26 protein-coding genes are annotated in these 45,679 nt (G+C 44.0%); 8 read left to right on the top strand and 18 right to left on the bottom strand.

The genetic code is table 11. From position 1 onward, the window contains the following. Positions 1–35 precede the first annotated feature (35 nt). Positions 36–1,310, top strand: a complete 1,275-nt coding sequence (locus tag ACFS7Z_RS24435; RefSeq protein WP_377491055.1) for a Y-family DNA polymerase — start codon at positions 36–38, stop codon at positions 1,308–1,310. Positions 1,311–1,379: 69 nt separating this feature from the next. Here the strand turns inward: ACFS7Z_RS24435 and ACFS7Z_RS24430 are convergent, their stop codons facing one another. From ACFS7Z_RS24430 to ACFS7Z_RS24400, 7 genes are all read right to left on the bottom strand, one after another. Beyond that, positions 1,380–3,548 carry a caspase, EACC1-associated type gene (locus ACFS7Z_RS24430; RefSeq protein WP_377491052.1) on the bottom strand — a complete coding sequence of 723 codons (2,169 nt, stop codon included), beginning with the start codon at positions 3,546–3,548 and terminating at the stop codon, positions 1,380–1,382. Positions 3,549–3,551: 3 nt separating this feature from the next. Beyond that, positions 3,552–3,932, bottom strand: a complete 381-nt coding sequence (locus ACFS7Z_RS24425; RefSeq protein ID WP_377491049.1) for a hypothetical protein — start codon at positions 3,930–3,932, stop codon at positions 3,552–3,554. A gap of 481 nt (positions 3,933–4,413) precedes the next feature. Beyond that, entirely contained in the window at positions 4,414–4,824 is a 411-nt protein-coding gene (locus ACFS7Z_RS24420; protein ID WP_377491046.1) for a hypothetical protein, read from the bottom strand. Positions 4,825–4,988: 164 nt separating this feature from the next. Next, the gene (locus ACFS7Z_RS24415) at positions 4,989–5,804 is read right to left on the bottom strand and encodes a hypothetical protein (protein WP_377491043.1); all 816 of its coding nucleotides are present in this window, start codon (positions 5,802–5,804) and stop codon (positions 4,989–4,991) included. Positions 5,805–5,967: 163 nt separating this feature from the next. Beyond that, positions 5,968–7,377 carry a DNA primase family protein gene (locus ACFS7Z_RS24410; protein WP_377491040.1) on the bottom strand — a complete coding sequence of 470 codons (1,410 nt, stop codon included), beginning with the start codon at positions 7,375–7,377 and terminating at the stop codon, positions 5,968–5,970. A 105-nt stretch (positions 7,378–7,482) separates the two neighbouring features. Further along, positions 7,483–7,869 carry a hypothetical protein gene (locus ACFS7Z_RS24405; RefSeq protein WP_377491038.1) on the bottom strand — a complete coding sequence of 129 codons (387 nt, stop codon included), beginning with the start codon at positions 7,867–7,869 and terminating at the stop codon, positions 7,483–7,485. Then, entirely contained in the window at positions 7,866–8,240 is a 375-nt protein-coding gene (locus ACFS7Z_RS24400) for a helix-turn-helix domain-containing protein (RefSeq protein WP_377491035.1), read from the bottom strand. Before ACFS7Z_RS24400 ends, ACFS7Z_RS24405 begins: the two co-directional genes overlap by 4 nt. 276 nt (positions 8,241–8,516) lie before the next feature. Here ACFS7Z_RS24400 and ACFS7Z_RS24395 point away from each other — a divergent pair, with 276 nt between their 5' ends. Beyond that, positions 8,517–8,822, top strand: coding sequence for a hypothetical protein (locus ACFS7Z_RS24395; protein WP_377491032.1), 306 nt, complete (start codon positions 8,517–8,519; stop codon positions 8,820–8,822). Between the two features lie 434 nt (positions 8,823–9,256). Here ACFS7Z_RS24395 and ACFS7Z_RS24390 read toward each other — a convergent pair whose 3' ends face one another. The 3 genes from ACFS7Z_RS24390 to ACFS7Z_RS24380 all read right to left on the bottom strand — a co-directional run bounded on the left by ACFS7Z_RS24390 (position 9,257) and on the right by ACFS7Z_RS24380 (position 28,939). Further along, positions 9,257–20,023: a Tc toxin subunit A-related protein gene (locus ACFS7Z_RS24390; protein ID WP_377491029.1), complete on the bottom strand. Its 10,767-nt coding sequence runs from the start codon at positions 20,021–20,023 to the stop codon at positions 9,257–9,259. Positions 20,024–20,113: 90 nt separating this feature from the next. Continuing rightward, entirely contained in the window at positions 20,114–27,937 is a 7,824-nt protein-coding gene (locus ACFS7Z_RS24385; RefSeq protein ID WP_377491026.1) for a SpvB/TcaC N-terminal domain-containing protein, read from the bottom strand. A 120-nt stretch (positions 27,938–28,057) separates the two neighbouring features. Continuing rightward, entirely contained in the window at positions 28,058–28,939 is an 882-nt protein-coding gene (locus tag ACFS7Z_RS24380) for a helix-turn-helix domain-containing protein (RefSeq protein WP_377491023.1), read from the bottom strand. 244 nt (positions 28,940–29,183) lie between these two features. On the opposite strand from ACFS7Z_RS24380, the gene ACFS7Z_RS24375 reads away from it, so the two are divergent. Continuing rightward, entirely contained in the window at positions 29,184–29,513 is a 330-nt protein-coding gene (locus ACFS7Z_RS24375; protein WP_377491020.1) for a DinB/UmuC family translesion DNA polymerase, read from the top strand. A gap of 478 nt (positions 29,514–29,991) precedes the next feature. Here the strand turns inward: ACFS7Z_RS24375 and ACFS7Z_RS24370 are convergent, their stop codons facing one another. Together ACFS7Z_RS24370 and ACFS7Z_RS24365 are read right to left on the bottom strand one after the other, a co-directional pair. Next, positions 29,992–30,399: a hypothetical protein gene (locus ACFS7Z_RS24370; RefSeq protein WP_377491018.1), complete on the bottom strand. Its 408-nt coding sequence runs from the start codon at positions 30,397–30,399 to the stop codon at positions 29,992–29,994. Between the two features lie 164 nt (positions 30,400–30,563). Beyond that, positions 30,564–30,911, bottom strand: a complete 348-nt coding sequence (locus tag ACFS7Z_RS24365) for a hypothetical protein (protein WP_377491015.1) — start codon at positions 30,909–30,911, stop codon at positions 30,564–30,566. Positions 30,912–31,113: 202 nt separating this feature from the next. Here ACFS7Z_RS24365 and ACFS7Z_RS24360 point away from each other — a divergent pair, with 202 nt between their 5' ends. Next, entirely contained in the window at positions 31,114–36,030 is a 4,917-nt protein-coding gene (locus ACFS7Z_RS24360; RefSeq protein ID WP_377491012.1) for a RecQ family ATP-dependent DNA helicase, read from the top strand. Between the two features lie 308 nt (positions 36,031–36,338). Here the strand turns inward: ACFS7Z_RS24360 and ACFS7Z_RS24355 are convergent, their stop codons facing one another. Continuing rightward, positions 36,339–36,788 (bottom strand): hypothetical protein, encoded by a 450-nt coding sequence (locus tag ACFS7Z_RS24355; RefSeq protein ID WP_377491009.1) that lies wholly within the window; start codon positions 36,786–36,788, stop codon positions 36,339–36,341. Between the two features lie 157 nt (positions 36,789–36,945). Between ACFS7Z_RS24355 and ACFS7Z_RS24350 the strand changes: the two genes are divergently transcribed. Next, positions 36,946–37,696, top strand: a protein-coding gene (locus tag ACFS7Z_RS24350; RefSeq protein ID WP_377491006.1) for an IS5 family transposase whose coding sequence is annotated in 2 segments (ribosomal slippage) — positions 36,946–37,272 and positions 37,274–37,696 — 750 coding nt in all. Because the reading frame shifts where the segments join, the coding sequence is not laid out codon by codon here. On the opposite strand, the gene ACFS7Z_RS24345 is transcribed toward ACFS7Z_RS24350, so the two are convergent. The 5 genes from ACFS7Z_RS24345 to ACFS7Z_RS24325 all read right to left on the bottom strand — a co-directional run bounded on the left by ACFS7Z_RS24345 (position 37,693) and on the right by ACFS7Z_RS24325 (position 42,310). Then, on the bottom strand, positions 37,693–38,355 hold the full coding sequence (locus ACFS7Z_RS24345) for a phospholipase D family protein (protein ID WP_377491003.1): 663 nt from the start codon (positions 38,353–38,355) through the stop codon (positions 37,693–37,695). The two genes, ACFS7Z_RS24350 and ACFS7Z_RS24345, sit on opposite strands and share 4 nt — an antisense overlap. A 125-nt stretch (positions 38,356–38,480) precedes the next feature. Further along, the gene (locus ACFS7Z_RS24340; RefSeq protein ID WP_377491000.1) at positions 38,481–39,863 is read right to left on the bottom strand and encodes an McrC family protein; all 1,383 of its coding nucleotides are present in this window, start codon (positions 39,861–39,863) and stop codon (positions 38,481–38,483) included. Continuing rightward, entirely contained in the window at positions 39,856–41,364 is a 1,509-nt protein-coding gene (locus ACFS7Z_RS24335) for an AAA family ATPase (protein WP_377490997.1), read from the bottom strand. The genes ACFS7Z_RS24340 and ACFS7Z_RS24335 overlap by 8 nt, the downstream gene beginning before the upstream one ends. After that, positions 41,306–41,779: a hypothetical protein gene (locus ACFS7Z_RS24330; RefSeq protein WP_377490994.1), complete on the bottom strand. Its 474-nt coding sequence runs from the start codon at positions 41,777–41,779 to the stop codon at positions 41,306–41,308. The genes ACFS7Z_RS24335 and ACFS7Z_RS24330 overlap by 59 nt, the downstream gene beginning before the upstream one ends. A 300-nt stretch (positions 41,780–42,079) precedes the next feature. Next, a complete protein-coding gene (locus tag ACFS7Z_RS24325; protein ID WP_377490991.1) occupies positions 42,080–42,310 on the bottom strand; it encodes an EVE domain-containing protein in 231 nt (76 codons plus the stop codon). Between the two features lie 503 nt (positions 42,311–42,813). On the opposite strand from ACFS7Z_RS24325, the gene ACFS7Z_RS24320 reads away from it, so the two are divergent. From ACFS7Z_RS24320 to ACFS7Z_RS24310, 3 genes are all read left to right on the top strand, one after another. Next, positions 42,814–43,371 carry a hypothetical protein gene (locus tag ACFS7Z_RS24320; protein ID WP_377490988.1) on the top strand — a complete coding sequence of 186 codons (558 nt, stop codon included), beginning with the start codon at positions 42,814–42,816 and terminating at the stop codon, positions 43,369–43,371. Positions 43,372–43,458: 87 nt separating this feature from the next. Continuing rightward, positions 43,459–44,667, top strand: a complete 1,209-nt coding sequence (locus ACFS7Z_RS24315; protein WP_377490985.1) for a type I restriction enzyme HsdR N-terminal domain-containing protein — start codon at positions 43,459–43,461, stop codon at positions 44,665–44,667. 90 nt (positions 44,668–44,757) lie between these two features. Beyond that, a complete protein-coding gene (locus tag ACFS7Z_RS24310; RefSeq protein WP_377490982.1) occupies positions 44,758–45,513 on the top strand; it encodes a hypothetical protein in 756 nt (251 codons plus the stop codon). Positions 45,514–45,679: the final 166 nt, after the last annotated feature.

The following is a 45,679-nucleotide window of genomic DNA, read 5'->3' as shown; positions in this document are numbered from 1 at the left end:
GTGGTGGTTTGGATACTCCATAAGCCAGTGAAGCAATGACTACGCTGTTTGCATTATGCGACTGCAACAACTTCTATGCCTCCTGTGAGCGGGTGTTCAAGCCGGCCCTGAACGGAAAGCCCGTGGTAGTGCTGAGCAACAATGACGGCTGCGTGATTGCCCGCAGCAATGAGGCAAAGGCACTGGGCATACAGATGGGAGAGCCGCTATTCAAGATTCGGAACCTGGTGGACAACAGGCACGTTCATGCCTTCTCCTCCAACTATGTCCTCTATGGTGATATGTCAGACAGGGTGATGCAGACGCTTTCCATGTTCACCCCTAATGTGGAGATATACTCCATTGACGAGTGCTTTCTGGACCTGGGCGATTTCTACGACATTGACCTGTTCTCCTATGCCTGGAATATAAAACGCACGGTGCAACAGTGGACTGGCATACCAGTTAGCCTAGGAGTGGCTCCAACAAAAGCACTGGCCAAGGTTGCAAACAAGCTGGCCAAGAAGTCTTCAAAAGCAAAGGGTGTTCTGGTGCTTACCGACCCTTACCACATCAGAAAAGCCTTAGAGGCTACCAAAATAGAAGATGTGTGGGGTATAGGTACTCAATATGCTAAGTTTCTGAAGAAGCGGAACATCCATACAGCCTATGACTTCACGCAGCTGTCAGAAAACTGGGTAAGAAAGCATATGACAGTGGTGGGCGTTCGGTTGCTAAAAGAGCTGCGGGGTGAATCATGTTTAGAGTTGGAAGAAGTGGCGCCGCCAAAGAAAGGCATCTGCACCTCCCGAAGCTTTGGCAAGAAACTCAACAACTTTGAGGAGGTACAGGAGGCAACGGCAACATACGCTGCTAAATGTGCCAAGAAGCTGCGCCAGCAGAAAAGCTGCGCACGGATGATTACCGTGTTTGTCAACACGAACTGGTTTTCAGAACGCGACAGCCAGTACCACGGCAGCAAGACCATCTGCCTGCCCGTGGCCTCCAACTCTGATATAGAGCTCATCCACTACGCCAACATTGCCCTGAAAGCCATCTACCGCGACGGCTACTGGTACAAGAAATCCGGAGTGGTTGTGACGGACATTGTGCCGGAGAACCAGGTGCAGCTGGACCTGCTAGATACGGTGGATAGGGAAAAGCACGCGAAGCTGATGGAGGTGATAGACGGCCTCACCGACAAGTTCGGAAGAGGCAAGGTGAGCGTGGCGACACAGGGAGTGGACAAGTCATGGCTGCTCCGCAGCGACATGAAATCCCCCTGCTACACGACTCGCTTGAGCGAAATTCCATCGGTATATGTGGGGTAGGTACCTATGCTTTAAGTGCAAGAGAGTAATGTCTAACAAAGGAAAGACAATGAAATAATTTTTCAACCTTCAACCATTTAATAATAATTGAGAAATTCTCTCTAAATCATCATTACGTTCTAAACGTCTATAAAGCTTAATCAGATTCTGCATAGTAGCGTGGTCCTTCGGCTGAATCTGCAGTGCCTTCTCAAAGTAAGGTACTGCTGCCTGGTAATGCTTTTTTGCTTCAACTTCAAGGGCTTTGCCTTTCTTCATATATGTTGCGTAGTCCATTTTTGCTGCTATGTTGTTTACATCTGCGCCTTTGTTGAACTCTAACACTCCAAGGTTGTAGTTAGCATCGAAGTTGTTTGGGTCTATTTCAAGGGCTTTCATATAAATCGCTGTAGCACCTTCTAAGTCTTTATTGCGTTCTAGCAGATTACCTTTTACAGCTAAAAGGGTCGCATTACTTGGATCTGCCACGATCGCTTTATCCAGCTTATCCATTGCCTCATCAGCACGATTGGTTTTCAGATAGTAACGAAGCTCTTCCTGCATCAGGTAAATGCTGTGAGGCTGCTTTTCTACTCCAGCGGCCAACGTGTTCATTATATCTTCGTCAGAAGCTTCTACTTTCTGCATCAACTGAACCTTATCTTTATAGACATCCTCTGTTGTATAACCAAGCTTAATCAGATTTTCATAAAGAGAAAGAGCAACAGAATAATCCCTTCTATCTTTAGCAGCTTTTGCTGAGCGATAAAGTTCATCATAATTAGATTCCTCATAATAAAGTCCACCAACCGCTGTATCAGCTAAGAGAGAAGAATCCTCCACTTCATTATTAGTAGCTAAATATTCGTTATCAGCTGAAAACTTACTATATATTGCAGCAATAACTGCTACTATTACTATAATGAAAATAAAAAACTTCAAATTCGCTCCTAAAGGACGAATAAGTGATTTTAATAAATTTCCGTAGCTATTTTCCTCTTTTTCATTGGTTTCCGTTATAGTATGATTTGGTTCATTCTGCCTTAACTTTTCTTGTGACGTAAGAGATGAATCCTTCAACTCACCTTGAGATACTCCTGATATTTGTTTTGAAGAATAATCCTGACGCAAGTTTTCTTTGTAGGTTGTTTCATATTTATGGAGATTATCCTTATAAAAATTAGACTCTGCAATCACAGATGCTTCAACAGGTAATATATCTTCTTCAGAAAGGCCTAGAATCTGCTGAAGGTGCTTAAATTGTTCTTTATCCGCCTCATCAAGGCGCTTATGTTTATTTACTGCCTCTCTGAAAACCTGTTCATATTGTTGAAGCTTTTTTCTGGACTCTATACGGTAAGGTTCTAAAATCTCATCCTCAATAGCTTTCGCTTCAGATATGTCCAAGTTTATTTGTGTCCTCAACAAGTCCAATGTCCTACGCCCAATGAAAGATAACTCTCCTCGCTCAGCCAAACGAGCCACCTCTCTACGATATCGTTTATCAGGAGCAATCGGCGGAACTTTACTTATTAAAATTTTAAAACCCTCTCTTATAGCATAAATTTCAGGATTTACTTCAGGTCTTACTTCCCGAACCTTCTGGCTTGCATACTCATGCAGCTCGTCAATAGAAACACTACCATCTTCATCGCGGTCAGCAGCACCAGTTTGGATTCCTTCAACTAAAAAACGAGTGTAAAAGGATAGTTCTTCTCCTTCCTGCTCAAAAGAATATTGTGTTGAATTTGAGGAAGTAAGTACGGCACGCCCTTCACCTCCTAATTGATTGAGAATGTCAACTTTGCCATCGTCTTTGGCATAAAGGCCCTCAGCAAAAGCCCCACTGAAACAGCTGTCCAATATGATTACTTGTCGTTTGGACCGGCTTCTACTCATACTTTCTTGAATGAATGCAGAGGATACGGCTGAAGAGCGAACTAATTCTCCTTTATCAGTTTTGCGTGTCCAGCGGTTAGCAAGGAATAACTTACCCGTATCATCCTTAATCCCATGTCCTGAGAAGTATAGCAGAACTAAATCATCTTTATGTCGGCTTGAAAACAAGAGTTCTATACTCTCCTCCATCGTTTGTCTATCTGGATTTCTAAGTAAAGTTATGTCCGAGCTTAAAAATCCACCTATCTCCGGATGCAGCAGTAGCTTATATAATGCATCAACATCCTTTACTGCGGCTGGAAGTGAGCTTAGTCCCTGCATATACTCACTTACTCCTATCAACAAGGCGAACTTTGCCATATTTTATGCAGTCTTAAGAACAAAATCTTGTGCTGCTTTTAAAGCGTAATCAAGCTCCTGCCTACTATATGCTTTTAACTTGAGCTTCCTTCCATCAGCCTCTACCTCCAGTTCGATAGGTTTGCCTACTAATCGATCCTTTAAATAGCTAATTAACCTCTTAAAATTTTCAACATTGAATTGAGTGATAAGTAAGCCCGCAAGAAACCCTCCAATGGATTTGTTACCCAAAGGAGGACTGGTATCTATAACTCTGCTTACGGTTTCTACTTCATCTATTTCCTTAAGCTCCGCCATCAACCATTGAGCCTGCTTATCCCATTCTTCTGGTTCCAGCTCAGGGTCTTCAAAACGAATCGTTAACATCACGTTACTACCTTTCATTTTTATTTTTCAAATTAAGAATGAATATACTTGACTTTATTAAGCAACTTCACCATTGAATTTCGAACACAATCATAAAAATGAATTGGAACATTAGAGTAAGGAAAATATTTTAACCGCTACAAAAGGTTGTTTTTTACTTCAAACAGCTGCATTATCTAAGCTAGGGCATTTCTTAGGCTTAATGTTGTATTTTGTAGTAATAGGACTCATATAAATTACTACAATATACAATTAAATCATGCAAAAGTTTACTTTTGCATGATTTTTATTTAGCTCATCTAGAAACAATATTTTAGAATGAGAACAGCCGTTGAAGCAAGAAAGCTTTAGCGGCTTCCTATACTTCAACGGCTGTTGTCACTATGGTTTAATGTTGGGTATTCTTCTATAGAAGTGAGGCCTTCACAGGGTAAAACCTTGACTGCTATTTATCGCGCTTATTACAGTTATGTTGGGCAACAGCATGATTTCTCCATAGTTACAATACCAATATACCGTCACCAAAAGCGTATTTTTCCAGGTCTGTGATTTGCATCAGCGTGTACACATATTCCTTTGCCAAAAAGGTGTGGCACTTGCTATATGACGGCATAGGGTCGTGCCGTAGAGGCTTTACCCAAACCCCGTCCTCCCCCACTTCGTGCAGTGGGTTGCCTTTTCTGAACTTGATAGCTGGAATATAGCCTTCCACCTCGTCTCTGTCAGTGTCAATGATTTTTATAGCCTGATACTCCATTCCTATCTTGAGGCCAAGGTAATCCAGCGCCAAGTAATAGCTTGAAGGTTTGCACTTCACCCTGTACTTTTCAATAACCTTGATGGCCTGGTGCTCTGGAAAGCGCTTTACTAAGTCTGCAACCTCGCGGTTGAATGCAATTATATGTTCCATGATGTTTCATTATTTAAGAAGTTAATATTAGTGCTGGCCGGTCACCAGTTGTACCAGCCAGCTTTCTTTAAATTATGTTATTGGCTGCCACAAAGGCATTTTTTAGGTCGCACCTTATCGTACCGCTTTTAGGAGTACAATAAGGTGCGAACGGTGCGAGACTATCAGTCAGCGCTGCAGTGCTCTGGTTCTACAAAATAGAAGTCAGCATCCTTGGCTCTCCTGCACAGGTTCACCAGTTCCACATCCAGCGGAAGCCTTACACAGCTCAGGCCTATGATAGTTTTGATTACCGGCGCTGTCCGGAGCACGTTCCGCAGATAGCGCTCGCATGACTCCAGAACTCCGGACAACAGCAGGTTTTCATACTCAAAACCGTGTTCACTGCAGTGGGTCTGCGCCTGCTGTTTCAATTTTTCGACCTGAAGCAGGTATTTATCATGCATCACATGAATCCAAACCTTCCTTTGCTGGTGAATACCGCGTTGCAACTCATGCAAAAAACTTCTATAACCAGGTAAAAAGCCATAAATAGGAGGAAAAACAGGTGTTTTCGCTGTTTTTTCATCTGTCTCTTCTGTTTTTTGCTGTGTTTCCTGTATCAAAACACCTTCTTCTTGGGCATTTTTCACCGTATCAGGGTGCGTTTGTTGCTCCAGAAAGGGTGTCTGACCCGCTGTCCGGTGGTAGTTTTGCAGTGTCTGCCCCCCATTTTGTGATGTCTGTTCACTGTCCGGGTTTACATCTGCAACTGTCTGCTCTGTCTGACATGCTGTGTTGCTGGTTGTCCGGAGTTCCTCTTCTTTTGTCTGAAAAAGTGTCTGAAGGCGCTCTGACTCCAGCTCTTTCAGTGCCGTTTCAACGGCATACTTGGTGACTCCCAGCTCCTGGGCAATTTTCCGGATAGGCATATTTTTCTGGCGCAGCTGCTGCACAAGTTCCTTTAATGAGGGTGTTGTTGGGGTAGATAAATTTTCCAATGGTCTAAAAAATGGCTTTTTATATGGTTTTGATTCTTGATAATGATGGTCATGTAAAAATTAAGAATGTTGTTTTGGGGCTACACCAGCGTAACTCCTACACTCTTGCCTGTGGGTTCGGGAGTGTAGCAGTGCAGGCGGTGTAGCCGCCAACAAACATTTCTTAATTTGGCAAGGGCTGCAGCGCCAGGTAAACGACCCAACCGCAATTGCGCCTTACTACCTGCACGCCTGCGCCATCAAGTCTTTTGCGGAAGTTGGTGCAGTTCAGGGGCCGGTAGTTATCCTCCTGGCAAAAGCTCTTGTAGCTGGGGTAGAGTACTTTTAGCTTCAGACATTTCTCCAAGCTTTTAGCGTAGGCATTCTCCTCCATGAACATCTGCACGCTGTCAGACTCCTTCTTGTAAAGAGCCACCTGCGATTTGGATGCCTCACAGTCGCTGAATCTTTTCTGTGCCATTAGCCTGCTGAGACCTTGCAGTACCCAGTTGAAGACGCCAGAGAGCTCACTTGCGATTATCTTGCTGGCCAGCTGCTTGTCCTGGTCTTTCTCTGCGATGGTGCGGTCAAACTGCACAATCAGCAGCCTCCGGAAAAACGCGTCAGTGTGCTCAATGTCACGTGGCAGCTCGTTGCAGTTGAACAGTATCTTGGCGTAGCTGTACAGGATAGCCGGCTCCTTGTAAGGCAGGCGCACCTCTATTGGCTCATCCGATGTCAGCTGCTTGAATATGTTCGGGTCCAGACGTGTGGACAGCTCACTGGCGTAGTTGAGCAGCTTGTCACCCAGCATATACCTGGAATAGCCGTTCTCATTGGTCAGGCTTTGCAGCGAGTAACTGCACACGTTGCTGTGGCCCAGCAGCGCGTAGATGATGTCGAAGAAAACTGACTTTCCGTTCGCTCCAGTGCCGTAAAGCATCAGCGCCTTCTCCAGTTTCAGCACGGTCTGGTCCACGAACACATAGCCCAGGTACTCTGCGATAACCGCCTGCTTCTCTTTGTCAGGCAGCACCTGCTCCAGGTACTTTTCGAACAGCGGGGCCGCTGCACTTTCATCGTAGCTGAAGGGCAGCTGGTAAGTCATGAAGTCCTCTCTCCTAAACTCCCGAAGCATAGGTCCGTCAGGGCCGATTTCGAAGGTGCCGTTCTGAAGATTGATAAGAACGATGCCCTTTCGTCGCGGCGACATGGAAAGCCTGGCGGAGGCAAGGAACTGGCGGTAGAGCTGCTCTATGAACTGGTAGAAGCGGGCATCAAAGCGGTCTACGCCCATTTTCTCTGCCGCCTTGCCGAGAAAATCCTTCAAGTCGTTCTCCTCTATCGGCTGCCAGTGGCTGCCGTTGTAGAGGTAAACAGAGCCGTTGTGGCGACACAGGCCGCACTGCTGCTGCTCGGTTTTTTTCAGTACTTGTTCGACTACAAGGACATAGAGGTGGTTTCGCCGCAGGTGTTTTCCTTCTTTGAGTCCGGCTTCTGCCAGAAAGTCTACCTGCTCGAAAAAATCTAGCAGCTTTTCCAGCAGCCCCTCGTGCTTCGGAGGGGCTGCTGGTAAATTGGGTTTTGTGTTCATTAAAATGGATTGGGTTTAGGGTGATTGATTTTTTTGGGCAAAGCACGGCCTGCGACAGGCTCAAACGTGCCTGCCGGGAGCTTCTAAAAGCAAAGACGTCTTATGTTATGCTGCGTTGGGGATGGTGTTCTGGAGCCTTGGCTGAAGCTGTGCAATGGTGATGTCAATCAGCTCGACTTCAAGGTGCTGGGATTTGGCGAAGTCCTGCATGATGCTTCTTTCTAGGTTCATTTCCATCTTCTGATGCAGCAGTTGCGTCTTTAGCAGCTGCACCTCATCTATCAGACGTTCTACCTCCCGCTGCGACTCGAAGTAGAAGCTACGGTCCGACTCAAGCTCCTGAGTGAACATAAGGGCACGAGTGGTGTCGTGGTGCTGCTTAGCCTTGAACTCCTGCAGGCGGATTTCTCGGTTAGCGTTCACCTCCAGGAAAAGGCTCTGTGCTGTAAGGTACCTGGCGCTGGGTTGTCGGGTACTGTGACTCACTCTCATGCGGCCTTTGAAAGAAAAGGTGTTTTACCAAAGTTTTGCTTGCCGGTGCCACTGCTGCCTGGCAGGCGCTTGGGCTTCTCCATGGCGGCTAGCACCTCAGAGCGGAAGAAATACACTTTCCGGCCGATGCGGAAGAAAGGAAATGTACCGTCTTTTCTTCTCTCTTCCACTGTCTTACGTGACAGGTTCCAAACCCTACACACCTCCCCGGTGTCTATGGGGTCCTCATCCTTTTTTTCGAGATAGCAATCTGATGGCGCTGGCCCGCTCTCTCTCTGTAACTGCACGACGCGCTGGGCAACGCGCTCGATGAACTCGTCTGCTGACAGGTAAATCAGCAAATCATGGGGTAATTTCAATTCGTGTTTCATTGATAAAAGTGTTTAAGGGTATATTGAATTACTAATTGCATGTATATAAGGCCGCAAAGCGAGCATTGTGGGTATTGGTGCAAATCCAAGCTAGATATTGAATCCTATTTTACCGCTTCCAAAACTTGTACTATTCTATAGAATAAAAGCGATGGGCCCAGTATCTAATTAACCATAAGCCAGGCTCCCCCACTGCCAATAAAATGAGTAACCGACGCTAAGCTTCTATCTATATCTGTTATAAAAGACTGTCTACCTGCTGATGTTATTGGTTCAATGCAAGAGCTTTTAAATGATCACAATAAAGATCTGTCTGAATACGAAAATAATTTGATTTCTTTTATAGTAAACCCGTCGAAAATCCAAATCTTCAACAGTGAAGAAGCCGCTGAAGATTGGGGTGAAAATGAGTTGAATGTAGAGGAGAATAGTGAAGTAGAAGGGGATACTGTTAAAACACCTGCTGATGTATTTAATAAGTTTAGGGAATCTATGGAGGTGAAGCGTGAAATGCTTTTTAAAGCAGTTGCTCTTGTGCTTGCAGATAATTTACCACCAACATCTGAACGAGATAGTTTTTAAGGTTAACCTGCACTACGAGAGGCTTATGTGAATGGTGCTATCAAAACCGTTGAAGAAGCTGAATTTAAATCAATATCAATCATTGGGCAGCAATTAAACTCCTGTACGATGCTTCGCCCCCCTTATACAGGAAGAGTGCAATTAGTGGATATAGCAGGTAAGTTAAGAAGCATAATTGATTACAAATAGAGCTCCTACTCTCCCCCACTTCCAAATTTTCTCGAACAACTGTGGTGTCTTTGTAGATAAAAAACATATTTATACCCCCACGGTCTATACGCAAGCTCATATGCCTCAAAGAGTGGCTATCGTGCATTTCTAATATTAAACGTACACAGTCATATTCAGATCACTAGTATCAGAAGAGAGCCAGTATTATTAAAAACTATCGTGATTTTGAATATTTGCGAAAAAAGAAAACCACCTACTCCTTTTTATAATGTTGCTCCATTAGATAATCTGTACTTAATAAAGAGATATACATCTTTAAGCTTATGCTCATCCAAAGCGGATGGATCAGAAGGCAGTGGATTAACGGGGGCAAGTCTTCCAGCGTTAACTACCATAAAAGTAATGATTAAAGGTGATAATCCGGGTGCTATAGGGTTTGGCACTAACCTATCAAGTTCTTCATTAACTAAACTTTTATCAGCTAAATTTTTTTCTGTATTAATTTCAAAATTGTTTAAAGTTGTAGGCGTATTACCATTGACTCCTATTGATAATTCCAGGGCTAGTGGTACAGGTTCAGATTCGCCTTCTTGAGGTATAAGTACTGAAGGTTCAAATTCAATGTAAACTTTAGCCTGTTCTATTGACAGACTTCTGCCTTGAATAAATAATGGAAAGTGCTTTTCACTTAATTCCAGGGGTACAGAAGTGTTCAATCTGCTATGTAGTAAGCGATGGAAAGTTTGTGAAAACTCCTGCCGCAGGCTAAAAATCCTGGTCAATTCACAATGTTCACTTTGTAAAAAGCCTTCTAGGTACCCTGTGCTCTCCTCTATTTTTTCCCTAAAAGCACCATCATAATCAGCAGTATAGCTAATATGCAGTATTACATCATTAATGGTGGCATAATCGAATGGACGGAAGTTTTTAGGCAATTGGATACCCCAGGTACTTTCTACGGCACCTGCCCCTTCAAAAGGCATATAGCGTTCGTCCCGGAAATCGAGCTTGAATACACCTGAATCATTCTGGGCAGTGCTGGTGGCAATGGAGACAGAGCGGCTGGGAGGCACATCTAATAAACCTGCAGCAGGATAAGTAGCTGATAAGTTAAGGTCTGGATCTTTACGGATTTTACTACCTTTCAGTGTTAGGGTAGCGCTGACGTTGCTATAGGGGCCGGTGATACAGGGAATGGTAAGTCTGGCAGATTTGATCCTGCGCCGGTACTGCCCGGGGTAAAACAAATCAAAATAGAGTTCGGGAACAGTAAAATTGCATTCTCCTGTGGCTTTTAGTTTTAGTAAAGCAGCTGGATCTATCTGGGTAAGTGAAAAAGCCTGGTCAATTTCCATGCTCCGGCTATGGGTTTCCATGTACCTGAGTTCCATGTGTCGGAGGGCATTCATCAATTTTTCTCCTGCCAGTAAACCTGACCGACTGCTGTCCCAGAAACTTCCGTCGATAAACAAAGCCGTATCATCATTGCGTTCAAAGCGGTAAGCGCGCTCTGCCATGCGGGCCATGGTAATAGCACTTTGGTAGGTTTCGCGATACATCTTCTGGACTTCCTTAGAAAGCCAAGTGTACAGCTCAAGATTACTGAACTTATCTCTGTAAAACTCAAACGTTTCCTGATGTTGTTCCAGACTCTTTTCATGCACAGACCTAGATTCAATAGAAAAGTTTCTGCGGATTTCAGCAGCTTTTATTTGCTTTTCGGTTTCTTGTAACTCAAGATTTGCTAGTTGGTAACTAAACTTCCACCCTTCTTCTCTTCTTTTGTAGTTTGCTTCCAGCCCAGCAAGTTGGGAACTAATAAAGAACAAATCGCTAAAGCCATTTAACGCATTTGCAGTGTCGTTCAAAGATCTTTTTAAAGAAATAGTCGGTGTAGAATTACTGGTACCTAGTTCACTTGGTGGTATTGATAAAGCTGCAGCTATTGTATTCAAAAATGGTGCAGTCAATTTAATTGAGTATCCGTGTATTCTTAAACTTATATCAGCCAACTCACCCTGAGTTAATCCGTTATCAATTAGACTTTGATAATGTTCAATTCGCTTTTCAATAGTTCTTCTTCTCGAATTGATACCCTCCAAACCAGCTTCTGCTGCGGCTACCTCCATATCCCTAAGTTTGGATGTAAATTTTAGAATGTGATCCTGCTGTACTAGCCGTAAGCGGGCCAGTTCCTCTCCATCCTTCTTTTCCAATGCGCTCATCAACGCTGCTCCGTACCCCTGCAAGGCGCCTGCATATTCTTTGGCTTTTGCTACTAAAAAGCTAAAGCGATAAGGGGGCAGATCTCCATTGATATTGTTAAGCACCTCTTCTACAGACAAGCCTGCTGCTCTGGCCCGGACAAGCAAACGTGGATCAATTTCAGGGGCAAATAAAGCAAGCTGCCTGCGTATACCACTGATGTTCATGCAGTTCCTGATTTTAAATAGTCTGTCCTCTACCCTGTCCCAGTAGCCTAAAAGATCTTTGTTAGGGGAGATACAAAACAGACAGGCCTGCTTTAAAATACTTGTCCCAAAATCTATAGATAATTCCGGAATAACACCTTGTTTATTCCAATTATGGCGGAAATGATCAGACTCACGATTATTAAGAATTCCATCTGATTCATCTATATTTACATGATCACGATTAGATTTACTTTTAACTTTTGGATGTTCCTTAGCATTTTCCAGCGTATCATGAATTGTTCTTAAACCTTTGCGTTGATTACCCTTTTGAACCCGGGCTATATTTGGAGATACTGATAGCGTTTCGACTGCATTGATAAAATTTGAGCACCTACGGCTATTTAGTTGGTTATTAAGTTGATCGTAAGTATGAAATATCTCATACTTCCTACATGCACCTGTCTCGGGAGGGCGCTGGCCTAAAATTTCGGATGCTAACACATATAAAAGAGTCGCTTCATTGATGGATTCCATCGTGTCCTGGGCAAAGAGATGGTCTCCCCAATCCAGGAGGTTATCTATATACTTCATCACGATGCTCTTCATGTATGCGCTCAAGCGGAGACGTGCTATGGCATGTGGATTGAAAGGATCATTTTCATAAGCCTGTATGGCTTGACGATCATTGAGTTGATCCTTCAACTTTGGCAAAGTTTGATTTCTGAATTCAATATATTGCCATACCCGGTCTGCCTCCCCCTTCTTTTTTGCAGCCGAATCAGTAATTCCATCCAAGTCAGCTGGAAGCTTTTCAGAAGTAAAATCAAAAATGTAATGGTACCAACGCTGCGCATCGGCATACTTGCCCTGGCTGTTTAAGTGATTGGCTATAAGAAAAGGTATGTGAAAAAATATCTCACGGAAATAGACCCCCAATGACCCTTTTGTATCTAAATGGCCAATATTAGTTAAGGTATCATTAATTACATTTGAATCAATCAAGATCACCGGAAGATGTGCCTCTTTCATTTCATTTTCCTGAAAATGAATATCTAGAAAGCCATTAATACCAGCATCAAAAAGCTTCCTGGACATTTTGTCACTTAATGTTGTTCCTAAACGTTTTAGTCTATATGGAGGGGTGCTGGAAAGGGTAGAATGTAGATAAAGTATATCTTGATTTTTCTCAATGATTCCGTCTGTACATGGTCCATTTATAATTTTTAAATTATCAGCAGTTATTCCACCACCTATTAAATAACCTGATTCAGTTATAGCAGGGCCTCTTGTTGTTCTATTAGCATTTCTTCTTTTTATTTGCTCCGCAGGTCCATAGGCAAAACTTGAATATGATAAAGAACCATAATGAACTTGACTTGAATTTATGTAAATACGTTTTGAATTTATAGGATCATTTTCGTAGATAGATAAAGCAAAATTATTATTTAACTCCAAACCGTAAATATCTACCTTGGCCGCAAAACCAAAGCCTCCTTCTATACCTCTTCCTCCCTGTACGAACAGACGCCCATTATTGATAGAAGGGTATATCGTATCCCAAAAGGGACCACTAAGTGTGTAATCATCAAAAGGTCTTATATGTATTGAGTTTCTATCGTCTTCAGAAAAAAATTTTGGCATTAGTAAACTTCGCCATAAAATATTATTAAAATTAAGACTCAAACCTGTTCCTGGTACCTCATGACTTACACTATCATCTAAATATTCTGGATTATTTTTTATTAAATCAATTGTGCTTTGAAGGAATCTTTCGAAAAAATTTGAATTTCCACTTAAATGTAACCTTACAAATTGATTCTTTTCTATTTCTTCTAGCAAAAGGTCTCTAATTATCCCCTCCCCATGCTCAAATAAGGGACCTGTTAGAGCAATTTTTTGAGGAGTTGTCCAAGTACCATCCATTCTCAAGGATGTACATTTCAATGACATATTATGCTTATATCCTGTAAATCGTGAAGTGCCTTCCACTGTTTCATTCAGAGGTCTTGTACTGATCTCTACCCAAAACACATAAAGTTTCCCATTAAATATAATGGGAGAAACCTTAGCGAAGGGCGTTCTAATGCTTGTAGGGGGAATTTGCACATTAATTTTTTTCCATGGGTTGAAAATTATGCCAACCCCTTGCGAGGCATCTTGTGCTTTATAAACATTTTCAATGGTTCTGTAATAATATTGAGGGGGATCGGAAGATGTTACACCAAATAAGTGGAGCACGTCAGCACGGTTACTTTCCACCTTATCTGCTTCTTCTATCACCGATGAATTATAGCTGCGGTCATGGTAAGAACCTCCAATTTTGAGCTTTGAAATTTCTTCAAAGCCCTGCATGTATTTGGCATAAGCATCCAGCACGTTTTGTGCATTGATCTCCTGTTGCAGCAGTTCAGATTCCAGCTCCTCGAAGAGCGGCGTCTTATCGTCCCTTAACTCTGGTTCTAGGTAGTTTTCCGGGTAAAGGAACACTTTGCGGTTTGCTTCCCACACTCTATAGTTTTTACGCCACTCCCACTGCGCTGCAGCTTTACTATCGGGGCGCACATGGATCTCCCCTGTTTCGCTTTTTTCCAGGTTCATCAAACATCGATGGATATACAGCTGTAAGCTGGAGATCCCGGCAACCACCCTGGAGGTTCGGGCACATCCTTCCAGTTCCGTATCAATCAGGAAGTAATTATACAGGTCATGAGAATTTTTAAACCAATGCTGGGTCTCTTCATGGCGGAATGAATGAATAAGGTAGTCCGTTAAGGCATCCCGCTTCATTTCCCTTATTTTATCCTCAAATGGCTCTACTTTTTCCTGCCACTCCTCTTCAGTATTATATTTGGTACGGATAGCTGCCACCACTGCCTCCACTGCTTTTTCGAGGTCTTCGAATATATTTGAAACAAAGAACCTGAGTGCTTCCCCACCAATGCCCAAGTATTTAACTAAGCTGGCGCATTCCTGCATTTTCAGGTAAGCATCCAGGGCTCTGTTACTTCGTGCACCGCTCCCGTCCACAGCAGGAAATACAAGAACTGTATTCAGCGTCCTAAGCAGATTACCTTCTGTATTTAATGCAGTTGCGAGCTGTGTTATGCCTTCTTCAGTAAATTTTGGTTCAGAAATTCCAGAATTAAAATGCGTTAAGGCAGCCTGTAGGGATGGCGAGGCCTCAGCTGCTTCTTTATGCAATTTCTGATACCTGTTTATGATTTGAAGATGCCGTAAAGCAGGGGAAGTAAAATCTGAAGCAGTAATATGGAAGATGCTGTCAATTCCTCCTGCATGTTGGCGTACATATTCCAGCGTAGCTGCATCGAAAACTTTATCTTTAAACCATATACTTAAGCGCTGCAACAGCCTGGTTAGATTAACCAGTTCTTCAGCTTCCTCACCTGCCGCGGTGCCTTGTAAAACTCTGGTTAACCTGGCTGCTGCCTCCTCCTCATAAAAATTATATCCTGCCATTAAAGCCAATGTTTTTACTTTTTCTACCGGTAAGTTCAATTCTTTACCCAGCAGGTTGGGTACTAGTTCGCTGGCATGGTACTGGAGAAGATAACTTTGTGCCCTGCCAGGAAGCAGAGGAATACCCACAGGAACTGTAATAGGTTCATTTGGATCAAAATCAGGTAGTAACCAATACCTTTCGGGACTGGCAACAAGCTCAAAAATAGAACTGTTTGCAGCCAACAATGCACGCGACTGCTCCAGTGAAAGCCCTGCCACATCTACAAAGATTCTGTCGGTAAATTCGGGTGCTCCTGTCTGTGTATACCGCATTACCCTTAGTAAGAAAGATGAAATCAATTCCTCACCCTGCGCTATAGTAAGCGTATTTTTTATGGTGGTTGGTATGGTTAGACTTACAAGCTCAGTATTATCCAGTAGGGGAGCAAGCGTAAATTGATTGGTAGTTCCGGGAATAGGAATGAATATATCGCTGTTGGCTTGTAAGATTGCAACTGAGTTTTCCTCACTGATATCCGGGATACCGGAAATAGGTGCGCTATCATTGCTCAAATGATTTGCGATCAGCTCCAGAACTTTTCCAACTATTTGTAAGTGTTCATCTCTGGAAACAGGAAGAGATGGCGGTAACTGGATAGGTAAATCAATACCTGGCCTAATACGATAGATGTGTAAATCGGCCGGTTGAATATAATCTTCATTGACCGCCTGCTTTATGATTTCCCGGGATTGCTGCTCAGTGATACCTTCAAAAAAAGAAAAGAGGGTATCGGTGAATGTTAATTTTTGCTCTGCCTCAACCTGATTTTTGATATTTAAGGCTATTTCTTCAGGAGCCGCATAAGCCTCCTCATCCAGCAGTGGTTCATTTAGTATAAATGCAAGTTCGTTGTAGGAATAAGGGCTTTCTTTCCTCCAGTTTATCAGGTTCAGCAGTGCATGAATTTCTTCAGGGTTTTGCAGGTAATTCTGTGTTATTTCAGGATGAATCCTGATCAGCAGGAACAATTCGGGCACCTTCAGATTGAAGATCTTTAGAAGGCATGCATGGCGGAACAACAGCGTTAAATTTTTTATATTGATAATAAATGTTCCTTCACTATTAATACTTAGCGGACCCTTTAGATTTTCAATCAGCAGAAAGAATTCTTCATCAGTAATGCCCAGACCAGCTAAAATTCGGTGTAAAACTGTGGTGGTAGAAGCAGCAATATCATCGGGATCAGTGAGAAAGGCCGGGTGTGTAAAAGCGCCTGTTACATAAAGTGGTTGCTCAAATGGCTCTGGTCTTGCCGGATTTATCTTCCATATGTCTTGCTCTGTTTTGATGAAACTGGATAGGTTAAACCGACAATCAAAAAATTTGGTGGAGTTTACAGTAGCAAGCTTAAAAATGAGCGCACATAGTTCAGGCACTTTAATCTTTAATGCCTTCTGCAGATTCACTGCCTGAACAATTTTATCTAAAACTAAATGATCGGATAAATCTCCTTCATGCAAGGAATACAGTACAAGGTCAAGCTCCTTGATCGACCAGTCCAGCTTTCTCCAAAGGCGAACAAAGCGGTGCATACGATCCAGAAACTCAATACTAATCCCGGTAACATTCTCAACCGATGTTTCCAAGGTTATTACCTGATCTATTTCAACACCCGCACTTCCTTTAACATACCATGTTTCAATAATTTCCTGTAATTCACTTCTTTTAATCTCCAATACCTGAAGAAAATGCTGAACATTCACAGATGAAGAAGACGATGGTATACCCATCTGATAAAGATCGCTTAGCATTTCCGACAGTCTTGTCGTATCTTCTGTGGTGCCCAGAGGAACACTGTTAAGTATTTCATATTCTTCCCCAGAAAGCATAAGGGCTGCCTGAACAAGCACAGAATTTGTGTCCTGGGTAAATGCCAAAACCTTTTGGGCAATGCTGAGACGGCTGATTGGAAAATGCTGCAGGTAAATTTCCAGTTCCGTTAAAGGCAAATGAAAAGGCTGTTTAAAGCTCTCAAGGGATTCATAGATTTTCTTATACACATAGCTTTCTACTGCTTTTCGTTCCAGTAAACTTCTTGAAGCATCATCTTGTCTGGCGATGAAATTTTCTAAAATTTCGTTGATGATAATGAGGTAGGGAATCAGCGTATCCGTCGATTCACAGGATAGCGGCAGACTCTCCCAAAGATCAGGCCTACGGCTTCTCGGATGTATAAGATGATTAGGTGAGTTCCTAAAATGTTTATCCAGGACTTTTTCCTTCAGAAAATCCATCAGGTCTACATAGTAGGCAATGGGACCTGTGATAGATTGGCAATGTTTGCAGTTACAGGTAGAGGAGCCACCTAAAAATTCAGCAAATCCATCTATTTCCCGCAAGAAGCTTTCTACTTCTGGTTGAGTATTATCGATTGGGCTATTGCGGTTTGGATTTAAGTATTTATCCAATAATTGAGCAAAGCTAGCAGTAGTTATAGGGATATTTAACTGAGCTTTTTTAAAATAGGCAGCCCCTTCCTCCCTGCTAATTTTCGCATTATCAATGAAATTTTGAAAACCCCCTGAAACAATTTCAAAAGCAGATTTATAACCAGCTTCTAACAAAGCATAGGTATCTTCTGCATCCTCGGTGATTTTGTATAATCGCTGATTTGTTTTTAGGGAATTCAACACCAATGCCTGGTCTGCAGTAGAGAGATTATCGAACTGAAGTTGTTCCAGATCTTTACTCCGGGGACTGTAGTCCAGGGTGAGAAACTCCACGTCCTGGTTCTGCCTGTAAAAATGCTCTATCAGATTAACTCTGCGTGAAGCCTCCGCTACTTTTTCACGTCCGGAAAGTTCCCGACTGTTGAAGAGGTCGGAAAGTGCCAGGCCTGCATAGCGGTTTAGCTGTTTTTGCAGGGCTTCATACGCCTGCTGCACTTCAGTAGTATCCTCCACATCCTCCAGGTTCAATGATTCATATTGGATTGATGAAAAAAGGCTTTCATTTTTATCAAATAAAGGAGCAACCTGGGTTAAGTGGCTGGCAACGCTATTTTGATCTAAAGGCTTATGTTGAGCCTTGAATACCTGATGCGGATACAGCAATTCTACCTGCTTTTGAAGTAAGGCTGCTTGCCTTGCTAAGGTGAAATCTTTTGGAGGTTCATACTGCGCATTTTCCAACATTCCTTCCCAGTCAGCCCGGCTTAAGGTAACCAGATCTTCGAGCGATTCGGTGCCATTGATGTTTTTGACGATCTGAGCCAGGTTATTTTTTTCACCGGCAAAGAAGTAGATGCCTGCATTCTGTATAAGTGCCTGTGCTTCACCTGCCTCAAGCATTCCCTCTTCTACCAGCAAATCAAGGTTTTCAGGAGTAAACTGGGCAGGCGCCAATTGCTTGGTGAGCAAAGAGGCCGCTTTAGCCTCGCTTATGTTCGCAAGCGCAGAAATTTGATAGATCCCCGCTTGCTGAAACTCTGCCTGGAAGGACGGCAGGTTTTTTAAAGGCACATCAGGGGGAAGCAATTCCTCTATGGTTGAGGCCACTTCTAATGGTTCCAGCTTTTTCTTAAGGCTGTGCACTTGTGCAGGTGTGGCACCATCAAAATCAGCCATTTTGAGGATAAACTCTTTGAAAGAGAACTTTTTTGCGGCACATGCCTGCAGATCAACAGCATCTATAAAAGCCTTGATTTCATCAGGAACTTCAGTCAGCTTATTAAGAATATCCGCTTTAAGATTTCCCAGGGCTGTACGCTGTACCAGGTCAAAGGCAGCAGGCTGTTCTTCCTGAAGCTCGGCAAAAGTTTTATCTGCCCAGTCCTTCAGGGTCAACACTTCCTCTTTTGGACGAATCCTTCCTTTCGCTTCTCCTATTGTATGGGCAGTAATGCTCACTTCAGGCTGCCGGCTTATATCCCATACAAGGGTTTCTCTAGTGTCCGCTACTATGCGGTTGCGGTATCTTACTTGAAAGTAGAATTCAGGACATCCTTTGTACAAACTATCACGCGCCTCTGCTTTCGAAAAAGTAAATGTAAAATGCCCTTTTTCATCTGTGGCAACAGGATGGATTTGTAGCGCACTGCTGTTGTAATCAACCGACCGCATTTCCACCTGGGCCTGCTCCAGTGGCCGACCCAGCCCATCGAATACCTTACCTGTTATTATAAAACCGGCTGGTTCCCCGGTTTCCCCATTTCCCAAACGGATGGTCAGGGAATAGGACTGTGGCATCAGGCCAGCAATATGTTCTGGCAATGGTTCCTCAGAAACCTCGTTATCTGTGGATAGGTGGAAACGGACGTTAACGGGTGCATTCCCTCCACGGTCATAGTCAAAAATCCAATTAGTAAAGGTAAAGGCTAGCTGTCCGTTCGTGTTGCTGCTTGCAACAGGAGGTGCATGTAAAACCTTCTGGTTAGCTTCTTCGGTAATAAACAAGGCAGCTAATTGCTGCCCGGCAATAGCAGAAGCTGTTGAGGCATTCTGCAGCCTGATAGAAATCTGATACTCAACCGGAGCTTCTTTCCTATGCTTTAGCGTGAGAGAATAATTTTGTGGCTCAAGATTGGAGATAAAGCCTTCCAGCCGGGGATATTCCCGCTGTCCCTCTATACTGAAATCTACTCGTACAGGTACATTATCCTCAGGCTGCTGGAATAAAGCCTCTGAAAAGCCAAAGCTTGCCTGACCAGCATTATTCGTAACACTAGAGAGTTGGTGCAGAAGACGGGAGGGATTTTCCCGTGTGTTAAAACTGGCAACTACTCGTAAGTTAGAGACTGGGCTTCCATCCTCCGGCTTAAGTACAGTAGCCCCGATGCTAAACAGCTGAAAACCACCATCACCAGGTACTTTAACAGGAATGCGGACCTTTATCACCTGATCAGAAATAACCAAAGGAAGGCGAAAATCAGTAGGCAACAGTCTCCCCAGCTGATCACGGACCTCGAAGATAGCCTCCGCACCACTAGGAATAAACTCATTGAAAAAGGACATGGTAAACTTACCCGACTCAACGGCAGCAGTTGCTTCCTGAATGGTCTGTCCATCCACTCGTACCATCAGCTTCACCTGGGCCTTTTGAATAACTTCCCGGGAGGCTACGTTAAAAATTTGTCCTTCAATGCGATAGCTTGCCATGGGATGTTCTTTTGTTTTTAAAATTTTAAATAATAGGTCTTCTATAACCAATTACAAGCCCCATCTCTAAACAATGGCCCGTTACAATTATCAATCAAAGACCCATCCGGAAACAGGACCAAGACTAATTGCTCTGCGATAGACTTCGTCAGTAATTAGTCCTTCAGACAGATACAAATTTAAAGTATCTATTTCTACAGGAATTCCTTCAACATCAAAAAACGGATTTTCAACACTAAATCCCCGCCCCCTCGATTCAATCGTATGACTGGCCAGTTGATTATGCCATCGGGACTGAACTCCAAGTTCTTCTACAATTTCCTCACCGAAATCCCTAGATCTCCGGGCTGAAATTCGATGCCCTGCTTCCACTACGTGGGTAGCATTTAACCCTGCTTCATCCAAGATAGGGCCAGGTACTTTTCGATATAAAGCCACAGTTTCGTCAGTTTCGTCCAGAAGAAACCGTAAAGGATGTTCCGGATTTTCCTCTAAAGTCTTTAATAATCTTTCCCTAAATAGTTGGCGGAAACGTGCGCTTGCACTTCTTGCACTCCTTCTGGCGCTCCCTCTTGCGGTACTTCTTGCCGTTCTTTCTGCTCCTTCTTCGACCGATCTGGCACCCCTTTGTATAACTTCTTCTGAAGCTTCTGCTCCTTCTCTGACTGAACTTCTAGCTCTGCCTCCTAAAATTTCTTCTGCAGCCTGTGCTCCCTCACGGATAGACATTCTGGCTCCGCTTCCTACGATTTCTTCAGAAGCTTCTGCACCCTCAAGTAATACACGGGCACCTCTTCTGCTCCCTTTGATTGCATCGCCAAAACCAGGTATCCAGCCTATTCCCGCTAGTCCTAGCCCAGCCCAAGCCCATCCAGAAGTTGGATCTTCTATTACATCTTCTATTGCCGCTAAAGTATCTCTTGCGTCAGCTATCTGACCAACAATTGGAATTAATCCGATAGCTACATTTGCACCTACTCCAGTCCAGGATGAATCTCCTTCATAAAAGTCTCCTAATAATATTTCATCAAGCAAACTTGATTCAGTTGCTGATTCTTGATTATCAAGATTAGTATGACTTTGGTTTCCTTGAATTGCTTCATCAGGTTGATTAGCTAGTTCACCAATCATTTCTAGAAACTCATCATTAGTGATTTGAGGAGCTAAATCTTCGTCGGAAATAGGATCAATTGATTCATCAGTATTTGGTTGTGTAGGTGTAGCAACATCAGGTTCAAAGTTGTAAACAATCATTTCCTCCTGATAGAATCGGATGTTCAGAAGCAAACGAAGGTTGTCTGAATTTGGAAAATGTGCTTGATATCGTTCAATTAAGCTTGATATTCCCTGTTCATCCAAAAATCTTCCATATATCACACCTCCTGAACCACTGGGAATTCCTAGGCCATCTTGTGTAAAGAACCCTCCGCTAACGTAAAAGAGTTCTCCTCTTCTAAAAGCTTCAAGTTGAGATTCACTGTAAACTTCTCTCCTTTCATTTATAAACCCAATTCCTACAGGACTTGGATCTACATCAACGGTAAATAATCCAAAAGAATCAATTTGAACCGTAGGATTATTATGCACAAACTGATACAAATTCAATCCATCCTGAGACCCAACTGGATCAGGAGAAAGCCACCGCGCAAGCCAGGGTGCATAGTAGCGAAAGCCATAGTAATAAAGCTTTGTGGCATCATCCTGCTCTTTGCCGGAGTAACGGTAGTCTTTTAGTTGTACATCTTGTAAATCTTCTCCATAAAGGAATGCTGAACCTCCAAAAGGAAAGTACTCTTCATAATTGATAATCTCCCCCTGCTCATCCAGCTCAAAAGTAGAGGATCCTAAATGGTCGGTAAGCTGGTAATGAATTTTCTTGTTGCTGAGGGTATCTGTTTCCCGCGAATTTGTATCCCTCGTCCACTGATGCAAAAGGGCTATGCGTTCACTGCCATCTGGTAAATGAGAGGTAAACCGTTCCAGAATTAGAGTGCTTCCCTGGCGTATCCGCTTGATCTCACACCCATCCAGGTATATCTTTTCTATGTATTCTATATTTCCGTTCCTTAAATGCTCCGATACTTTACGTACCCGCTGTCCATCTCCCCCATACACATAGTACTCGGCATCATTTTGTCCATCTTCCCGCTCTATGATCACGGCCTGGGAGAGCTGGTTGAGGTAGTTCCATTCGAAGCTGTTCAGGTGAGGCAGGTAAAGACAGTTGCCATTCCCATCAAATCGTGTTTCTGGATCTGGAATAGAATGACCATGCAAGTTTGTTGCAGGAAGTGAATGGTTAGCATTAGAGGCGATCCAATAGTCCCGCCGCCAGCGGTCATGCTCACCCAGTCTGGTTCCTGCCTGGTGTACCATGGTTTGCATATTCCCTCCCAGATCGTAAGTATACTGCCGGGTGTATGCCTGGAGGAGGTCCATATTGGCCAGCGTAATATGCCGCGTTCCCTTGATAAAGCCTGGGGCATCAGGAGCATGCGCATAATCCTGGGCCTGCAAAGCCTGGTGCGTACGGCCCTCTGCCCTGGTAAGCTGATAGAATGCATCGTAGTTATAGCGGTTTATCCTGGGGGCGGCAAATAAGCTTGTTGCATTTGGCTGCGCCGTGTCAATAAGGTGGGTTATGTTGCCAACCGCATCGTAGGTGTAGCGAATATTCTGATATTGTCTTGCCGGCAATCCATTTGGAGTCGGAGTCGGACGAAAACTCCTCTTTCTGCTTAAGCGAAAGCTTCGCGAATCATACTCAAACTGCTGCATCACCCCATTTCCCAGTTCAAGCTGAGTTTGTTGCCCCCGTGCATTATAAGCAGCACTTCTAAGAACAGGCACGTCTGTAAGCGATCCGTCTGCCGTAGTTACTAAAACCTGCCCTACGGCACCGCTTTGCAGGTAGCGGTAGCTGCGGGTGGTACCATCTGGCACCTGCTCTTTTATAGGGCGTCCCAGGGCATCATAAGCGATGCTTGTTGTAAAGGGTGAGCCTTCCACCCAGGCAAAGCTTTCTGCTTCGTCCCAGTCAGGAATGCTTTTATAATCCTCCAGCAGGTGCCGCTCCTTCTCCAGTACAATGCCCATCATGTCATAGCGCTGAATCCTCATGATTCCCGCCTGATCATAATGTTCCACCAGCAGCCCATAAAGATTTCGTTCCGCAGCCTGCCTAATGCCGGCATCTTCTCCATACACAAAGCGCTCTGTCAGGTGATGCATGCCCAATGCCCCATCTGCCCGCTTTTCTTTGATTCTTCCCCAGCTATCGTAGCTAAACTGTTGGTGCACGTTTCTTCCGTCCCAAAGATGTACTGCCTGATCCAGGGCATCGATAAACTGCCACTTTGGCCCGGCATCCATACTCTGTTCCCTGAAAACCCTCCCCTGCATATCCCGGGTATAAGAAAAGGCAGGAAGCCCACGAGGATCTATGACCTGTACCGGATTTCCGAGAGCATCCAGTAGGGTGTGAATGCGGCGGGTTTGTCCTGCTTCATTACTTTCTTCAGTTAAAAAAGCACGGCCCAGGGGATTAAGATGAGTGACTACTGGTGTGTTATAATGCGCTTTTGACTTTACCAGCGCCTCCATTTCTGGTGTATCTGTTCCTATTCCATTAGATGCCGTGATCCGAAGTTCATAAGGGCTTCCTTCAACTGCATCATTGGCATCAAACTGGCTTGTATGCCAGGGCGTGATGCTCACACTTGAAATGGTACCATCTGCATTCAGTACGTTCTTTTTTCTTCCTAAAGCATCATATTTTATTAGACCTGCCTGGCCAAATGTTTCCAGCACTTCATCAGATTCAAAGGTGTGCAAAGGGGAAAAGTAAGGCTCATACTGGCGTACGGGTAGTTGTTTATTATTAAATACCGTATGTCCGGTAACCCGCCAGCGAGATCCTGTGGATTCAGACAATATTGGTTCTCCATCTGGTCCGGTTACGACCCTGCCCCCTTCATATTGTATGGTATCCCCTCCTGGCTCTACCAGGGTCTTAGATTGAATTGTTTGGCCAAAACCATTCCTATAGTTGATGCTTAGCTGTAAATTACTTGCTGGATTGGGATTTCCGCTGCCATCATATACCCAGTCTTCCCGTGCAAGTGCCAGACTTCGTAGTGGAAGCCCTTCCATGGTGCTTTGCCAGGTTTCAAGTTCATAATACAGGTAGGAAGCACATCCCTGTATATAGGCCTGCGGGTTTGCAAGAATTCGTTCAAATGTAACCTCCTCTACAGGATCTACATAAGCTTCCAGTCGATCATGTCCATAGCGCTCTATCCGGTCTTCTTCTGAAAGAATTTCTCCATAGCTAGAGGAAAGAATGACCATACCCAATGGGTCGTAGCGGACTTCAGAGGTATTTCCATTGGCATCCACTATTTGGTAAGGAGCCAGTACATGATAATCTGGTTGTGCTGTAGTTGTATTTCGGGCAAGTTCAGCTCCTGATTCATCAACCAGCACCGCAGTAATACCGCTTAAAAGCAAGTAATAATCATCGTAGATGAACTCGTTATGTGCCCCATTCACCTGTACTTCTCTTGCAGGCAGGTAAAACTCCGACGAGTCAAGATAATGCAGCACTGCCCCTGGTTGCCACCATAAAGCCTCATGTAACACATAATAGCCCTCTGTTGGAAGCGAAGCTTCGTAATGTTCTCCCAGGCTGTTGATCAGAAAATCATCATGGAAGCAGGCTGCTTCAACATGGTGTAATAAGGGTTTTTCTCCAACCTCCCTCCAGAGTAGTGCTGCAGTTTGAGTATTGTTCCAGTAGTAGTTTTTGCTCCATTGCAAAAGCCGGGCTTGCAGACCTGCTTCAAAAGGTGCATCAAAAGCCAGGGCTGTTTCTATTGCACTTTTAATTTTGGAGCTCAGGCTTTCAAATGTAAGCAAGTTTCCACTGGCAGGGCTTCCAATACCACGCACTTCAAAACTTTTCCTTTCCAGCTCAATGCCTACTTCGTATCGATCCTGCAGGTTAAAATGCAGGACATCCAGTTGAGCCACATTCACATGGAGCACCGCTTGCTCTGTAAAGGCGTCTGCTGCCAATCTGTGATAAGCTACAGCAGCCTGTAAAGTAGGAACCCCAAAATAGTCTACGTTTAGTGTAAAGTTGTGCGTGATTCTGGGATCTTCGGGTTTCTCTTCATAAATAATGTTTAGGTTTTCCCGTTGAAAGACAGCAAATACCGGATCATTTTCTTCATGTTTTGCTTGTAGCCTGCGTATCAGGTAGCTGGTTTGCGTAAGCTGGAATGGATTTGCTTTTCTGCTTCCATCCGGGTTTAATCCATACACTTCGCTGCGAATGGTCTGTCCGGCCAAACTGCGTATAGCCTGGAAAAACTCTTCTGCTCCCAAGGCCCCGGCATTTTCTATTTCAAAATCTTTCAGCTGCGTACTATAATCATCTTCTTGGTAGTAGCGCTGTGCTCTTGAATGCTGCCATCCCGGGGCACCATTATGAAACCAGGTTCGTACACAGACAGGATCTGTAAACTCTTCTCTGGGAATGGAAGAGGTTCCCTGATAAACATCTGAGTCGTATTGATCAACATGACAGAAACCCCTAAAAGAGCGCTCCTCCCCATCAAAAAATCCATCATGGTACTCAAATAGCTGCTGAACCCGGGTATGGCCAATAAGATCAATAATCTCCAACCGATCTACTATCGTGTGATGTGAAGGCAGCTTGCTTATCCAAGGCGTATCACTGGCTTTATCTCTTAAATAATGCTGACCGGAATAGCCATATTGAAAGCTGTGTTCCTGCCCCATGGAATTTTGAACATTCAACATTAAGCGAGGCTTCACTCCATTCGTCAACCTAAGGTATTGAATGGGTGCATCGGCATGAATGGATAAGGCCGAAGACCAAAGCAGACAAGGCGTACCATCTCCTAAAAAGTCAATAACCTTTGCGGAATAAATATTGTCGATAAAAGGAAGTCCACGGAGGGTTCCGCCGGGAAGAAACTGGTTGCCAGATGCATTGATCCAGTACCTGATCTCACCCCTTCCTATGTACATCAGGTCAGCTGTACCACTTCCATCCAGATCTACCAGCCGTATGCGGCTGGCATCCAGTTCGAAGCCAAAGTCCAGTTGCGGGGTGTTTTCCATCACAATACCGGCACCAAACTTTCCATTTCCCAGGTTGGGCCAGTATTCAATGCGGCCATTAAAAACCCGAACCTGGTCAGGCAGGCCGCTGCCATTCATATCAGCAAAAAAATAATCCAGCATGGGATTTGCCCCAATGGCAGGTGTACGGCTTTGCCCATTGGAAACTGGTTTAGCTATTTGTACCGGTTTATCAAAACCTTCTTTTCCTTTGGATGGGTACCACACGATCCGGTCCTCCTCCACCGTAACAATATCTGCCAGGCCATCGCCTGTAAGGTCTAAGAGCTGAGTGTAGGTATCCATAGGCCGCACATGCGGAGAGGCCTTAAATGGGCGATAACTGTCCCATACTCCTTCATCACGCTTATATTCGTAATAGCCGGATTCTTTTCCCTGCAACACCACAATATTAAGGTTGCCATCGCCATCGAAATCGCTGAGGGCGTAACTGCCAAAAGTTGAACTGGGCTTTTCGGCTACTTTTTGTTGTTTACCTAATCTACCTCCCCCCAAATTTGGTTTATAGTACCAGCACTCATTGGCTTCATAAAGCACCCCGGGCAATCCTTCCCCATACAGATCTATCCATTTATAATTAATGCCATGTAAACCAATCGGCACATTATCATGGCCTTGCTCTGGAGCAGGCCGGAAAGCTTTTTCTACTTCTGGGCTTGTGTAACTGAAAACAGCGGGAGGCAGGGATTTAGTGGTGTAGGTGCTTCCTCTGTTAACTCGTTGATATGCTGTATAGTGGATCTCTGTGAGTGTGGTGCCTGCCGGATTTTGCTGATGATTCAGCTCAACATTACCAATGAGAGTGGGGTCATCTCCTAATTCCGCAAAATGATGGAACATCAGGATTCTTCTGCACAAGCGATAGGTGCGTAGTTCAAATCCTGCGATGTAAGAAGAAAAAGGATCCTGCCGTACTTCCCATTCGGGAGTAGGTGCATAGGAAGGGTGAATATCTCCTGCACGTTCACCATAGTCAAAGATCACCTCAAAAAGGAACCGCTGCGAAGAATCCAACCCATCTTCAGGAAAAACCGCTACTGTATTACCATACAGGATACGCTTAACATATTTTTGGGCATTATTGAAGCCACTGTAAAGGCGGTTTCGCTCAAAGCTTGAATTACCATCAATGTTGGATTGATTATCAGGTATGTATTCATACTTTATGACATTACCCAAATGATCATACTGTGCTTCTAACAGCCATTGAAAAACATATTCAGGTTGTTGAGGATCATAGATCTTAGTAGTGTTATCCTCAGCCTGCCCAAATACCATTACCTGGTTATTAGGATTATGTATTCTCCAGTGGGTTATGCGGTTTTCTTTGTTAATCCATTTTTCAAAGCGGGTGAAACTGGAGTCGGTAGTTGTGCGGTAATAATAAATCCAATACCAATCATTCTCCTCCAGGCGATGGTGGAAATTTTCATCCAGCAAAGGCACCAGTTCCTGACCTCCGAAAGCAAATTTATCATTTCCGTTATACTTTGGGTAGCCGTCTTTCAAACTTAGACCTATGGAAGGTATACCCTGTAAGGTCCAGCCCATTCCAAAAACAGAGTTGGCGCCGCCGGAGCTGTAAGAAAGTGAAAGCGAGGGTTGTATTCCATTTCGCCCCGGGGTAAGCGGTACACCAACCTGTATTGTGGCTGATCCTGTCGAAGGAGATACAGAACAATTCAGAGGAATTTTAAGATCCTCAATATTGACCTCTTTGAATGTTAAAGTACCAGTTGGCATATCCTATTAAATTTATACCCGGTATTAAACTCAACTTTTAAGACTTCGAGTTTAAGTCAAATACATTACAATCATCAATTACTGAAATAAAGCACCCATAGTCTTGGAAAAATGCGACAGCTAAAAAACATACAATTTACCAGCAGCTTGAAGCGTGCCAGACATTGAATCGAGTGTAATATTATCGTTGTCCTTCTTGAAAGAGTATAAGAATTTTTCATATTCATCGAAAAATTGCCCGGGGCTTACACCAAAAACTTTTCGGAAATGATTGATAAAATGAGGCTGATCGTAATAACCTGCTTCTGTTATTACATCTAAAATGTGTTTTTTAGAAAGTGTAAGCTGCCTGAAAGCAAAGTTAAACTGCATTATCTTGGAATAGGCTTTAGGGGAAATCCCCACAGCTTCTAAAAATCTCCTCTCCAAGCTCCTAGTGCTGATTCGCAACGAAGCTGCCAAATCCTTTACTAATATGCTGCCTCTTGACAGATTAATTAAATTGATAGCTTCTGCAATACTACTGTTGTCCTGCCATTTCTTAGCTATCATCCTTCTACAAAGAAATTCTTCTACAAGGTGGATTTGTCTTACTGGATTAGTTTCATTGACTACTTGTCGGTAAAGCATGGTGGCAGTATTGCAACATATGTCTTCAAGCGGTAATACCTGCCCTGTTGTCTCCTGCTGAGGTACCCCAAAGAACTGGTGAATAGCATTGGGAGTCAGTTCAAGCCCGATAACATTTACTTCCCCTTCTTTTACCCAATGACGAGCTATCTCAAACTGCTGACCTGAAACATACACACCTCCACTTGCAGTCAGTTCTGTAGAATTTGGTCTCAGAGTAGTATAAGCTCCGCTCCCCCAGAATAAAGACAGAAATACATTGCCTGTGGGAATAGCGGTCATGGAAGATAAACCATCAGGATTCACAGTAAATTGATGGATCTGCTTTATGTAAGGCCGTAAAAGCTGTTGCTGTGGTTGATGGAGTCTCATAAACTGCTCTATTGAAGTTTATACAACAATCAAAAATGAAACAAGAACTTGGTGTTCAATCAAAAGACAAATAGACAGCAAATAGAAAATGCTGTTATAGAGGAAAAGTAAACCTTAAGTCAGGGAGAACTAGATCAGTTATCAGTTTAGGAGTATTTTATATAACTTTTATACGCAAGATTGTAATTATGTTTTACCTTCATTTAAAAATTTATTTGATATACCTACATTAAAGCGAATATTGATGGAAATTTATAAAGAAGTTAAACAAGATTTTTCAGATCAGAAACCGCTCCTCCCGCAGCTTCGTCAAGAAATCAAGTATTTAAATGTTCTTGAAGATCTGCACTTGGTGACAGCCACCCATGCCGCCAAATGCGCCCTGAAATTGCGGCAACAAGGAAGCTACGCCAGCCTCCTTACCGTCTTAATTAACTTTCATAAGTTCTTTGAGCACGACAGGCAGTATACTAACAGCAAGACCCAATTCCTGCCTGCTGCCACCAACTCTGACATCGAGCTTATCCACTACGCCAACATCGCCCTGAAAGCCATCTATCGCGACGGCTACTAGTATATGAAGTCCGGTGTATGCGTCCCTGAAATCGTGCCCGAGAATCAGGTGCAGCTTAATTTGTTGTATACAGTAGGAAAAAGCACGTGAAGCTGATGGTGGTAATAGGTGACCTGACCGACAGGTTCGGGAGAGGCAAAGTGAGCTTGACGACACAGGGAGAAATGTATGGCTGCTCCGACCCGACATGAAATCTCCATGCTATTCGACCCGCTTAAGCGAAATACAGACGGTGTATGTGAGGTACCGTTGAAAGCCCATCTCTGTTCTCTGAAGTCAGCATAAACCTTTTCAGAAAGAAAAACAGCCGTTGAAGTACAAAGGCCTTAAAGGCTTCCTGTACTTCAACGGCTGTAGTCATTGTGGTTTAGTGTTGGATATGCCTCTATAGAAGTGAGGCCATCACAGGATAAACCCTTAACTGATGTCCATCGCGCTTATTGCAGGGATGTTGGGCAACAGCATGAATCCGTAGTCACTACACCACCATGTCGTCATCAAGAACATATTTCTCCAGGTCTGTGACTTGCATCAACGTGTACACATACTCCTTCGCCAAAACGGTGTGGCACTTGCTATATGACGGCATAGGGTCGTGCCGTAGTGGCTTTACCCAAACCCCATCCTCCCCCACTTCGTGCAGTGGGTTGCCTTTTCTGAATTTGATAGCTAGGATATAGCCTTCCACCTCGTCTCTTTCATTGTCATGTATTGGTATAGCCTGGTACTCCATTCCTAACTGGAAGCCAAGGTAGTCCAGCGCCATATAGTAACTTGATGGTTTGCACTTCACTATGTACTTTTCAATGACCTTGATGGCCTGGTGCTCTGGAAAGCGCTTTACTAAGTCTGCAACCTCGCGGTTGAATGCAATTATATGTTCCATGATGTTTCATTATTTAAGAAGTTAATATTAGTGCTGGCCGGTCACCAGTTGTACCAGCCAGCTTTCTTTAAATTATGTTATTGGCTGCCACAAAGGCATTTTTTAGGTCGCACCTTATCGTACCGCTTTTATGAGTACAATAAGGTGCGAACGGTGCGAGACTATCAGGCAGCGCTGCAGTGCTCTGATCCTACAAAGTAGAAGTCAACATCCTTGGCTCTCCTGCACAGGTTCACCAGTTCCACATCCAGCGGAAGCCTTACATAGCTCAGGCCTATTTCAGTTTGAATTACCGGCGCTGTCCGGAGCACGTTCCGCAGATAGTGCTCGCATGACTCCAGAACTCCGGACAACAGCAGGTTTTCATACTCAAAACCGTGTTCACTGCAGTGGGTCTGCGCCTGCTGTTTCAATTTTTCGACCTGAAGAAGGTATTTATCGCGCATCACATGAATCCAAACCTTCCTTTGCTGGTGAATGCCGCGTTGCAACTCATTTACGCGTGGATCCAATATTAAGAAGCATGGTTTTAGTAGATAGGCTTTCCTCTTTCATTTTAGAATTATTTGTAGATGACTCAATAAATAAATTAGTTCAACGGATAAACTCAATTATCTAAGTTCCAAATAATAATAAGAATTAAGCAAGTGTATTATTTTTATTAAATTAGGACGCTTTTTAAATAATAGGAATTTTTGAATATTAATATTTAAATTGCAGAAAAAGACTTTAAACCAAGACCCCGGCCTGAAGCGGATGGAACGTATTGCTTTTTTTGATCTGGAAGTAACAAAACAGCCTAAAGCAAGGTTGCAGAGCATTGGAGCCTGGTTTAATGGCCGTACATGGCATTCCAAATCAGTCTATGATTTTGAGCAGTTTCAGCTAGATTCTCAGTTTCTCTGCGGCCATAATATACTGTCGCACGACCTCCCCTTCCTAAAAGCTGCCGGAGGAGTCTCTGAAGGCTTCTTTCGCAAAATGTTTATTGACACGCTTTACCTCTCCCCGCTTTTCTTTCCAAATCGGCCTTATCACCGGCTTGTGAAAGACTACCGGTTAATGAGTGACCACTACAACAACCCTGTGGAAGACTCGAAAATAGCAGCAGACCTTCTGCAGGACTGTATCAGTGCTTACTACAGTATGCCTGTCGTGCTCAGACGGATAATCAACCAACTTCTTTGCACTGATACATCCTTTCGTTCGTTTTTCGAGCTTCTAGATGATAATAGTTCAAGTGAAGAAGACGGGCCGCTTGAAGAACAGATCATGTCATTTTTCCAAAACAGGATCTGTTCTAACGTTGTCCTTTACTCACTTATACTCCAGCTACGGGTTCCTTTAGCCTATGCACTGGTCCTGATAAATGCCCCTGATCAGGGTTCCATTATCCCTCCATGGCTGCTGCACCGTTTCCCGGAGGTGGTTACTGTATTGCAGCTGCTACGGGGCACTGGGTGCCAGCAAGCCTCCTGCCACTACTGCGAAACTTATCTTTCGCCGGTAGCAGGGCTTAAAAGATATTTTGGCTATTCCGGATTTCGGAAGTTTACTCCTGAGGAGCAGACGCCCTTGCAGCAACAGGTAGTGGAAGCAGGCATGAAGGGAGAATCGCTGGTGGCTATCTTCCCGACTGGAGGTGGTAAGTCTCTCACGTTCCAGTTGCCGGCTCTTATGAAAGGCGAGGCAAACCGGGGCTTGACCGTTGTCATCTCACCCCTGCAGGCACTTATGAAAGACCAGGTAGATGTGCTCCGGAACCGTTTCGACATCACCACTGCTGTGGCCATCAACGGGCTGCTTTCTCCGCTGGAGCGAGCCGATGCCATTCAGACGGTTCATGATGGAGGCGCTACCCTTTTGTACATCTCTCCTGAATCCCTGCGCTCCAATACCATTTACCGGTTGTTAAAGGGGCGGCAGATTGAACGGTTTGTAATTGACGAAGCCCACTGCTTTTCTTCCTGGGGACAGGATTTCCGGGTAGACTACCTGTATATCGGTCGCTTTTTAAAAGAACTTGCCGAAGCTAAAAACCTGCAACATCCAATACCTGTTTCCTGCTTTACCGCTACGGCTAAGCCCGAGGTAGTGCAGGACATCATCTCTTACTTTAAAGAGCAGGCGAACTTAGACCTGAAGCTGTATCAGACAACTGCTTCACGGAAGAACCTGATTTACAATGCTTCGAAGGCAGAGGGTAAGGAGGCAAAGCTACAGCAGCTAAAGGACCTGCTACAGGACATTACGGAGCCGGCGATTGTATATGTGAGCAGGACGAAAACCACTGAATACGTAGCCGAAGTACTTAAAAAGGCAGGTATCAAAGCGGCGGCTTTCCACGGCAAGATGGATGCTGACCTGAAAATCCGCATTCAGGACAGCTTTATGAAAGGCGAAATCAACGTTATCGTGGCAACTTCCGCTTTTGGGATGGGAGTTGACAAAGAGAACGTGAAGCTGGTGGTGCACTTTGATATATCTGACTCACTGGAGAACTACATTCAGGAGGCAGGGCGCGCGGGGAGAAAGCCGGAAATGGAGGCTAACTGCCATTTGCTCTTTGACGAGAATGACCTGAACGAGCATTTTGCCTTGCTAAACCAGACGAAGCTCTCTAAAAAAGAAGTAGGACAGATATGGAAAGCGGTAAAAGATTTCAAAAGACTGAAGTTCACCAAGTCGGCTTTAGAGCTGGCCAAGCAGGCTGGCTGGGATACAGACATTATACAACTGGAGACGCAGGTAAAGGCAGCTATAGCCGCTCTGGAAGATGTAGGATACCTGAAGCGGGAAATGAATTCCCCACGGATATTTGCCCAAAGTATCCTGGTGCGGAATGTAGAGGCCGCCAACAAGGTGATTCATGCAAACGCGGACAAATTTCCGGGCGACCAGCTACAACAGGCTATACGGATATTTCAATACCTTATTTCCCGGGAAGACACCATGGTTGACGCCCTGTCTGACCACCTGGGCATCGAAAAGGAAGCCGTAGTCAGAATTCTGCTTCACTTCAAGGAGCTCGGCCTGCTCGGCGACACCAAAGACCTGACGGCTCTGATTAACCCTACCAGAAGTGAAAAGAACTCAGAGCGTTGCTTCCAGCGCTACGCAAAGATTGAAAAGGCGCTGCTGCACATTTTATTGCCATCTGATGAGTCACCGGCTGTTTTCCAGACGCACTTGCGCGACATCAACGAAAAGCTGATTGACCAGGGCTATGAGGATAGCTCTATAGAAGCTATCCGGAACCTGCTGCAATACTGGGAGCATGAGCATTACATCAAGAAAGAACGCATAGATGCCCATACCCTACTCTACCGCATTGCGTTCCGGAAAGAAAAGCAGGAAATAGAGGAAAAGATTCTAGGCCGCCTCACCCGGGCTGCAGACGTGGTGCAATGGCTTAGCAAACAAAACGCCCTTGAGGTAGCAAACAAGCAAAAGCAGGAGGATGCCGCCCTGGAGTTTTCCATGGTGGAAATGAAAAAGCAGGTTGAGCTCAGTAACATCATGCTACCCAAAGTTTCGCTGACGGATTATGAGGCGGTGCTGCTGTACCTGCACATCATCGGGGCCATCAAGCTGGAAGGCGGCCTGTTCGTCCTCTACAATCCCATGACCATCGAACGCCTGATAGATGACAACAGGAAGCAGTACACGCTTGAAGATTATGGCAAGCTGCAGCGGCATTACGAGAAAAAGGTAGAGCAGATTCATATCATGGGTGAGTACGCCAAAAAGCAGCTCCGAAACCATGTGGAGGCCATCAGCTTCGTGGATGATTATTTCCGCCTGGGCTATGAGGCATTTGTGCAACGCCATTTCCGGAATGAAAAAGGCAAACTGAAACAGCCCATTACAGATAAGAAGTACCGGGAAATATTTGCGGCCCTTTCAGCTGACCAGATGCAGGTTATCAAGGACAACAAGAGCCCTAACATTTTAGTGGGCGCCGGTCCTGGCAGCGGAAAAACACGGGTGCTCGTGCACAAGGTGGCCGCCCTGCTGATGATGGAAGATATCAAACCAGAACAGTTCCTGATGCTGACCTTCTCCCGTCCTGCCGCGACAGAATTTAAAGAAAGACTGCAAAAGCTGATTGGCAAGTCTGCTTACCATATTGATATCTACACCTACCACGGCTTTGCTTTCCAGCTTCTGGGCCGCGTAGGCGATCTAAAGAAGTCTGACAATGTCATTAAGCAAGCGACCGAGGGCCTTGTGAATGATGCTATACCCGGTGACCGCCTGAAATGCAAAAGCGTTATTGTGGTGGATGAATACCAGGACATCAGCCAGCAGGAATACGATTTCCTGAGCACCATTATGGAGCTGGCCGAGGATGTACGCGTGATTGTGGTCGGTGATGATGACCAGAACATCTATGAGTTCAGGGGCTCTTCTGTAGCATTTATGCGCGACTTTGAGCGGGACAGGCAGGCAACGAAGTACCTGTTCAGCACAAACTACCGTGCCTGCTTTAACCTTGTGGCGTTCTCGAACCAGTTTCTGAAGCTTTTCAGGTCCGACAGGCTGAAAGCAGGTTTACCGTTGATAGCGCATAACCAGACCTACGGCGATATTTGCCTGACACGCTACACGCCTTCTTCCGACCTGGTCATCCCGTTGGTGCAGGATGTAGTACAAAAGCAATTGACAGGCACCATTGCCGTGCTGACGCACACGAATGAGGAAGCGCTGCTGGTGCAGAACCTGTTGCTCCAGCACGGCATACCTACCCGCCTGATTATGGCGCAGGAAGGATTCTCCTTGCGTCAGCTTCTGGAGCTAAAGTGTTTCAGCTGGTACATCCGCGACAAAATCAGCGGAGAGCTTGGCTTCATTTCAAGTGAAGGATGGGAGCAAACCCGCACCCGGATGGAGCAGGAGTTCTCCTCCTCAGCAAATCTGCAACTGGTGCAGGATGTGATACAGGAGTTTGAGAAAACGCATGGCGAACGGAAGTTCTGGTCTGATTGGCTGGCTTTCTTACAGGAAGCACGCACCGAAGATTTTATATACCCGGAAACGAGCAAAGTGCTGGTTTCTACCATGCACAAGGCCAAAGGAAAAGAATTTGACCATGTATTTTTGCTCCTCCGAAACTACCCCTTAGTGAAGGAGTCAAACAAACGCGTGGTGTATGTGGCTATTACCCGGGCAAAGAAATCCCTGCATATCCATACCGATCAGCCTTACTTCGACCAGATATCGGTGCCTGAATTAAAGAAAACAGTAGAAGAAAACATTTATCCAGTGCCGGAAGAACTACAGCTGGAAATGGGCATGCAGGATGTCTGGCTTAGCTTCTTTAAAAAGCCTGCTACTGTAAAGACTGTAAAGCACATCCAGTCGGGCACCTTATTAGAGGCACCAGAAGCACCTGCAGATGGTCTGTTTATTTCAGGTTTTGCCGCAGTAGCCTTTTCAATGAAATTCAAGGAAAAGCTAAGGCAGCTGATGAAACAAGGCTACACACTGAAGGGTGCTGAAGTAGCGCATGTTGTGGTGTGGTATTGCGAGGATGATGGAAAAGAATACCGGGTGGTCTTGCCGAGGTTACATCTAAAGAAGTTACAGGATGTAGCTTTACAGGTGTTGCCTGAGATGAAAGAGGCCTGACTAAATTAGACTCGCGTCCTGACTTTTGTAATGCGGTAATTACTGCTCAGACTCCTGTAGTGTAAGCTCCCAAAGCCTTCCAGGTACCGTATCAAAAACCAGCTGAAACTGGTAAGGCTCCAGACGCATGAGCTGCATGTAATTTACCAGGGACACTTCCTGACCGGGCTGCTTTTCTCCTCCATTTTAGCTGCGTTAAAGGCCTTACTCAAATCCCTTTTAGACAGTTTAGATTATAGTCTCGGTCAGCATCACCGGAATAATCAGTTTGAAAACCATTTGCACACATCAGAAGCCTTAACTGAGAATTAAAGGCGGAAACTCCCTCTCTTTTGCACTTCATGCCGAGGTATCAAACTGATTATTCCCGTTTCAATCGCTTTCAAATGCTCCATAGTGTTTTTTACTGCAGCACTATTTGACTTGAAGAAATCAGGGTACTTAGTTTTATAGATGTCAATTTTGATACGCTTCATTTGGCCTCCCCAGTACACTGTGCCAGCAGGAAATTTAGACTCGATGTTACCTCTGTGAACAACTTCAAGTGTATCGTAAACATTCTTTCTAAACTTATAATCAGTGTATTCGAGTTGAATGGCAATGCGCCAATAAACGTCACTTGGAAGTATTGTAAGGATTACATTTTGAGTCGTGAACTCTTTGCACATAATGCCTTTTTTCCCATAAAGCTCTTCAAATTCTTGTTTGGGGTATTTAGCAATTAGCTCTTTTAGCAGCAGGTCGTTTATAGAGTCCAAATAAAACGGCTCTTCCTGTTCAGTTGCTATTAGTTTGATTGCCGGAATACTTTCGCTTTTTTCCCCTTCCCCAATTAAAATTTTTTTTGAAGCAGCTAGGTCGTGTTGACTATTACTGAATGATTTTCTGTTGCTGTTGTTTCAGTTTTAAAAGCTTATGCGACGTTACGAAATCAGCGACTATGACTGGCAACGCCTGTCTGCCCTGCTTCCAGACAAGTCCACCGATGTGGGGCGCACAGCCAAAGACAACCGCCAGTTCATCAACGCCGTGCTCTGGATTGCCCGCAGCGGCGCCCCTTGGCGTGACCTTCCCGAGCGCTACGGCCCCTGGAACTCGGTCTACCAGCGCTTCCGGCGCTGGGCCAGGAAAGGCGTCTGGCAGCGTGTCTTCGAAGAACTACAGGAACCAGACCTGGACTGGCTGCTGCTTGACTCCACCACCGTCAGGGCCCACCAGCACGCGGCAGGACAAAAAAACAACGGCGGCGGATGAGTCTCTGGGCCGCAGCCGGGGCGGCTTCTCAACCAAGGTGCACGCCTGCTGCGACGCACTGGGCAACTCCCGCCGGTTCATTCTCTCCCCCGGCCACCATTCAGACCACCGGCAGGCACAGGCCCTGCTGGAAAAGGACAGACCAGGGGCAGTGGTGGCTGACAAGGGCTATGACAGCAGCTCCTTTGCCCAAGTCATTACGGAGCTGGGCGCTGAAGTGGTGGTGCCCTCTCGTTCTAACTCAAAGCAGCCCCGCCTCATTGACGAGAACCTCTACAAAGACCGGAATAAGATAGAGCGCTTCTTCAATAGAATCAAGCACTACCGCCGTATCGCCACCAGATACGACAAGACTGCCTCTAGCTTTCTGGCTTTCCTGCACTTAGCTGCAGCAATGACACTGCTGCTCTAATTGTCAACACAACCTAGTATTGACTTCGCCTCCTGAATACCATCTTCAAATATGGGAGCATCATCAAACTTACTGACTAATACTCCCATCTCACGGTTATTTTTTTCCGAAAATTCGTAAAGATTCATGGAAGTAATTATCATCTCCTTCTCATTGTAGTAGCATTTAGCATGTAAGTTCTCGTAGTAGTAGGGGTTAATTGTTTTTAAGCCCTCAATTTTATTACGCTCTACCTGTGTGAGCTCACTTTTTCCGTATATGAAGTTTATTTTGACTCCTTCTTCAGATTTCTCCTTGAATCTTTCAAACAAATTATTTGATATTTTCAGGTAAGGTGAAACTATCACAAGTTCCTCCTTTGCTTCAACAATAATGTCCTCTATTTTATGAGATATTCCGCTTGTGCGTAAAAATTTGCCCATATTAAAATATTTATGTTTGCTTCCACACCTTAAGATATATACTTCTGCTAATATACAACTCAATGTTTGCCCTCTAAAATAAATGTGAGGGAAAACCATGCAGTAACGCACTAGTGGGTAAATCACCTGGCTGAAAGACAAATCCCTGGCAGACCTCGATAACTTACCTGTCCCGGATGTGTTGGCAGAAGGTATTATTGAAAATCTGGAGGCAGGGTTAGAGAGCTTCAGGACCATATTGGTGGCTTTGGAGAAATAAGCTTATTAAATAAATATTTGCTGCGATAGCTTGTAGCTCTTGCTTTTACACATGCTTGCATGAAAAATAGTATGCGCTACAAGCTATTAATAGCAGGGATAAATCAGTAGCTAGTGCTTGGAAAGACAGAAGACAAAAGTATGCTCCTGATGCTTCGGGACAAACTAGCCTTGGTTTCCTCAAACATTCCAACCAATTCTAAACTTTTACACTTCTCTTGTAACAGCAGCCTCTCATTCAGGATAGGCAGCTGAAAAGCTTTGATTTTTACCTGCTTCCCTCCTGCCAGCTCATCTTCAATCAGCACTTCGCTTACCTGCTCCTGGTATCCCTGGATAGTGTTGGGGTAAAAAAGAATAACCTCCTCAACTTTGAACCTGACAGCATAGGCCAGCATCTGGTAAAGGTCCGACTGCGATATACCTTTCTTCGGGTCTTTATCGTCAGTGTAGACAATCTTGTATTTAGTATCTGCTATAACACTTCTGGAGCCTATCTCCAGAAGCAGGTCCGGGCGAAGGGCAAAAGCTCCTTCCTTGTCCAGGTACTTGGAGCTAACCTGCGCCTTTGCCTGCACCTCCTTCACTTCCTTTTCTATGAACCCAAAGATGAAATCTTCAAAGACATACTCCATGGGAAGCAGGAATGCGAAAAGCTTCAGGTCATTCTTGTAGCTAAACGAAACGCTGCTGCTCAGAAACAGGTAACAATAGTCGCGCACCGTCTCAAACTCACCGAACATAGGATTAAACTGCAGACTGGCACACTCTTCTGCGGTAGCCCTGACATCACTCACCTCGTCCAGAATAAACGGAATCTCCCGCAGGTACTTCTTATTTTCTGAGCTGGTGGTGTTCCTGAAAAGCAAGTTTGCCACATACTTGATAATCCTGTTAAACTTATTGTCCAGGACAAAAGCATCATAGGTGCAGTTCAGCTTATGCCACCTGCCCCTAGCAATGTTCTCGTTGATATAGTCGTTTGTGTTCAGGCGTCCTTTAATGAAGGGCAGCTCATTGTTTACCTCTTCATATTGCTGATAGATGGAGCTAGTCAGCAGCTGCCGGGTGTATTTGGCGAACAGGTAAATCAGTATCTCGAAGAAGTCACTCTTAACATCTCCTAATGAAGTTTGATAGTTGGGAAATTTAATCTTCCGACAGTAGCTCAGCCACCACAATATGTGGTGCTGCATGGCATGAACCGCTTCAGTGGAATTATCAGCGTCTGCCCTATAAAAAATTTTCGGCAGCAGGTTAATACGCTGCCCTTCAAAATGGATTACCCCCACATATTTGTTAGACTTAATCTCCTTTGTTTTGTGGAGAAACTGAACAAACTGCTGCGCTTCTATCTGGCCTGCCTGCCCACCTAAGTAAAAGTCTGTCTTCTCCCTGTTCTTCCAGACAACATCCAGAAACTCCTCAAGCCCCTCCAGAGAGGCCGGGTTTTCCGCCTTATTCTGATATTCATACAGGTTAAGCACGCTTCCCCCTTATTCTGAGTGGCCAGGTGTTATCCTCTGCTTCAAGGCCAGCATTCACCAGAATACTTTTCACCTCTTTCTCATCGTTTATGAAGTACTCCAGGAGCAGCGGAATTACTTTCTTGTTCATTCGCTCTACTAAATTGCTGTTCTCTCCCATGAAGTAGGCATGCCCAATCTGAAAATCATGTCCCTTTAGCTCAATCACCTTCTTGTTGATTTTCTCCAACACGTCGGTGTCATGAACCTCCTGCCCGTCAAGCTGGTATTTCGGATACATGGCCTCAAACTCAAATCGCCTGCGCAGTGCTATGTCCAGCAGGGCGATGGACTTGTCTGCCGTATTCATTGTTCCGATGATGTAGAGGTTAGAGGGCACCACAAATTCCTCTCCTGAAGGAAGCGTGCACCTAAGCGGAATGGCACCATGGGAGCGTTTATCAGGCTCGATCAGCGTAATGAGCTCTCCAAACACTCTGGAGATATTAGCTCTGTTGATTTCGTCTATGATGATGACGTAGTTCTGCTTCTTTACTGCTGCAGGAACTTCAGCATCTCTTGGTATATGCTTCAGGATGCTTTGATAAACTTTGAAGTAGTAAGTCGCATGCTGGTTGGCTAATCCTGAAATTGTCTTTAGCTTTTTAACATCCTGCCCGCTCGTAACACTGTTCCGGTCAAACTCCCGCAAATCACTAAACTTCATCCTGTTGCCATTGGAAATCCTGGTCCACTTTTCACCTATGTAGCGAAAGGCCTCTTCCTCTACCTCGATGATAGAAGCCGTTTCATTAATTTTGAAGTTCTCCTCTCCTTCCTGCACCTCCTCTATAAACCGCTCCAGGGCCTTTTCGAACAGCAGTTCTCTTGACACTTCTTCAGGTCCCTTTTTAGACAGGTTCAGGTTTTTAAGCCCCCTGTCGGCAATGCGCTTAAATACACCGTCCACTTTGTTGAACGAAAGCTCCGCGCCGTTATCTGTGTCGGGTCTAAGGCCCTGAATAAAATCTTCGTAGCTGTAGTTCTGATGGAAGGTGATAAACTCTATTCTTTCACCCAGGTTATCATTGAAGATTTTCATGGCCTCTTCGTAATCTTCTACTGGCCTGTTTTCAATGATTTCGGCGGCCCTTAGAAGTGTAGTGTAAGTTTTCCCTGTTCCTGGAGGGCCATAAAAGATGGTATTCAAAGGATGAGTTACTTGAGGCAAGGTTGAACCGTTATCTTTCATATAACTTAGCAGCCATTCATAATATTTTTCAAACTCTGGATGTTCATCAGCAGGATACTTAGTGATATCCGTCAGTGTTTTCTGAACAAGTGCATGATCAACGGGCCAGTTTCCTTTCTTCACCCATTGCACATTTCTGCATTTCTGAAAAGAATCCCTTGTGTTATCATAGTAGTAGTCAGAGGTAACTTCACCGTAACCTAACAATTCTCTAATTCCCTTTTTGACTATGATGATATCTCCAACCGCTATGGTATTTTTTAAAATCAAAGTTTGCTATTGTGTCATTACTTTTAGAGCTATCGGAATTCTCTATTTCCTTTAGCCTTGCTGCAATCTCCTCTTTAGAAGCAAATTGGTTAATGTCTCCCAGCTTGTCCCACCCTAAACCCATTATTCCAAGGCTATAAAACTCTTCCCATTTGCTTGCATTTGTGCCGGGAGAGTAAAGCCAATACTTCTTCGTTTGAGGGTGACTATTCTCCCCTTTAAAAACGAATTCAACCCATTTATTCCAAGGTGCGCTATACCAGTTATTTTCCTCTGAATTTAGAGCCTTCCATTTTTGCTTGAATTCAGCTTCTAACTTATGATTTATGACACCTACTAGGTCTTTATTTTCCCAAATCAGAAAGTCTGCATCACAAACTCCATTCTCAATAAACCACCTTTCAATCGAAGGCATCTTACTAAGATATTCGCTGGATGTGGAAGAATTCTTATGAGCTCCTGATAAAAAGTTCTTGAAGTGATTTATGTCTTGACTAACTTCCTTTAAGCGCAATAAGTATTCGAATACTTCTGGTGTTAACTCTCTTGATGTTATGCCTTGTGGTCTATTGAAAAAAGAAAACTGAAGTGTGTTCTCTGGAAGCCAGTAAGACCCAAGTATTATGTTTCTTGGAATAGGAGAATCGAGTAATTTTTCGACAAATGATAGTTTAACTCTTAAGGCTTCCTCACCGTATTTCGTCTTGTTTATAGCTTATAATTTAGCTCTTTCTTCAGCTTCTGGTAATAACTTTGGGGTATCAGCAATCTCTCCAAATGCATAGACTCCTGCCTCTTTACCAGAGATCCACAGTATGAACTTGTCTCCAACTTTGATATCATTCTTATGCTGCTTATCGATTAGCCAAGTTCCATCATTATGTTCTTTTAATTCTGAAATAGAATCCCAAGAACTTGGGTTACAATGAAAAGCCCAGTAATTCATATTTTATTTTTTTATACCGCTGACAACTGCAAGAAAGTTAAAACAACATATTTTATGATTACTCTTTCCTGCTCTTCCACCTTCTTAGGTTTGAGAAATTTCCTATTTCCTACATACCATAATTTTATCAGATAAGCACATCAAACTATATAAAATATATCAAAAGCTTTATATTGCCTTGGCAAGCAAACCTTATGTTACAACCAGCTAAAGAAAATACTAACCACACATTAGATATAGGAAAGTAGTTCTTCAAAGAAATGATTGCGTCCCATTGTTTTTTTAAGACCAGAATATCAGAGGCCTTATGTATGGGGGAAGACATAACAACTGCTTCGGAGCAAAATCAAAACAAGGAATACTTTCTTCGGTGTATGATCTGGGCTTATATCTTAGAGGTGAAATAATAAAGAATTAAGCCAGTTTGAATGCTACTATTGCTAGCACGTTGATTATTTAAAATAATATTTTTCTACAACATTAACATAAATAGCCATCAATTAATGACAACTCTTAATCAAAAGCCGATGCTTCAGCAATGGTTGAAAGAAAACCCTGGATGCTCTATAAACGATTACTTTAAAGAATATGGTGAGCCACCAATCCAATCCCACATTCACCACACAAGTGTCGCTACAACTGCCCCTATTACTTTAGAAACCCCTTCGTCTTTAGGCTTCTTCATTACGCCTCTAAAATTGGTGCTCTTCACTCTTATGGCTGTGATTGGTCTCATGGCATTAACTAATCCAGATGATACAAGGCACAAGGAAGTACTTAAACAAGAGCTAATAAATGCAATGGGCTCAGAGAGTAAAGCTGGCGAAGCAACGAAGGACACAGGTTATGAGGCACTTGCTGAATTTGCAGGCCGTTCAATTGCTATGCAATTTGCAGATGTGGCAGTAAACAGCATGGTTAGTGTTGACAACTATGTGCTCTTCTCCCTTACTAATGTAACTTTTGATGGTTTTACGAATACAATCGGAGTTGGCGTTTTAGGTAACGTCTATGTATCCCGAGATTTGATGGATAAAGTCAAAGAGCACATGGACAAATAAAAGTTAATCCTCTTTGTCCTTCTGTCGAAATATTATGACTAAGCTTTCATAGCTATTCTTAGCTGTTGCTTTAACCTCATTTTATATATGAAAATTGACCTAAGCAGCTTCTTCACTACTCCAGACTACACTAGAAACGGGATTCCATGCTTCTTATGCGAATCAAGAAAGAAACTGATTCAAAATACTCCTGAGGAAAAGGTAAGGCAAGCGGTTCTCCGTTACCTCATATGTGAGTTAAGAGTGCCGGCGGAGAGAGCTTTAGTGGAGGTACCCATGTCTCACTATGTCAAAGGCGCATCTGGTCGTGCAGATATTATCGTCACAGATAAGGATGGTAAACCGGTATTAATAGTGGAGTGCAAAGAGGAAAATTGCGATGTAACAGACGAAGCTATCGCGCAAGCTAGGCGGTATGATACCATTTTAAAATCAGGGTCAATTATGGTGACAAATGGAAGACACGCATACTTCGAAGTACAGGATGGCCTCGGCTATAAACAGTTGCGCAAAATTCCCTCATATAGAAACCTGACGAAGTGGAGGTGGTTTAGCTTTATGAAACAAGAGACAGAGCCATTCCGCTGCCTCCCCATCAAAGCTCCTATTCCAGAATCAACGGTTGACTTATATATAAAGGAGGGTTGTTTAGGAGAGGACACGTCCCTATCCTTGCATCCCTTTATTTTTAACCTTAGAGGTTGGCTTAACGACACACAAGACCAGGTGGCCCCCGCAGCAATAACGGCGGTAAACATACTAAAGGACGCGGGGCTTCGTCGTTCTCAGTTCGGCAATGCCGGGGGAGGAAAGTTTTCTGGTGAGTATCGCTATTTTGTGTTAGAGGATGCACTTGGTAATAACCAAATAGTATCCATCAGCATTTTTGGAGGCTCCAAAACTATCAACCACCCACATTGGGGCAACAGAAAGGGCTACACTTATCTTACTGTGGCAATAGATGACTTTGAAAGCAGTCATATGTCATTGGAATTGAACCTGGACAAGTTCGTAGATCTGCGTGGTAGAAATGCTATTATCTGGCACAACGGTGCCTTGACAAATGGAAAGCTTGGGCAAACCCCAAGACAGAAAGTACTTGAGTTCATTCAAAAAGAAGCACCTCATTTAGTCTTGGATGGTAAAATTATTTTAGGGGAAATTGATACCGGAGAGGAAATAAAATCAGAAAACAAAGCCACTACAGATTTCCTAAGCAGGCTTATACTGTACGCGCTTCTTAGAGACACATACCGTAAAATAGCTAGAAAGAAACAGGCATATTGTACCCTATGATTTAACCCACTTTTTCAAGGCTTTTACTTAACGCGTTGCTACAAAGAATCATCATCTCTCAACCATTTTCAAAGGTTTAGCGCTTAATCAATGAATTATAAGGAACAGCTAGAGAGTACCCAGTGGAAAAATAAGCGGAATGCTATTTTGGAACGGGACCAATACAGGTGTCAGGAATGCTATAATAAGAGTCTTATTGAGAGATCTAGGATTTCGTTTCATGGTGCCGGCACAGCGCAAAACAAGGTTGTTTATATTGTTTTTGACATAGAAACAGGAAGGTCATATCGATGCAAAACAGGGTATGGGAATGCATTTATAAGCGAATTGCTTAAAATCTCTGAGCACTATTCGTTACTCTCTTTGACTACTGGCGACGATGTGTTCTGTAGATTGATAGCAACCGTAGTTTTACCTGTGCGGCTCTCTTACCCTAAGGATATAACGGATGAGACAGCACTACGGGTAGAGAAGCAGAAAACACAGGAGTTATACCTTAAGTCTCTGACGCCAAAGGAGCTGAAAGAAATCAGGTGGATAGACACAAAAAGCCTTCACATCCACCACAGGTACTACCAGGTCGGAAAGCTAGCGTGGGAGTACCCTGATTTGGCTTTGACTACCCTTTGCTGGGAATGCCATGAGAAACTACATGCAGAAACAGAAATCGATGTGCTTACTGAGCAAGGTGAAATCATTGGTCACAGAAAAGTATGCGTTAGGTGTCACGGGGCAGGCTGGTTTCCCGAATATAACCATGTAAAAGAAGGAGTATGTTTTCGATGCAATGGAAGAAGATTTGAAGACTCTTCTTACCAACACTTCTATCAAGTTGTCAGCTCTTAGCTTTTTTACAAACACCTGATTTAGTAGATGTGAATTAATATAACTAATATATTTAGCTTTTATAATTCTTGTTTACGTATTTGCTAACATTATTAGCAACAACTACTACATGTTGGATATATGTGCAGCGCAAAAGTCATCCCTATTTCCCCGCATCTCTTGGAGC

This window comes from Pontibacter toksunensis (assembly GCF_042686245.1).
Lineage (GTDB): Bacteria > Bacteroidota > Bacteroidia > Cytophagales > Hymenobacteraceae > Pontibacter > Pontibacter toksunensis.
This window is presented reverse-complemented; position numbering and strand designations above follow the sequence as displayed.

Excerpts from the sequence above, each read along its gene's own strand:
- ACFS7Z_RS24385 (WP_377491026.1), bottom strand. The coding sequence starts at position 27,937 with ATGCCAACTGGTACTTTAACATTCAAAGAGGTCAATATTGAGGATCTT.
- ACFS7Z_RS24390 (WP_377491029.1), bottom strand. The coding sequence starts at position 20,023 with ATGGCAAGCTATCGCATTGAAGGACAAATTTTTAACGTAGCCTCCCGG.
- ACFS7Z_RS24325 (WP_377490991.1), bottom strand. The coding sequence starts at position 42,310 with ATGAATTACTGGGCTTTTCATTGTAACCCAAGTTCTTGGGATTCTATT.
- ACFS7Z_RS24375 (WP_377491020.1), top strand. The coding sequence starts at position 29,184 with ATGGAAATTTATAAAGAAGTTAAACAAGATTTTTCAGATCAGAAACCG.
- ACFS7Z_RS24310 (WP_377490982.1), top strand. The coding sequence starts at position 44,758 with ATGAATTATAAGGAACAGCTAGAGAGTACCCAGTGGAAAAATAAGCGG.
- ACFS7Z_RS24380 (WP_377491023.1), bottom strand. The coding sequence starts at position 28,939 with ATGAGACTCCATCAACCACAGCAACAGCTTTTACGGCCTTACATAAAG.
- ACFS7Z_RS24400 (WP_377491035.1), bottom strand. The coding sequence starts at position 8,240 with ATGAAACACGAATTGAAATTACCCCATGATTTGCTGATTTACCTGTCA.
- ACFS7Z_RS24410 (WP_377491040.1), bottom strand. The coding sequence starts at position 7,377 with ATGAACACAAAACCCAATTTACCAGCAGCCCCTCCGAAGCACGAGGGG.
- ACFS7Z_RS24405 (WP_377491038.1), bottom strand. The coding sequence starts at position 7,869 with ATGAGAGTGAGTCACAGTACCCGACAACCCAGCGCCAGGTACCTTACA.
- ACFS7Z_RS24435 (WP_377491055.1), top strand. The coding sequence starts at position 36 with ATGACTACGCTGTTTGCATTATGCGACTGCAACAACTTCTATGCCTCC.
- ACFS7Z_RS24395 (WP_377491032.1), top strand. The coding sequence starts at position 8,517 with ATGCAAGAGCTTTTAAATGATCACAATAAAGATCTGTCTGAATACGAA.
- ACFS7Z_RS24330 (WP_377490994.1), bottom strand. The coding sequence starts at position 41,779 with ATGCCTTCGATTGAAAGGTGGTTTATTGAGAATGGAGTTTGTGATGCA.
- ACFS7Z_RS24320 (WP_377490988.1), top strand. The coding sequence starts at position 42,814 with ATGACAACTCTTAATCAAAAGCCGATGCTTCAGCAATGGTTGAAAGAA.
- ACFS7Z_RS24345 (WP_377491003.1), bottom strand. The coding sequence starts at position 38,355 with ATGGTCCTGAAGCTCTCTAACCCTGCCTCCAGATTTTCAATAATACCT.
- ACFS7Z_RS24370 (WP_377491018.1), bottom strand. The coding sequence starts at position 30,399 with ATGGAACATATAATTGCATTCAACCGCGAGGTTGCAGACTTAGTAAAG.
- ACFS7Z_RS24430 (WP_377491052.1), bottom strand. The coding sequence starts at position 3,548 with ATGGCAAAGTTCGCCTTGTTGATAGGAGTAAGTGAGTATATGCAGGGA.
- ACFS7Z_RS24315 (WP_377490985.1), top strand. The coding sequence starts at position 43,459 with ATGAAAATTGACCTAAGCAGCTTCTTCACTACTCCAGACTACACTAGA.
- ACFS7Z_RS24425 (WP_377491049.1), bottom strand. The coding sequence starts at position 3,932 with ATGAAAGGTAGTAACGTGATGTTAACGATTCGTTTTGAAGACCCTGAG.
- ACFS7Z_RS24420 (WP_377491046.1), bottom strand. The coding sequence starts at position 4,824 with ATGGAACATATAATTGCATTCAACCGCGAGGTTGCAGACTTAGTAAAG.